This window comes from Candidatus Zixiibacteriota bacterium (assembly GCA_029860345.1).
GTDB lineage: Bacteria > Zixibacteria > MSB-5A5 > GN15 > FEB-12 > JAJRTA01.
Genome location: JAOUBJ010000010.1, coordinates 57,672 through 115,342, shown reverse-complemented (window position 1 = coordinate 115,342; position 57,671 = coordinate 57,672). Strand labels below are relative to the sequence as shown.

Genomic DNA, 57,671 nt, shown 5'->3' with positions numbered 1-57,671 from the left:
GAGCGCATGGCGGACTCGTTCGATTTCATGGAAGTCTGCGGCGCGACGCCGAAGAAGCCGGCTTCCGGATTGATGGCGTACAGCCTACCGTCGTCACCGAATTTCATCCAAGCGATGTCATCGCCGACCGTTTCGACTTTCCATCCGGGCACAGTCGGGACGAGCATAGCCAGGTTGGTTTTCCCACAGGCTGACGGGAAAGCACCGGTAATATAACGGACCTTGCCTTCAGGACTGGTCAGTTTCAGAATCAGCATGTGTTCGGCCAGCCAGCCTTCATCGCGCGCCTGCACCGAAGCAATACGAAGAGCGAGACATTTCTTGCCGAGCAGGGCGTTACCGCCATAGCCGGAGCCGTAGGACCAAATCTCGCGGGTTTCCGGGAAATGGGAAATGTACTTTTTGTCCAGGGGAGCGCAAGGCCAGACACCGTTGTCGGACTCACCCTCGGCGAGCGGTTTGCCGACCGAGTGCACGGTGGGAATGAATTCACCGTCGGCGCCGAGAGCCGCCATCACCGCGTCACCCACCCGTGTCATAGTGTGCATGTTGGCGACGACGTAGGCCGAATCGGTAATCTCGATACCGACTTTGGCGATAGGCGAGCCCACCGGTCCCATCGAGAAGGGAATCACATACATGGTGCGGCCCTTCATGCAACCCCGGTAGAGAGACCTCATGGTATCCTTGAGTTGCGATGGGTCTATCCAGTTGTTGGTTGGTCCGGCATCGCTCTCATTTTGGGATGCGATGTAGGTGCTTTTCTCGACGCGTGCCACATCAGATGGGTCCGAACGGAACAGATATGAATTCGGGCGTTTGTTCTCATTCAGTTTAGTGGCCAGGCCTTCTTTCTCAAGAAGATTCAACATGGCATCATATTCTTCAGTGGATCCGTTGCACCAATAAACTCCGTCCGGTTGACAAAGCTCTTTCCATTCATCGACCCACTGCGCCAGTTTGGTGTGGCTGGGAGCCTTACTTAATGTAGTCATCTGTCAGTTCCTCAAATCAGGTCAAAACCTGCCGGTCACACAGACGTGGCTGACAAAGTCTGTTTTCGTTAACGACGGTTAATCTAGTACACTGTGTTGACACCTGCAAGCTTTCTTGTTACTTTTTTCACTAATTCGGTAATCTGGCGATGGCCTGTTCTCTGCAGATAGAGACCCTAATCGGCACCTGGGTGCAGGCAAAGACGCAGGTGTTCTTTAGGTAAAAGATAGTCTGCCCACACAGATATGGGGCAATTGCGGGTCTGCCGTAACTCGTTGCCCCCCTACGCCGTGACGGACAATGGCGTTTCCTTCACATTCTGCCAACCGAATAGCTGTTTCGGTTCGTAGATAAAATAGATTGATAAAGTACACGGTGCCATGGAACTGTCGACCCACTTTGACGGTTCTTGAGCGAAGGAACGCATAGCAGGACAAAAAACTTTCATCGGAGTGAAATATGCAGCGAATCACCGTTCTACTACTAATCCTGATAGCGGTTGGCTTGATCCCGGCCCAGTCACCAGCCGAAAGCCCCTGGCCTATGTTTCGTCATGACCGCAAACATACGGCTCGCTCAGATTATACCGGACCGACCACGGCCGATCTCTACTGGACATTCCAGGCTCAGGATGCAGTCACCGGATCAGTGACCATTGGACACAACGGCACTCTCTACATCGGCGCCGGCGGATACTACACCGGCGGCGGCGATTCGAGCTTGTATGCTCTCAACCCCGACGGTTCGCTCAAATGGCAGTTCAAGACCGATTCCGGTAACACTGATGGACAGACCTCGGGTGTGCACTCATCCCCGGCTGTCGGAGATGACGGCACGCTGTATTTTGGTTCGCTCGATGCGCACTTGTATGCTGTTGAAGATTCCGGCACCTATGGCAAGTTGAAATGGAAAACCAACCTGGGTGATTGGCCGGTTTACGGTTCTCCGGTTATCGGCGATAACGGTGTTATCTATATCGGAGCACTTAGTTTCCGAGCTTTCGGCATTGATCTTGACGGCAATATACTCTGGTGGTATCCGCTTGGTTGGTGTGTGTTTTCTTCACCGGCGCTTCGGGATGACGGACTGGCGGTTTTCGGGTCCAAAGACCACAATATTACAGTCTTCCGGGACTCCATTCCTTTCGGCAGTATTGTCTGGCAACATCCGCTTGGAACTTTCTATGACGGTCACTTGATCGACTGCTCGCCCGCTATCGGTGACGACGGCACGGTTTATATCGGCACCGATGGATATGGCGCCGCCGGCATGGGCCAGGAACCGTTTGAGGCCGACACCAATTTCTTCGCCATAACCGCCGACGGCAATCGCAAATGGTCCTACCCCATGGGTGGATGCGAATCATCACCGGCTATAGGTTTCGATGGGACGATTTACATGGGCTCTTACGACAGTTGCGTCTACGCCCTTGTCGATATGGGCACCCATGCCGTCGAGAAATGGAAATACAAGACCGGCGGTAAGGTGGATGCCTCACCAACCGTCGATGCCGACGGCACAATCTATATCGGCTCGCGCGACGGTAACTTGTACGCGCTACGTCCGGAAGATGGTTCCGTGAAGTGGAGCTATCCCACCGGCGGCGGTATCGCATCTTCGGTTACTATCGGCGGGGACGGATACATATACGTTGGTTCCGACGACGGTAAGCTGTATGCGCTGGGTAACGGATCGCCGGACATGGGCGCTATTTCGGTTGATGTCATACCGGAAGTGGAAGTCAATTCGAGTGTTTCACCCACCGCAACGGTTCGCAACTACCGCATGACCAATCAGGCGCTTGAGGCCGTCTTTATAATCGAAGAAGATGGCTCCCCGGTCTATACCGACACGGTGAGTGTTCCCAACGCTCCGGGTAGCACCACCAAGTCCATTACGTTTGGTCCCTGGACTGTCGGGCCGGATAGCGGCACTGCCTACACGGCGACCGTGTTCACACTGCTTGCCGCTGATGAGAATCTGCCGAACGACACCGCCTTCGGGGCTTTCGAGTCGACCACCGCCCTGCCGTATATTTGTGGCGACATCAGCGGTGATGGAGCCGGTCCCGATATCTCTGACCTGGTCTACCTGGTAGACTTCATGTTCACCGGCGGACCGCCACCACCGATTTTCAATGCGGCCGACATTGATGCCTCGGGCGCGCTCGACATTTCGGATTTAGTGTACTTGGTTGACTTTATGTTTACAGGTGGCCCGCCGCCGGTTTGTAACTAAGGACACGGGGCCGGTTGGGGCCCTCCGCTGAACATAAAGTCGACCAGATAAACCAGGTCGGCGATGTCAACCGGCAGACCGCTACCGTCAATATCTGCTTCGGCCATGCACATGGGAGTAAGTCCCCCAAAGAACATCCATTCGAACAGGTGGACCAAATCTGAGATGTCGATGACCGGACCGTCGTTGTAATTCACATCACCGCGAATGGGACCTTTACAACAGACGGTTAGGTTTTTCAGCAAGCTGAAATTGCCCCCGTTAAAATTGGCCGTCAGCAAATCCATATCGTCATCAGCATCGATATCGGCAGAAAACACCGATATTGAGCCGGACCCGACGGGCAACCGAATCTCAGTCGCAAACGAGCCGCTGCCGTTGTTGAGATACAGCGATACGTCGTTCGTGTAGAAATTGGCCGCGGCCAGATCGATATCGCCATCGTTGTCGACATCGCCACTACAGATACCTCGCGGACCGGACCCGGCTGGGTAATCGACCCGGTTGCCGAAACTACCGTTGCCGTGGTTTTTCAAAACCGTAATACTGGCTCCGCCCTGGTTGGCCGTGGCGATATCGATGTCACCGTCATCGTCGATGTCGACAGCCACCAACCAGTGCGGCGATTCGCCTACCGAATAGAAAAACTGCGGCGTGAAAACTCCGTTGCCTTCGTTGAGACGAATGCCAATACTGAAACTACTTTGATTTACATCGACCAGGTCGAGATCGTCGTCGCCGTCCAGGTCCACCGCCACTACTACGATTGGGCGGAGACCCATCTGGTAATCTACGCGGCCTGAGTAGGTGCCGTCACCGTCGTTGAACAAAAGCGTTACGTCATCCGAATAAGCATTGGCCGTCATCAGGTCAAGCGCGTTGTCGCCGTTTAAGTCGGCGGCGTAAACACCGTGTGGTTTGTTGTGTACCGGATACTTGATTTGCGCACCGAAATTCCCGGAGCCGTCGTTTATGAGCACCGAAACGGTGTTGTCATCGACATTGGCCACCGCTATATCGATATGGTCGTCACCGTCAAGATCGGCGGCCATGACCGATAGTGGATTGATACCTACCGGATAGCTGGTGGGCTCATCAAACGATCCATCCCCAAGATTGAGAAAGACAGAAATGGCTGCATCGAGATCAACGGCGATGACCACGTCGTCGAAACTATCCCCGTTAAAGTCGGCCGCCCACACCGAGTGCGGTCCGTTGCCGACATCGTAGGCGGTGGCCCACTCGAACAAGGGCGCTTCGGCCGCAACAGTACCAGCCACAACAGCGAGCAGCGATGCGAACACAAGAACGCTTTTCATGATGTCCTCCTCTTGCGAAAATCCTCATTATAATCTATGTTGAACTCCATGTTTTGTCAAGAGAATCCGGGGGGGGGGGGGGTGGATTGTCCTTGACAATCGAGACAATTAACGCCATTTTTGATGTGTCAAGGCAGCGATTCTACCGATGAGAGAATATCTTACTCTCGCAACCCGAAGCGCACGGGAGACACCTATGAGACTTACAACCATTTCGATTATCCTCACCGCGGCAATGATTATGTGTCTAGTCGGGCTGAGTCAGGCTGAGACACCTACGGCTAAGGACCACGATGTTATAGTGCTCAAGAACGGCGGTGTGGCTCGCGGCAAAATCACCGAGACAGTCGAGAACGATTATATCGTGCTTGAAGTGTCGAACGGCAAGACGATCAAGATTGATTTTGAAAAAATCGCTCTTACCACCGATAACCAGGCCTTCGATCCGGCCAGCGTCCCTGCTTTCTCCGGAAGTCGCCTAACGAAGCTCAGCAACTACCACTTCATGACCCAGGTCGCCTTGTTAGCAGGCGAGCAGACCACCAACTATTCGGTCTCCGCGCAGATTGGACCGCAGGTAACAGAACACATCATGCTGGCCTGGGGACTACGATTCGACAGATATTCACGCAACATGTTGTCCGGGCGGTTTCACGTGTATGCATTCGGTGACTTGATTCCGGGTGGCGATGGTTTCAAGGAATTGCAGTTACATTTCAGTGTCGGCTATGGCCAGTTTTTGAATGATCGTGATGAGACAAAGACGAATGGTGGATCGAACGTGTCGTGTGGCATAGCGGGGCTTTTCAAACTGCGCGGACAGACAGCGCTTATGTTGGAACTTGGGTATCATCAACAGTCGCTAACCTTTCGAACAAAGCACGCCTCCACCGGTGACTTTGTAACCCTTTCGACCGGACTTCGCTTCTAACACCACTCTCCAACAGATTAGACAGACCAACCAGGAAAACGGCTCGATCGGATAGTCCGACCGAGCCGTTTATGCGACGTGAGTGTTTTTCTCTGTTACTTGACCAACGACATTTTTTTGCTCTGGGAGAACTCACCGGCCGTCAGACGGTAGAAGTAGACTCCCGAGGCGACCGATGCGCCTGAGTCATCAGTGGCATTCCACTCGACCGAATGTTCACCGGCCGACTGTTGTCCATCGACCAGCGTGGTGACTCTCCGTCCGTTGATGTTGTATATTTCAAGCGTCACCTGCTGGGCTTTCGGCAGACGGTAGCTGATAGTCGTGTTCGGGTTGAACGGATTGGGATAGTTTTGGGCCAGACTGTATGTGTCGGGCAGTTTCGGTTCATCGGATTCCTTGGCGGCAGACTCCTGATCGCTTTGGTCCTCATCGATAAGTTCCAGTTTCCGGCAAATGATGTTGGCGCCACTGCCGCAACCGGACTTGGTGAGCATATCAAGATCAAGACCCAGTTCGTTGATCTTGGCAATAGCTTCGGGGTCGTCGAGATCGAACACCTGGACGTGGCCATCCTTGTCGTTAAGGGTCATTGTATTGGCGCCGCTTGACCGGTCGATCTTGATCACACTGCCGGCACCTCCGGGGAAACAGCCGGGCGGGCAATGGATGCTGTCGGCGTGGAAGTTCTTGTGGTCACCGAATCCAACCATATCAATGGTCACATCTCCGGTGGCATCATCGACCGAACCGCACTTGCTCATGAAGACACTGAACTCTCCAGAATCATCCGACAATTCATGCAAGCGTTGAAGAACGAATTCTCTGACTTCATGATCGTCGCCGGCCTCATCGGCCGGACGAACGTGGAAGGCCATACGCTTGGCATGGCCGAACATAGTGTTCGATTCCTGGCCGGAGACCTCCTGGACATCTTCCAGTACGCAGTTACCGAGTTCATCAAAGGCGGCTCTGATCACCTGGACATCATACTCTGAATCGAGTTCCGAGATTGTCAATCGACAAGTCGCCTGGCAATCGCTGACATCGGCCACAGCATGCTGTATACCAAGTTCCTTGAGCAAAACATCGATCTTTTCTGAGTCCATAGCCAGATCGCGGTCGACACCGGCCAAAGCGACCTGATAGCCAACGGTCTGATCGAATTTGAAGGGAATAAGCGTAGCGATCAACAGCACTATCATTGCCGCCCCGAGAGTCAGGCTTAGGCGTGGTTTTCTTTTCAACTGATTAGTGAAGGCGGACATGAGAGAGTTCTCCTTTTGGCGGTATCCGGCGGAAGCTGCTTCGGCCTCGACCCGGGTACGCAATACGGACAGGGGCAGGTCGCCACTGTTATCATCAGCAGCCAGCGCCCTGAAATCCCTCTCGAGCGCGCGCTCGGAACGGGCCACCGAGGCACAGGCGGTGCAACCTCTCAGATGCTCGTTGAGTTCGAGATCGGAATTCTGATTGCTGATTAGCCCCTTGAGTTCTTTCAGTCTTTGACGGGCTTCGTGACAACGCATACCTTGTCCTTACTGTTTATGGTTCCAATTCGTCTATCCGGGTCGGCTTGGGCGAAGTACTTGGTCAGCGCGTCGCGCATTTTGCTGCGGGCGCGCGACATTCGTACTTTGATGTTGCCGGCGGTTTTGCCGGTCATCCCGGTCAGTTCCGCAACCGACCAACCCTGGATTTCAAAGAGCGTGATCAAGGCTCTGTCGGCAGGCGAGACCGCTCGAAACGCTATTTCGAGCCTCCTCTTGGCGGCCTGCATCGGCACCGGGTTTTCACCGGCCACAGTCGCCTCGATCTGATCATCTATCGGGAGCAGCCTGTGGTACCACGGACGTCTGACGCGGCTGATATACCCGTTGGTGATGATCCGGTAGAGCCAGGGTTTGAACGCTTTCGTCTCTTTGAGACTCCCAAATTTGGTCAGCGCGCTGACCAGCGAGTCCTGGTAGAGATCGTCGCCGTCCTCCCGGTTTCTCATCAGTTTGCGGCAGTAGGCCCGCGCCTTGAGGTGCTCCGGCTCTACGAGTTTCCAGAATAAGACCTTGTTTCTGTCCATCTGTCCTTTAGACGCTTTTGGGGCCGTAAAGGTAACAGATAGTTGGTTAAGGAATGTTAAAAGGCTGTCATTCCTGCGAAAGCAGGAATCCAGCTACGCCGTCTTCGTAGGGTGGGTCTGTCTTCGCCTGTGCGCCGCGGCGTGGACCCGGCCGGTCAAGCCGGCTCTCTGGCGCTACGCGCCTTGTTACTGCGCCGAAGTCTTGTAGGGTGAGTCCGTCTTCGCCTGCGCGCCGCGGCGTGGACCCGGCCGGTCAAGCCGGCTCTGTGGCGCTACGCGCCTTGTTACTGCGCCGAAGTCTTGTAGGGTGAGTCCGTCTTCGCCTGCGCGCCGCGGCGTGGACCCGGAGATTATCGGAATAAACCACTCACACGGTACTCCACCCAGAGCGCAGTGGCAGGTGGGTTATTCGACGAGATACTAAACTCGTCATGCTGGACTTGATCCAGCATCCAGTTCCGAGCGCGAAGACTGGATTCTGGCCTTCGCCAGAATGACAGAAGAGCGAGGACTCGCTACCTACAGAGTTGTTGCCAGAGCAACCAAACCGCACTACCATAGGCCAACCCAAGGAGAGCATCCATGACCGACCTGGACATCCGGCAACTTGACGGCCTCTTCAATAAACTCGGCCTCGGCAACCTGACCGCCGAACTGCAACCGGTGACCGGTGGGTTGATTCACAAGATGTGGCGCGCGGTTACCGACAAAGGTGCGTTCGCGGTCAAGCAACTCAATCCAACCATCATGGCACGACCACGCGCCCGAGGTGATATTCTCGGTGGCGAGGAGATAGCACGCGGTTTCGCCAAGCAGGGTATCCCGGTCTCGGCAGCGTTGAGTTTCGACGGTGAGACGATACTGAATGTGGGCGATGCCGAGATCATGCTGTTTGCGTGGGTGGACGGGGTCACGCTGGAAGCTGACGACGTGACAACTCAGCATTGCCTGCAGATCGGCGAACTGTTCGGACAGATGCACGAGTGCCGGCTGAGTATCGAGAAGTTCGCTCTGCCCGCGAGTCAGGCATTTGACAAAGACCACTGGACTGGCTTGATAGAGCGTTCCCAATCAACAGGGTGCGAATGGGTCGATGAAGCGCGGGCGGCGCTGTCTGAGTTGGTGCGTTTTAGCGCAGCATATTCAGAAGCGCTGCCGTTGTTGCAGTCTGACATGGTGGCCAGCCATCGGGACATGGATATCAAGAATGTCATGTGGGACCCAGATGGCAACGCGGTCATAATCGACTGGGAGGCAGCCGGTCCTGTGCACCCGATGTGGGAATTGCTCGACGCGGCTTTCAACTGGTGCGGGCAAAGTTCCGGGCAGCCTAACAAGGAGCTTTTCAAGGCGTTGATTGCAGGTTACAGGACGGTGCAACCGTTGGACACCGCAATGATCGAGCCGGTCTTTGCCGGTTGTCTGGGGGCGCGGATGGAGTGGCTGGAGTTCAACATGCAGCGCTCGATAAACGCTGATACTCCGCCCGATGAAAAGGCGATGGGAACAGAACAAGTGACCAGCACGTTGGCCGACATCATGTCGTTGGCCGCTCGCAGGATTGAGTTTGTGGAGTGGCTGCGGTCATCAGCTTAGCCATGTCAAGAGAGCGGGTTCACGCCGCGGCGCGCAGGCGAAGATGGACCCGCCCTACTACCGTCCCACTCCCACCCCAAACAAGGTTTGAGGTGGCCACCCGACGCTCGGCATGACACGAACGCGGCGTGGAGTGCGAAAGAGTGGCTTGCCACCACCCTAAACAAGGTTTGAGACGGCCACCCGACGAGGCGCGTAGCGCCAAGAAGCAGGCTTGCCTGCCAAACAAGATTAATCAAATCCGTTGCCATTTCCTCTATTCGCTCGTATGATAAATCAACGAAAAAAACGCCTTTGCGAAGGAGTAAAGAGATGAGTAATCGGATGCGTGTAGTTGTTCTTCTGACTGCCATGGCAATGCTGCTGGCCCTGCCGGCGATGGCCGCCACTAATCTCGAATCACAACAACCAAATGAGAAGCTTCACGGCTTCAGCGTGGTCAATCTGTACGAAAACGGCGCCGGTCAGGTTATGGGCGCCCGGTTTGTCTCCGACAAGTACGGCTTTATTATTGACCTGATGCAGGTCGAGTCGGTACCGCAGTCATTCATGTGGGTGAAAACTCCGCCGACCTCGTCGATGGGCGAACCGCATGCCTGCGAACACCTGCTTTTGGGCAAAGGGAACCGCGGCCGCTATGTATCCGTGCTTGAGGATATGTCGTTGGCCAACTCTACCGCCTACACGTCACAGTCTCGCACCTGCTATCATTTCAACACCTCAGCCGGTGAAGATACTTTCTATGATATTTTCGAGGCCAAACTATATGCGCTTAGACACCCGGATTTCACCGACGAAGAGATCCGCCGCGAGGTCTGCCATATCGGTGTCAATGTCGACCAGAACGACGGTTCTTTGTCAATTGACGAAAAGGGTACCGTCTACACCGAGATGATTTCGAGTTTTGAAAAGCCCTGGTATTACTACGGCGGCGCCATGAACCGACTGGTTTTCGGTGAAGACCACGCCCTCTCCAACAATTCCGGCGGCAACCCGGACGTAATGCGCGAGATGACACCAGCCGATATGCGCAGATTCCACAAAGAGACGCATCATCTGTCGCAGATGGGCGCCGTGGTGAGTATCCCCGACGATGTCTCGGTCGATGAATGCCTGCAAAACATGAACGGTATCCTGGAACGCTGTCAGGAAGAAGCCGACTCGGATATCGCTATCGGTATTTCGGCTATCAGCTACCCGCCGGTGACCTCGGCCCCGGTCGGAACCATGCAGCTTACCACCTACCCCAGCGAGAACCCCCAGGACCCCGGCTACACCATGTTTGCATGGCCCAACGATCTTGAGCTTGATGCCGGCCAGTTGTTTATTCTGGAGTTGTTTGTGGAGACTTTTTCAAGCGGACAGACATCGAATCTGTACGATCTGTTTATCAACTCACAAACCAGAAAGGTCGATGTCGGCGGCAACTATGTTTGGAGCGGTATCGACACCGATCTCGGAGTTTCGGTCTATATGGCCTTGACCGGAATAGAAAACGAGCACGTTACCGAACCGATGCTGGACAGCCTGCGTTCACTGATTATTGCCGAGATGCAGAAAGTGCATGATTTCGCCGACGGATCTGCAGAACTGGCCGACTTTAACAAGCGCGCTCGGTCGCGTCTGATTCAGAATGAGAAGCAGACCGTAAAGTACCTGAACTCGCCCCCCATGTTCGGCTTTCGCTCAGGCGCCGGTTCGGGCTGGTTGTCGCTTTTGATCGGACTGGAGCGTGAAGAAGGTTTCCGAAAGTCATTGGTATTGAAAGAACGGTATGCCGAGCTTGGTCGGTTGCTCGACTCAGGCAAAAACTTCTGGCGTGAGGAGATCGATCGCTGGAAGATGCTCACGGTGAAACCATACGCGGTAGGCGCCGCCCCGTCGGCTGAGATGCTCACCAAAGCCACCGAGACCAAAAACAAACGTCTGGCCGGATATATCGAGGAGTTCAAAAAGAAATACGGCACCGACGACGAGCAGGAAGCTATCGCTCGCTACAAGGAAGAGTTCGATGCCAACACGGCTGTTCTCGAAGCAGCCGCGGCCAACGATAAACTACCCGACTTTATCGACAATCCACCGCTGACCCTCGACGGCAAACTCAAGTATGAAACGGTAATGGTCGGGGGGAATATCCCGATGGTCGCCTCGACTTTTGAAAACATGGCCGCCTCGCGCCTCGAAATGGCTCTGCGCATGGATGTGGTGCCGGAGTCGTTGATGGTCTACCTGCCGTTTTTGACCACGGCCATGACCGGTGTCGGCGTTATCAAAGACGGAGAAGTGATTCCTTATGATGAAATGCAGGAACGTCTGCGGCGTGAAGTGCTGGGCGTTAGTGCATACTATGATCACAGTCTGGAGTCGGGCCGGATTGAGATGGTAATCTCCGGTCAGGGAAACAACCGACAAGAACTTGAGAACGCCCTCGGCTGGATGGATGCCGTACTCTACTCACCCTATTTCGCGGTGGAGAACCTGCCACGCATCATGGATGTGATCGATCAGGAACTGATTTCATACCGCAATGTCACCAAGGGTCCCGAAGAATACTGGGTCCGCTACCCGGCCAATGGTTATCGTTTCCAGGACAACCCGTTGTTTCTGTCGACCTACTGTTTCCTAACCGAAACGCATCACATGCAGCGAATGAAATGGCTGCTGACCGAGCCGGGTGATCAGAAAGACCAGGCCGATCTGTCTTATTACCTCAAAGCCCTGGCCGGTTTCAATAAGCGCAACGACCGTGAGGCCTTGACCGCACTGCTCACAGCCGTCGAGAGTTCAGAAAACGCCGAAGTGCAAGCCTCGCTTGGCCACGATCTCTCCGGTCTGTCTGAGGTGGCGGCGGATAAAGTGGTCGAAATCGCCAAATCACTCAAGGTCTGCCTCAATGAGATCCCCGACGCCAACCTGGGCGATGACTTCGCTTACCTCTGCAACGAAACTAAAGCCGACCTGATGACGCAACCACAAGTGGCTCTGGACGGCCTCAATGCCGTGCTGAAACTGATCAGAGCATCCGACAACGCTCGCTTGACCATGATTTCCAATACGGCCGACCGACAAGCTTCGCTGGCTATGATTGAACAGTTTGTGGCCAAGCTGGATTCCGATAGATCATCGGCGCGACAACAGTATGCAACTTCCATGCGCGTGCTTGAGCGTCTGAAAAGCCGCACGCCAGGTCTGGATCAGCCGCTCTATGTCGGCCTGATCCATGAGGGAACACGCAACGGCGTGTTACAATTCTCCGCTCAACATGCCAATCAGTATGACACCAGCTCCAACGCTGTTATCGATTGTCTCAGCGGTAAGCTATACTCCGGCGGTGGCGGCCACGGTATCTTCATGAAAACCTGGGCAGCCGGTCTTGCCTACAGTAACGGCTATCGTTACAGCCAGGCCACCGGGCGGATGAACTACTACGCCGAACGTTGCCCGGACGTGGCCGAGACCATGCGCTTCGTAGTAGGCGTCCTCAAAGAGGCGGAGGAAGACCCGGCTCTGCTCAATTACGCCGTGGCCCTGGTATTCGGCGCCTCACGAGCACCCTCACGCTACGAAGCGCGGGGACAGGCCATGGCCAGGGATTTGGTCGACGGCTTCCCGCCTGAAAAAGTAGCCGCCTTCCGGCAGAAAGTTCTTGATGTTAAGGACAGTGAGAACGGGTTGTACGACCAGCTTCGTGCCCGTATGGAAGCAACCTACGGTCCGGTACTGATAGGCTATGGTCCTACGCTGGCCGAAAGCAAGGACGCCAACTTCTTCCTGATCGGACCGGAACCACAGTTTACCTCGTTGGAAGAGTACATTGCTACCGTTGAGCAACCACAGACGGTGCACCGGCTCTATCCGCGCGACTTCTGGCTGACGGCTGAAACGGCTTTGTAATCGACAGTCGAGTGCTGTCGGGCGGTTGGCCTGACGGTGATTTATCACTTCATGCTGAGTGGAGTGAAAGCATGAGATCGTAGGTCAGCCCGCCGCGGCGGGTCGTGGTCCTGGCTTCTTGTCGGCTGTCAGGTCCGTAAAGGACCTGACCTACAGAACCGGCCGGACAGCGCAAGTAGGGTAGGTTTGTCTTCAATCCTGCCAACAAAGGCGGGTCCACGCCGCGGCGCGCAGGCGAAGACGGACCCACCCTACTTCTGAAAACAGTACTGCAGGACCGAATCTGGTTCTGCCGCATACCATTGACGGAACCGCTAATCCGCCGCGGCGGACGCCCTACAAGAGCTACAGGAGACCTCGCGGGGCCACACCACGCTGTTCAATAATTGGACAGGCCTGCCGATGTACGGAGTATGGTACCAGGCACCACCAAGCAGTCTAAGTCTCAGAAGACGACTCAATCGAAACCACGAAACGAGTTGTCTTGTGTCTACGAGATATCACGTCTGAAGAACGATCCCGACCGAAGCTTGAACGACTTTCTCACTCGAACTGCCAAACTCATGCCATCCGGGTGGCCCGATCCTGAGTCTACGTGCGCAAGAATCGTTTTTCAGGGACGCCAGTTTCTCTCGGCCGGTTTTCGCGAGAATACAATCTGTCGGTCGGCAGAACTTGTTGCAGGTGGTGAAGGGGTCGGTACGGTCGAGGTGTTTTGCAGCGGTAGCTATCCGGAGGATCATGAAGGTCCTTTCCCGCAAGAAGAGAGTATGCTCCTCGAAACACTGGCCAACGAGATAAGCACCTTCATTCGGTACAAGCAGGATGACCTCAAATTGCAGCTGACCAGTGGGAAACTAAGAGAAGAACAGCAACTTCTAAAAGACAAGAACACTGCCCTGAGAGAGGTGCTGGAACAAATCGAAAACGAGAAACAACATATAATCAGCCAAGTGCAGACCAATGTCGACCGGGTCGTCGGGCCGATCCTCAGAACCCTGGCCAACAAGGTCAGTCCTTCCGAACAACATTATCTGACCCTTCTGAGCAACAGCCTCAAAGATATTACCTCACCGTTTTTGTCCAATCTGGAAAACCGGTCGCGCATGTTGTCCCCACGCGAAGGGGAGATTTGTACCATGATCAGAAACGGCATGTCATCAAAAGAAATCGCCGTCACTCTGGACGTATCCCTTCACACCGTATCGAAACAGCGGCAGCGAATTCGCAAAAAGCTGGGCATCACAAGCGATCAGACCAACTTGGCCTCCTACCTGCAAACTGTTTGAGTGATAGATCACCCATAAATGGGTTCCTTGCGCTTCACGGTGATAAATCACCTTCTCGCGCTCTGCGCACCCCTACACCTCATCCTGAGCGGAGTCGAAGGATGAATCTACTGTCTTGATCTCCCGCCCCAAGCAAAACTTGAGGCGGCCACCCGCCGCGGTGATAAATCACCTTCTCGCGCTCTGCGCACCCCTCCACCTCATCCTGAGCGGAGTCGAAGGATGAATCTTAGCTAACATGACCAACTCAAAAACCGAGTTCTCCAGTTGCATCGTTTTGTCGACAAATGTATATAAGCTTTGTAGATTGAAATCCAAGCCATCGATGGAGTGAATTATTAGAAAACGACTGAACCAGACTCTGATTCTCAGCCTTCTCCTGGGATTATTGACCGCTTTCAACTTCGGTTGTCCGGGCACAGATTCCCCTCCCGCTGGGGATACTACTCCTCCGGAAATCGAGACTGTCCTGCCGACCGAGGGCAGTATCGATGTGGCGGTGAGTGAAACCATTCGGGTCATCTTCTCCGAGCCGATCGACTCCAACAAAATCACACCGGCCACTTTCGGAATAAGCCCGTCCGTGACCGGGAGTTTTGTATACAACGGCGATACGGTCTTTTACAATCCGGCCACCGGCCTGGAATATGAGACGGTGTACTCCCTGTCGATCACTACCGGTGTCACCGACCGATCCGGCAACCACCTGCAAAACAACAAAAACTGGAGTTTCACTACCGCCGGCAATCCGGCCACAACTCCGCCGTTGGTAATCTCGACCGATCCGGTCAACTCCGCTTCCAATGTCGATGCATCGGCTGAGATCAGCGCCACTTTCTCCAAGACCATGAATGCCACCACCCTCACCACAGCCTCGTTCGGTCTCAGCGGCGGCGTACCCGGAACAGTATCCTACACCGACAGCACGGCAGTCTTCACCCCCGACGATACGCTTGAGTTCAACACGCAATACACCGCCACTCTGGATACGACAGTGGCCGATACTTTCGGAAACAAACTGGCCGCCCCGTATGTCTTTAGTTTCACTACCGGCCCTGATCCGATGATACCGACCGCCTTTATCTGGACACCCTCCGACCTCATGATTATCGGTGATACTGTGACTATCGGAGTGCTGGCCGACCATCCGGTGGCGATTACGAAAGTCGAGTTTTACCTCGATGGCGTGCATGTCGCGGCCGCCGATGACAGCAGTGAGCCGTATGAGTTCTTGTGGGATGCATCTTCAGAAACCCTGGCCAGTGAGCACACATTCCATACTCGCGCCTATGAAGCGGGTGGGCGGGTCGGCTTTTCTGATACGATCACGCTGTTCTACCAATGGGAGGAACTCATCACCGATAAAAACGACCTGAACTGGCCCACCGACATACGAAGAATCTTAGCCCGCAGCAGCGATACCCTGCTTGAATTCCGATATGAGTTCTCGGAAGCATGGGGTCCCGACCCGGTCAACGATACCACTTTGGATTTGGGTATCTACTTCGACACCGACCGGAACGGTGGCACCGGCCGCACCGATTTCGACGGCACACCGCTCAATGGCCTGGGCGCAGAGTATCGGGTTATCGTCGGACTGCACGGCTTGGATGCGTTTGCGCGCTGGGACCCGACTTCCGGCCCCAGCGGCGCCTGGGTAGCGGTGTATGACCCCGGTGGCTTTTCTTATCTTAATCTGCCGGCCGACACCAACCTGTTGGAGTTCGGTCTGGCCTGGTCGGACATGTCCTCGCCGTCTGCGTTAAACATGGTCAGTATCAATCTATGGTTCTTAAGTGAGCAGAGTTTCCTGCCGGACTGGGTGCCGGACCAGGATTCGGGTTATGTGACCATCCCACGTGAAAACCGCTACATCGGTGAGGGTTACGTCGAAAGTCCGAGCGGACGTCAGTCACGCCCGAATCAAGCAGCAGCCACCCGCAAGAATCCGTTCTGATGAAGCCTAGGCCTTCTTTTTGGTACGTTGGAAATGGTACCTCGAGGCCCCGTGTGAAACACACACAAGTGCACCTGGGATGTCATTCCCGCGCAGGCGGGAATCCATGCTTCAGTTGATTGCCTGATGTTGGGTGAGTCAAATAGGAGTGGAAACCGGCCGTGGTGACTGACATAACGCGAGTCGAATCAGCCCTGTCGAATTCGATCAAGAGTGATCTGAATCTGGTTTACACCGAACCTCCGTTTCAGGTGGACGGTGGATGGGATTTCGGGTGGTTTTGCAGGGAACACGCATTTCATGTGTTTTTGCTCGCACGCCTTCTGGGTTTTGATAGTTCCATCATACTAGGCGACGTAGTCATCAGGTTTGAAACCCTGTTGTGCTCGACTGTGGGTCAAGGAGGTCATGCTTGGTGCCGTGTTGGAGATGCAAAACCGGTAGACATAAGTATTTGTCTTGGGTATTTGAAGGGCTTCGACGAGACAGGGGCGATCTTTGGCCAGGATTCGCCTGGCGGTCGTCCTTACATGATTAAGTACAGAACCAGTGTTGACAAAGACGAACTCAACCGTATTTACATGGCAAAAACACCCACTGTCACATTCATTGAACGAGAGCGCGTGGCCAACGATCCACTGGAAGTCTTGGACGACCCTTTCAGATTCTTGATACCGCCAGCAAGTGGCGCAGCATCGTTTACGGATCACCACGGTCGTGAGATATTCGATATGATTACCATGCATTGTTACAAGTTAGCATTGGGCAGGTGCAAACCCGTTTCAGCTTACATGGACCGAAAAGCAGGGTTGGAGAAGATTAAGAAATGGAATCGGGGAGCTGCCAAGGAAATCCGTAGGCTTTTGAGATTCTAGGCGCCTTCATACCCGCCAACAAATGGCGCCGGCATGGACCCACCCGTAAGAGAAGATGGACCCCGGCCTTCGCCGGGGTGACAAAGCCTAACATTTTCACCCTTCGACTCCGCTCAGGGTGAGGTTGTGGGATGCTCAGGGTGAGGTTGTGGGATGCTCGGGGTGAGGTTACAAGGCGCGATGCGATTGAATCCCATTTATGGGTGACTTGTCACCCCGCTTTGACCATCCGGACTGCTTCTTCGGGACAAACATCGACACAGAGAGCGCAGCCAAAACAACGGTCGCGAGTGATTTTCATCGAGCCGTCATTCAGTTCTCGGGCGCCAAAGTAACAAACCGACTCGCAACTGCCACATAGACTGCAAGCGTCCAGATCGGTCTGTTGGACAAAACTCCCTTTATCGCACTTCTCACCCGGCTTGACGAAATAGTAACAGCAATCGTCGCAGCAAAAACAGATTCCCTCGGTGATGGAACGATCCTGATCATTTCGGAACGGCCTTGCGACCAATCGCTCTTCCTTGGCCTGCCTGAGGATTCTGGAAACCTCATCACGGCTGATCTCACGACGCCGACCAAAGTCGGCGTGCATATCGCCATGAAACCACAGACAGATCTCATGGTTGACGCTTGAGCACTTATTGTCACGGCTTTTGCGGCAGCCGCACTCCACGACCCAGAACCGGTCGTGATTGGCAACAAGTTTAGCCGCCTCCTCCGGTCGACAGACGTAATGAAAAGCCAGACTGTCGGTCGTCAATGGATTCTCCGATGTTCAGGACCTTCTCTATCGGCCCGTTCAACGAGTGCGCTTTTTCTTGGCCCGCCCAAAAGACTGTTTCTCAACTTCGTATGCGCCGGGGTCCGGATGTTTTGTATCATCGGGCGGCCCGGACTGCGATGTCTCCTGGTCGGTCGCCTCGGGTTTGGCGGCGCTTTTGAACTTTTCTCCTTTGCGCACCTTCTTGCGTCCGAATGACGGCTCTGAACCTTCAGCCGAATCATCGGTCATCACATCTGCGACGGCCTCTGCTACTACCGTTGCCGGTTCTTCACGGGGTCTATCCCCATTATCCGCTTCGTTCATAGAACCGGTCTTGACGGCGTCGACGGGCGGCCTCTCCGTAGGGCGAGAGGCTGGTCGGTGCCGATCACCGGACGGCTTTTCAGCCGATGCCGGTGGGCGGTCGGATTCTGAATAATCAATATGGGGAAAAGCCTCGCCGATTGGTTCGACGCGTGCAGGTGTTTGAGACTCTTCAGATGGCTCATTCGCCTTCTCGGGACCATTCGATTGAGCCTGTCGCTCGTTGTGTCTAAGAGCAGACAATTGGGCGCTGACTCGTTCCCGCTCGCGCTCGATAGTCTTCGGATGGAGTTCATGCGATGACGCCTCGGGCGTCGGCGCAGGCACTTTATCCACCGGAGCAGGCTGAGCCGCCGGGCGTTGTCTCCGTTGCCTCGGGTCGGGGCCGGATTCCGGTGAACGTTTTGGCCCCGGTTGTTTCTGACGATCTGCCGGGACTCTCTTGCGCCCGGAGGTTCGGGCAGCGGGGGCGGAGCGCTCCGGTCGTGACCCCATGGATGATCGGGAGGACGGCCTGGTGCGGCGCTCGGGCGTTTTTTCCGTTACCGGTTTGGAGGCGTCCTGATCAAAGCTTGATTTGTTGTTGCCCGACATGGCGAACGGTGAGGCTTGGTCTTGCTTTCCAGCTTGGGCCGGAATCCGATCGCGACCCTGGTTGCCTCGCTCACGCGGTTGACGTCCGTCCCGGCTGCCGCCACGACGTCTGTCTTCACCCTGATGCTGTCCACGTTCTCTACCCTCTCGCCCGTTGGCCGAGCGGCGGTCACGACCGCGCGAACCGTCACGCCTGTAACCGTCTCGGGTATCCCGCGTAACACTCCTCTGAGGGCGAACAAGGCTTTTCGAGGCAGCCACAGCGGCGGCTTTCATGCGCTGATCAACAAAGGCGGCTCCGACGGCATCACTCCACACATTGACCACGGCCCGACCACGATCGACCAACCAGTCTGCCGCGATTACAAGCCCCAGTCCGGCGTATGCCTCGGTCGGGAATCCGGCAATGTTGAACACTATGGCCGCTGTCAGTAGTGATGACCCCGGCAAACCAGCCGTGCCTATCGACACCGCCAGCGTGGCACCCAGTATCATCAGGGTCTGAAGAGCCGACAAGTCTACCCCGAACACCTGCGCCACAAACATGGCCACCACCACCCCGGTGATGGCGCTACCATCCAGATTCACCGTTGCCCCCAGGGGAATCACCAAAGCGGAGGCTCGGTTATCCACTCGCGCCTTGTCAACGACGCACTCATAAGTTACTGGAAGGGTGGCCAATGATGACCCGGTGCCCAAAGCAGTGCCGAAAGCTGGGAAGAACTTGGCGAAGTAGTCAATAGGTGATCGTTTGCAGAAAAACTTCAGTACCAGCGGGATCACTATCACACCATGAATCAGCAAAGCGCCAAACACGACAATCAGATAAGTACCCAACTGGGTGAAAGCAGCCGACCCGCTGATATCGGCAGCGGCCACCGCCTGACCCACCAGAAAAAACAGCCCCACCGGCGCTGCATAGAGCAAGTACGGGACCAGCTTTATCATGGCATCACGCAGCCCGCGGAAAAAGTCCACGATCACCCGTTGCTGGGCGCCCAGGGTTGACAGAACGAGGCCAAAGGCCATCGAAAAGAGTATGATGCCAAAAAAGTTGCCGCTCAGAGCGGCGCTGGTTAGGCTGGTAGGGATAAAGCGTCCGAAGACATCACCGGCGGTAATCTCACCAATCCGCGAAATCTGTTGCGGGACAAAACCCGCGCTCTGATCCACCCCCACGCCGGGGCCGATCAGACTGACCAAAAGCAATCCGATCCCCATAGCTATTACGGTGGTGCCCAGAAAATAAAATAACCCGACCCCAAGCGCGCCACCGGTACGACGAAACTGACCAATCGAGGCCACGCCGGCCACCAGGCCGGCAATAATCAACGGCAGAACGACCAAACGCAGGCCGTTCACAAACAATCCCCCGATAAAACCAAGAGAATTCATCAGCTCGGGCTTCATATACCCGGCCAAACCTCCCAACAGAGCCCCAAGCACGGTCATCGCTGCGACAACCCATCTAACTTTTTGTGTCATATCCTCTTACACCGCTGTTCTACCCGTTTCGCTTTTGTTCCCGGTCTTGTTATTGGAGCGAAATCGGGTCAATTTACACTACACTTTTCTCTGGCCTGACCTTTTCAGGCCCTTTCAAGCAACCTCATCATGCCGGGATTCTCGAAAGCCCTGTTCAAAGACGTCCGCCCCTGCCGCGCAAATCTGGACTTTCGTTGGGAGCCGCGCCTGCTTTGATCTTTCGCGACTCATTCAATGGTACTAATTGCCAGTACATACTATATCAGGATACAGAATTAGCCGGTTTGAGGCAAGGCCTTTCTGGGGCGGGGGCCTGACGCTTGTCGGACTCTGGGTGGATGACCTAAATCGCACACTCAGGCGCCGGGCCGCCGGTGAACATGAAATCGACCAGGTAGACCAAATCGGCAATATCGATCAGCCCGCCGGAACCGTCGACATCGGCGGTGGCCGGGACCTCAGGCGGAGGTCCGCCATTGAACATGTAATCCACCATGTATACCAGGTCTGAAATGTCGGGGCCAAGACCGTCGTTGTTAATGTCACCGGGAATGCAGACAACCAACGCCCCTGCAACTTGCATAGGTGTGACCGAGCCACGACTCGTGGTAAACAGCGCAGCGTACCCACCGTAGGACGTAATCGTAACCGGGTTGGTATCTCCAGTAACTCCGTTCGGACACGTAAAGTACAGACTGACTATAGCGCCGCTGTCCGGCGGCAGTTGGTATCCTTCGGTCGAGCGGAACCTATAGACGCCGCGTTTATTGGCCGGGCTGAGGTTAATCATGCCGCGACTGTCAAATGCCGTCGAGCGCAATCCGTAGGTTGAAGCAGAGTCAAACTGTACCTCAAGGGGACCGGCCCAGCTGAACGGCAGAACAATCTCCGAAGTCGGCAGAGTGTTGGTGGCATAAATATCAACGCGGCAAGATTGGCCAACCGCTGCCGTTACGATAGGTACGATGAGCGACTCCGCCTGCGCCCAGATAAGTTCTTGCTGAAGGTTGTAAAACTCGCCATCGGTAGCTTCGATAGTGAGAGTCACATCGAACAGGCCGGCTTGGTTGTAGGCATGGACAGGATTCTGCACATAGGCCGAGTTACCGTCACCAAAATCCCAATGCCACGAGAGAATCTCTTTGTGCGGGATACCACTAAAGTTGACCTGCAACGGCGAGGGTCCATCGGTGATGTCGGTCTCAATATCGGCTGTCTTGATCCAGCCCATTAAGAGATCGCGCGTCCAGCAGTGCATACGGGCGGCCTGCTGCTGAGTGAACGCAGAACGACAATGGCTTTGTCTGTAACTCATGTAGTTTTCCGGATCGCCGGGCGGCCAGGGAACTCCGCTACAGGGATCGGACCCCAGAATCATCCCGCACACTCCATACCAGGGAATAGTGGGAGGTGTATCGGAACAGAGGTCACCGACCGTGTCGCGACCCTCGGCTTGCGGCATTTCGTAGCAAGGACCACATTGGCTGACCTCGGTGGTGCCGTGGTGGGTGTGGTGAAGGCCCAGATTGTGGCCGACTTCATGGGTCAATGTGGAGTAATTGGTGGGTGGCATGTGGCGATAGTCCATGATAATCCCGCCGGCGTAAATCAGCGACCAACTGGACCATGGAAACGTCCCCATAGAGAACCAGCCCATACCCTCGATTCGCAGACGGCCAACACAGATGTTCAGGTAGTGATCGGGTTCGACGGCCGAGTAGTTCTTCATGGCGTTAATCTCGGCAAAGCTTTCCAGAATCGCAAAACCGGAATCGCAGACAAGGTCCCACTGACACTCGAACTGGATACCGTATGGAAGAAACTGTGCGTTCAGACTGTCGAACGCGTCCAGGAGGTCCTCTTCGGAGATGACCGGGTTGCTGCAATCCTCTTCGGCCGCTACGTGGAAGAAGGCGCGGATTGTCTGGACCGGCTGCCCTGGTTCAACCAGCCAGCTATCACGGATCAAGGGATCATCGCACACCCCTTCGGTGGGGCAGGCGGCTCGCATTTCACTGTCGCCGGTAAGTTGCCGGTACCGGGTGAACGTATGGCAGCCCAGATCGATGTCCTCCTGGTTGGTGGCTCCGTCCTGCTGGGCTATTGCCGAATGCGGTACGACTAATAGCAAAAGGACGCATGCTGCCACCATGATGATTTGGGCTATTGTGTTACCACTCGCTGCCTTGCTGCCGAACGTCCTGTAGGTCATGTTCAACTCCTTCGCTGGTGTGGCGGTCGATGTTTAATCAATGGGCAGTGCGAGGGGTTGTTGCGATGGTATAATCTACGTTTCTGTCCGTGTTTTAGCAATGCGATTGTGATGAGTAGCTCGTGTGTGGTGACCAGTTGGTCAAAGCCGCAGTAGTCAAGGAGCCTATCTCTTCGGGTTAAACACACCACAAATGGTATGCGACACCTAAAGATAGGTAGTGTGTGACCGATAAATAGAGGAGTAGCAAAAGGACATTGATATCTATGATGCCCAAGACGACTGACAAACACTTCGTTTCAGGAATGAGAGAACTTCCGGCGCTGCCGGAAAATCTGGCTGCGATTCTGAGGATTGCCGGTGACAAAACTGCCTCAGTGGCCGACTTGGCTGCTGTAATCAACTACGACTTCCCTACTTCGGCCAAAGTGCTGAACCTTGCGAATTCAGCATATTTTGGGCAAAGGCAGAAGATCGCCGACTCGGGCGAAATTGCCGCACGACTTGGGTGGAGTGGAATCCTTGGCCTGGTCTTACCCTCTGCAATTAGAGGCATAACGGATGATTGGTTAGGTGGTGTGGATCGCGATCGGTTTTGGCGACATTCGGTGGAAGTGGCCATCGCATCCAGGAGAATAGCACAAAAGTGTGGTTATCCGACACCCGACGAAGCTTACGTAGCCGGTCTCGTTCATGATATTGGAATCCTGTTGGTTGCTAAACGACATCAGGAGAACCGGTCCCAACTCCCTCACCCATCGGTCGAGTCCCCAGAAACCGAAGACGGCCTCGATGAAGGGCAACTCAAGACGCTCTATACCGAAGCCGGCCAGCATTTACTACTGTATTGGAATATGCCGGTATCCATTTGCCGGGCTGTCGGTGAGCATCAGAGTTCACAAGTACTTAACGGCTTCGACCACGATCCTGATTTGCAACTGGCCGCAATAGTAGCTCTGGCCAATCTAATGTCGAATTTCTCCGTGTTTCCGCGGAAAACTGAAACGGCGGATCGTGATCAGGACAAAGGTCCGCTATCCGTTTCCCTCGGACTGGACCCTACTGATCGAGAGCAGATTGAGTTGGCCTTGCCGTCGGTTCTCAAGCGTGAAGCAGAGATGCTCGAAATCGACGTTGGTCCCCCCGAGACCCTTAAGGAGGGGGCATACTGGGTCTTGTACAAGGGACTTCTAAACAAGGGCTTGGAACCGTCTGAGGCGCGAGCTGCGGCCGACGTACTAACGCAAGTACTAGTCGGCGATCAGATGGACAATGAAAGAGAAGTCTGGGAGGAATACGAACGTACCCTTACTCGATATATCGCCGGCAGGTTGCCAATTGTGCGAGATACGGAAATACCGGACGAAAAGTCGACAGACTTTCAGCCGGTATTGACACTCGACGAGTTGGTTGCCCGTTTGGAAGACATCGCCGACGATATGGACGGACTGCGAAGGTCCAAAGAGCGTTCCATTGATCTGTGCAACCAGATTCGGAAACGAATCGACGACGTGGAAACTGATACCGATCAAGATTCCGTAGGTTCTAAGGAGGAGGTATACAGGGTTGTTTGACTGGATACTTGAACGAATCGCCGACATCGTCTACCCGAAGTTGAAATCCCGACTGAAGGATCAGATTGAATTGGTACTAGGACCCACCTTGACGGAGCTGACCAGAATAAGCTCAAACGTCGAGGAGTGTCGTAACGACTTGAAACGTCTCGAAGACAGGCTGACAAACCTGGAACGGAAATTCGACTCACACGGTCCCTCTATGAATCAGATGCAGGATAAGATCCGCGGTGAAGTCAATGAAACCAGTAAAGAACAGCGGCGTTCTATCGAGCTTGTTCGCAAACAGGTCGAGCAGGTCGTCTCGGATCAGCGAACAATAAACGACAAATTCAGTGACAAGTTCCAGAATGTGAGTACGGTTTTGGGTAGAGTGGACGCGAACCTGAATAACCTCCTGAAGGACGATAAAGAGTTGCTGATTAGTCTCAACCTGATGCTGATCAAAGCCAACTCCACATTCCCCCAATTCTTCCGCGAGACGGCGGCGCTGGCCGAAGATAGAAAAAAGGTGATCGCTCTGTTGGAAAAACTGGATGGGGACTCATTGCTGGAATGAACTGTAATGGTCTCCGTTGAACATCGAGAGCAGTGACCGCGGTTTCTACCGCTTGTTATGTCACTGAGCCGCACACAGAACGACGGCCGACTGAAACGCTCTCAAAAGAAGGACCCTTCCTCTCCCCTGGGAAGCGCCTCGTTTAGTCTCACTTAACCATTGACATTCGCCATCGTGAACAAAAACGGCTTCGGCGACCATAGGGCGAGGCCGCCGAAGTCGGAATTGTTGGAAGATGCGATGAGTCTCCGCGAGAAGCTATCTCATCAGCACCATCTTTCTGGTAATAGCTACCGTGTCAGTCTTCAGACGATAGAAGTAGACACCGCTGGCCACGTGGTCGCCTTGTTGGTCACGGCTGTCCCACCGGATCGAATGCTCCCCGGCCTCCCGGGAATCATCCACCAGCGTGATCACCCGCTGTCCCACGATGTTGAACACTTCGAGTGTTACCTCGGTCGTCTGGGGTAGGTAGAAGTTGAACTCGGTGGTCGGGTTGAACGGGTTGGGGAAGTTGCCGATCAGAGTCGGTCGATCAAGCGCCGACGATGAACCCGGTTCCTCGCCCGGTCCCCCGGCGCGAATAACCACGCAGTCCACACCCTCGAAGGCGCTGCCGTCGGTCAACTCGCCTGAGAGCGTGAGGGGAATCACATCGCCGTTGCCCACCTCACCCAGCGCATCGATCACGGCACTCTTGTCGAACTTCAAAGTCAGATCGGTATAGCCGTCTGAGCCGATAGTGTTGCATTCGCACGGTTCGGCATCGTCAAGGTTGGGTGTGGCGACATCTTCGAAGCTCCAGCGATAGGCCGATACTCCGGCCAACGTCACCGTGGTCGGGTCGATCTCGGTCACATCCAGATCGGCGCTGCCTAAAACGGCCGCCGGAAGCAATGCCTTGGGTTTATCGAAACCGCCGGGCTGCACCTTGGACACTCCGGGCGTTATGGTGTCGGAATGGTGCGAGGTGACGCCGTGCGATTTGATATTCAGCGGGTTGGGGCACGAGAACGGTTTGATGTCGATTCCGATCTCCATGTATGGAGGTGGCATCTCCGGCAGCGTATCGATGATGGTATCGAAAAGAGCGCTGTCCGCCATAGTCATGTTTACGCCGTGACCGGCCAGAACCAAATAGCCCATAACGTCACCCGACTCCCACAGTGGCGGGTTGGAGTTCTGCAAAACCACCGGCACAGCACTTGAGTTGTCGTGGATGTAGACGACTCGTGGTGGCAGTACCAAGAGGTTCTCAGCCCGCACCAGAAGCGGGTCCTCGTTGGCAACAATCATACCGGCCCCCCAGGGGTTCGAGAGATTCTCGGGAATGTCGACTTCGACAAAAACGTTGAAAAAACTTTGACCCGGTAGCCCGTACAAGTTGCCGGGAACTGATTCGATCTCGCCGAAGCTTCTGGTCCGCGAGGGCGCATGAGTGCCCGCTCTGACAGCCGCGCCGCTCACATGTGTCATGTTCAAGGAGTGGATTTCTGTGTGAATCTCCTCAGTCCCTGCGGGACCTTGGAATCCTTCCGGTACTAGTGTGAAATCGTTGTCCCCAACGGTGATGTCGGCCTCTCCGGTCGGGACGCCGGTGGCGTCATCAGGATCGCCATGGTGGTGCATGTCGCTGCGACCGATGATCGTCCCCTCGTCTTCCAGGATAGGGCTGCGCAAGTTGTAGTTGGACGGGTCGTAGCCCAGATAATCGGCGAACAGCGAACGGAACTGTTGCTTCACCAGAACCACAAAAGTGCCCAGTGATGTTGTCGCATCGTCGCCTTTCTCAGGGAACGAAAGAAGCGGGCAGGGGTGGCCTTCGACGTTGAAGGAAATCGACACGAAGTCACTGCCATCTGTCGTTACCACATCAAGATCGCCGTCTCCGTCGAAGTCAGCCACGGCCACCCATGTTGGTGTTGTATTGCCGGTTGGGTATCGAGCACAGAGTTCGAATGTACCGTCCCCATTGTTGGCCATAACCCCATGGGCTCCCGGATTGTGACGTTCAGCGTAGAGAATATCCTGGTGGCCGCTTGCATGCAGGTCACAGGCCAGAAGGTGGTGAGTGCGTCGAGAGGGGTACAAGACGGTATAGGTCGAGAAAACGCCCAGGCCGTTATTGAGCATAACAGACTGTGTGTAACCTGTTGTTGCTGCGGAAACGAGGTCCATATGGCCGTCGTGGTTCAAATCTGCGGTTACGAGTCCCAGGATTCCACTTCCGTCGACCGGGTATTGAACGCGCGGACTAAACTCGCCTGTCCCATCATTCAAGAGAATCGCAACCTCACCGCTGCCGATGGTGGCCGCCAAATCCATGAAGCCGTCGCTGTTGAGGTCAGCGGTGACCACGCTGGTGGGGGTGCCATCAACCGAGTATGGAGTGAAAGGGCTAAGTCCGCCGTTGGCGTCGTTTAGCAGCACTGCCACATGGCCGCCGTCGTAGCAAGCGGTAGCCACGTCAAGATGACCGTCACCGTTGTAATCAGCGACCGCCGTGCCTCTGGGACTGCCGCCGACCGAGTGGAGCTCAGGCGGTGCGAACGTTCCATCACCATTGTTGTCCATAATGCATATCCCCGTCCACGGGTAATAGCCCGATACGACGATCAACTCCGAAAACCCGTCACCGTTGAGATCGGCGGCGCTCGACACCTCTACCATATTGCCGGCCTCGTATGGGACTCCCGGCCTGAAAGTGCCATCCCCGTTGTTTAGGTGCACGGACAAGTCGTTGGCGGTATTATGCTTGCGATTAATAACCAGTAAATCGGGATACCCGTCACCGTTGAGGTCGGCCGTAGAGACCGCATGGGAAGATGACTCCAGCAGAGGGTACGTATCGGTCCAAACAAGAGCACCTACGCCGGTTTCGACAACTACCGTGAAGGTCCACGAGAAGCTCGCGCTCAGCGGCACCCCCTGTGCGGTGACGCCCGTGGTCAATGTCACCGAAACCACTTCGCCAGGTTTGAAGTCAGTGTCCGGGTCGAACCAGGCGGTGCGGGTGCCGGCATCGTAGCCGTAGGTCCCGGTCTGAAGCCCGGTCGTTCGAGTATTAACCACGAAAGTGCCGCTGTTGATGGTTGCGGCGTCCATGTCGCTGTCGAAGGTCACCGATATGTCGCTGCTCGAAGCGACATTCGATGCGTTCTGCGTGGGCTGAACCGACACGATGTCGGGACCCTGCGCCAGAGCGCTCGCCGGCAGCATGGCCAGGGCGAAGACCACCCCGACCGCCACCACTCGATACAATTGTTGCATAACTCCTCCACGGTTGATACGCACACAGGTGCGCCTGAGCACTCCGCCGATCGGTGGGGTCAATCAGGATGTCTGGTTCAGCGGTTGATGCGTTAGTGCATCGGGAACATGATCAATGTACTCCAGTATACGACGCTGGGACAAACGCTGTCAAGCGAAATCCCGCTCGGGAAGGGCCTTTCTGCTGATCGGGCCGGCAAGTGAAAAACGATCAATACTACCTGAGAATCGCCTTGCTTTTTTGAGTTAAACTGTTATCATCGACGCTCAAAGAGGTATGGAGGAAACGAATGCCGAAGGTAATAGACAACACCCAGATCGGACCGCAGGTCTGGAAAATGAGAATCGAAGTCCCGCGCCTGGTGGCCAAAGCCAAAGCCGGACAATTTGTAATCCTGCGCGTCAACGAAAACGGCGAACGCGTACCAATGTCCATCGCCGGACTCGACAAAGAGAACGGACTCCTGACAGTAATCTACCAAGTAGTCGGCAAGACATCAGCCCTAATGACAACGGTGCCCGACTCAGGTGAAATCTCCGACTGTGTCGGACCGCTGGGTATCCCCTCGCATGTCGACAACTGGGGCACAGCCGTGCTGGTCGGTGGCGGCATAGGAATCGCACCGATCTACCCAATCGCCCAAGCCTACAAAGAAGCCGGCAACAAAGTACACACGATTATCGGCGCCCGCTCAAAAGACATCCTGTTCTACGAAGAAGAGCACTCAGCCGTTGCCGATGAGATGCATGTATGCACCGATGACGGTTCGGTCGGGCACCACGGTTTTGTCACCGACATCCTCAAGAACCTTCTGGACGGTGAGGAAAAGGTCGGCATGATCATGGCTATCGGTCCGGTTATCATGATGAAAGTAGTGGCCAATCTGACCCGCGACTACGAAGTGCCGACCTGGGTGTCGTTGAACCCGCTTATGATCGACGGCACCGGTATGTGCGGCGGCTGTCGTGTCTCGGTCGGCGATAAGACAAAGTTCGCTTGTGTCGATGGTCCCGATTTTGACGGTCACCTGGTGGACTTTGATCAGTTGACCAGCCGTCTGGGCGCTTACCGCGAACAAGAACAAGCTGCCATGAAAAGGTTCCTGGAAAACCCCGGCTGCAAGCTGGCCGAAGCGGTGGAGAAGTTTGCATACCCGAGTTAGAACTTACGAAGTTGAAGCAGACTGCATTTGAGTCTGCTCATTTAGCATAGACGGAGCAAGGTGTGACAGAGAATACAGAGAAGTTACCCCCGAAAGAACGGATGAAGATTCCCCGGCAATCGATGCCGGAGCAGGAACCCAACGTCCGCAATTCCAACTTCCAGGAAGTGCCGCTCGGTTTGACCGAAGAACAGGCGCTTTTGGAGGCGAACAGGTGCATCGAGTGCAAAAAAGCGCCGTGCATCCCTGGATGTCCGGTCGAGGTGGATATTCCCGGGTTTATCCGACTGGTCATGGACAAAGAGTACGCCGCAGCCGCTCGCAAGATCAAAGAGACCAACGCCCTCCCGGCCGTCTGCGGACGGGTCTGTCCGCAGGAAGAACAGTGCGAGATGGTGTGCACCCTTTCCAAGAAATTCAAACCGGTAGCAGTTGGATACCTTGAGAGATTCGTGGCGGACTACGAACGCGAGAACGATCTGGTCCAATTACCCGAAATCGCTCCGCCGACCGGCAAGAAAGTAGCTATCGTCGGCTCCGGACCGGCCGGACTGACAGTCGCCGGTGACCTGGTCAAGCTGGGCCACAAGATCACTGTCTTTGAGGCTCTGCACAAACCGGGCGGCGTGCTGGTCTATGGTATCCCGGAGTTCCGGCTGCCCAAACATATCGTCCAGGCGGAGTGTGACGTTCTGGCCGAGATGGGCGTGGAGTTTCAGAACTCGACCGTGGTCGGCAAGATGGATACAATCGATGAACTCTTCGAGATGGGCTATGATTCGGTTTTCATCGGCACCGGCGCCGGGCTGCCGAATTTCATGGGCGTTCCCGGCGAGAACCTGATCGGTATCTACTCGGCCAATGAGTATCTGACCCGTTCCAATCTGATGCGCGCTTATGATTTTCCGAACAACGACACGCCGATTATCGAAGGTAAGAATATCGCCGTCCTCGGTGGTGGCAACACCGCCATGGACGCCGTGCGCACGGGACTCCGACTGGGTGCGGACAACGCCTATATCGTTTACCGTCGGTCCGAAGCTGAGATGCCTGCCCGCGCCGAAGAGATTCATCATGCTATGGATGAAGGGGTGCAGTTTCATTTGCTGACGACACCGATAAAGTTCAATGGCAACGGCGACGGTAAAGTCACCTCGATGGAATGCATGCAGATGGAACTGGGCGAACCGGACGACTCGGGACGACGCCGTCCGGTGCCGATCGAAGGTTCTAATTTCATCATGGAGGTCGACCTGGTGGTGGTGGCTATCGGCAACTCTTCCAACCCGCTGATCCCGCAAACAACGCCCGGTCTGGACACCAATCGCTGGGGAAATATCACGGTCGATGAAGAGACTATGGAGACTTCGCGCAAAGGCGTGTTTGCCGGTGGCGATATCGTGACCGGTGGCGCTACCGTGATACTGGCCGCCGGCGCAGGCAAAAAAGCGGCCCGCGCCATGCATGCCTTTATGATGAACGAGGTGGCCAGCCAAGTTTGACGACGACGACAGTCAGGAACCGGCACCTGTGTCCCGGCGTTTCCCTGATTAGAACTGTCTGAATAAATAACCGGAGGTGAGATGAAATTCGATTCAGTTGAACAGATACTGACTTTTGCAATCGGAAAAGAACAGGAAGCCGCAGATTTTTATACCGACCTGGCCGGAAAGATGGAAGGCAAACAGATGCGCGAAGCTTTCCTTGAGTTTGCCGCCGAAGAACTTGGTCACAAGAAAAAACTGGAAGCCGTTGTCGAAGGTAAAGTACTGCTTAGCTCCGAAGAAAGAGTGGTCGATCTCAAGATAGGTGAGAGTCTGACCGAAGTCGATGCCAAACCGGACATGGGTTTTCAGGAAGCGTTGATGGTAGCCATTCAAAACGAAACCAACGCCTACACGCTCTACAAGAATCTGGCCGTGGCCACCGACGATTCCGGATTGAAGGATCTTTTCCTGGGACTGGCTCAGGAAGAGGCCAAGCACAAACTTCGCTTCGAAGTGGAGTACGACGATTTCGTCCACCAGGAAAACTAACAGATAAATCTGTTTTTGCCCGCTTCGCGGGCGTTGCTACCGACATACAGCCGCCTCAATTTGGGGCGGCTGTTTTTTTTGGGGGCAATGGCCATCTCGGTCTGTCGGGTGGCCGTCTCAAACCTTGTTTGGGACGGTGGAACATGCTTCGACTCCGCTCAGCATGACGTGGAGACGTTCTCAATAGCGTTGTGATGGGTGAGTCTTCAGACTCGCCTATGTCATGTACCGGAGACAGCCACCTGTCCGACGCATCAAACATTAAGCCGTCCGGCGCCGGGTAACGGGCAAGATGAGAATGCCGCGTCGTCCCCCGCCGTAGGCGGAGGACTCCTCGCAACGACGGAGCTACCATGGTGTTGGCGCGCGAAGCGCGAACGACCCATTTATGGGCTTGACTATCCGACGTGGAAGACAATTGACCCTGCCGGAGCTTTAGATTATCTTGCCCGCATGTCTTTAGATAGTGTGATTGGCATGAATCAGGGTGGGACCCGCTTACCCCTTTCCACCTCCGGAATGGTCGCCGTTACAATCGTGTTGTTGCTCCCTTCTATCGCCCTGTTACTGGCGGGCAAGACACTCCTGGCGCTGGCGCCGATTGCCGCTGCGACATGTGTGATAATAGTGTCGCACCCCAGGTTGGCTGTGTATCAGTATGTGTTTGCGATCTTCATTCAATGGGTCTTGGTCGATTCGATTCCCTTGTTACTCACCGATGTCGCCGCGGCCCTGGTGATACTGGCCGCCACCCTGGACCTGCTGGTCGACCATCGCCTCCCCTTGCGATTCCCGCGCCTGACTCTTAATTTTGCGGTGCTCATTGCCGCAGTTTTTGTTGCCGGAATGGTGGGCAGCAATCCGACAATCTCGCTAAGAGTGCTGGCCCGCCTGACCTTTCTCATGCTCTCATTTCTATCGATCTACCGACTGGCCGGTAAGAGCAGGATTGACACGCTGGTCAGGGTCTTTTTCTGGGTCTGTGTCGGCCATGCTCTCATCGTGCTGGGTGGGTTTATAGCTACCGGTGGTGGCGAGCGCAGTTGGGGCTTCTCACCCATGACTTTCAACGCGCTGGCCATGATGACTCTTCCGGTAGCGACCAGTCTGTATCTGTGGCACAGAAAAAGTGGAGCCGTTTGGTACCTGCTGGGCACTGCCGTTGTCCTGGGGGGGCTGATTTCGACGCAGTCTCGATTCTCCATAATCTTCGCCCTGATCATGTCACTACTGGTAGTGATATTGTCCTGGCGGTATCATCGACGCCTTAGGGCAGAAAACAGACAGTCCGGGTTTGCCATGGAACAGGTCAGAGTAAGCTTGAGATGTCGGTGGCTGGTCATCGGCGCTGCCGGCCTGACATTGGCCGTTATCGGTCTGAATCCGGGTATGCTGCAAGGTGTTGTCGATCGTTTCACAGTCGTGCTTGAATCCCCGACCGGTTCGACGGTTTTTCTTCGCTTGACCTTATGGAGTTTTGCCTTGAAGGCCTTCCTGAGTGATCCGCTGACCGGAATAGGTCCCGGCTGTTTCCGCAGCATCCACCATATCCTTCCGACACTAAGTCTCTCGGAGGTTGGACCCTGGGTTCGCGGACTATCGGCCCACAATTTGTTCTTGCACTATCTGGCTGAAGCCGGTTTGATCGGTGGGATTTCTCTGGCTGCGCTGATGATTAATCAGTTTCGTCTCAGTCGCCGAATCTGGTCATCGCAGGTTGAACTGCAAAACCGTGCCTGCACCCTGGCCTTGTACGCCACCGGGACTCTCTTTGTGGTCACCACCTTCCTGGAGACCGGATGGCTTTGGGGGCAGGGCGGTTACGCCTTCGCGTTTTTCGTCGCCATGATCGCGCGACAACACAGCCGCAAGGTCAATGCCGAGGCCGGGGATTAGTCGGTGGTCGGCTCTGATGTCTTGTTAGCTCTACAAAAAGCTTGACCTGTAACTCCATTTCTGCTATACTGATAAGGAATGATAAGGACCGCCGTACACATTGCAGGAGGGTCCAATCTAATGCAACATCATCAACTATCGAACTCGATCCACCGTACAACGGTCGGGTCTCTGGCAATTGTAATTGCGCTTTCGGCCATGCCGCTGGGTGTGCTGCACGCTGCTGTCGATGGTGTCATCATCCAACCTGAGTACCCCGACTCGGATGAATCCATTTCGATCATGGCCCATGGATGGTTTCCCGAGAGTTGCTGGGAGATAGACGGGTCATATTTTTCGCAAACGGACAAAACCATCCACTACTACATCAACGGGTATCCCAATTGGTGGGGCGGATGTTTTTTCATAGTAATCCCCTACAGCCACACCCGCATTCTCGACCCGCTGCCGATGGGCAGCTACACACTAATCGTCCATGATGGAACAGGCCACTCCATGGATACGGTTTTCCACGTCACCCCCTGGCTCTGTTGCGAAGGCATCCGCGGCAACATAGACAGTGAACCCGGTGGAAATCTGATCGGCGACCTTGTCTATCTGGTCGACTTCATGTTCAACGATGGTCCCCCCCCACTGTGCTTGACGGAAGCTGACCTGAACGGGGACGGTCCCATCGACATCGCCGACCTGGTGCTTCTGGTTGACTTCATGTTCACGGGCGGACCGGCGCCCGAGGAGTGTCCCCAGTGAAAAAGAATACGAGGCTCCCGGACGGCTATAGGATGGTCCTTTGTACGATGTTGGTAGTGGCCCTGGCGGCCGTGCCTGTTAGCACATCGTATGCGAGAGTCTGGTCGGTCGATGTCAGCCCAAGCTGGCCGGATACCAACGACGTTGTCACCATCCATATCTATGGATGGTACCCGAATTCATGTTGGACTCCTACGGGTACTTCTTTTAATCAGGTCGGCAATACTTTCTATTACAACTCCACCGGCTATTTCAGTGGTGGTCCGATCTGTCTTGATATCATTTTCGAATATGGCGGTGATATCGAGGTGGGTCCCCTTGCGGCCGGCACCTATACGGTGGAAGTCAGTGATGGAACGGGTGACTTCAAGTCCACAATGTTCACCGTGGGTGTCGACGTCAGCTGTTGTACGGGCATCCGAGGTAATGTAGATGGTGAACCGGGAGACAATCAGATCACAGACCTGGTGCATCTGGTCGACTGGATGTTCGCTGGGGGTGTGGCGCCCGATTGTATGGTCGAAGTCGACCTGAACGATGACGGCCAGACGGATATCGCCGATCTTGTCCACTTGGTAGATTATATGTTCAATGGAGGCAGCGCGCCCGCGGACTGTCCGTAAGATGCAAACGAGAGAAGGCACAAGATGACCAAGACATCTTTGTTCGTCAGCGCTCTGTTGCTGCTACCGGTGACGGCCATCTCGCAAGACATGTGTGCCGTCAGCCTGGACCATGTGACGGGTGCAAACGGCGGTCAGATCCCCATCTCGAATCAGGAAGTTACTTTCAGCATCCGGATCACCAATCTCAGCCAGACAAGTGGGGTGAAGGGGCTCACAAACGGATTCGAGCTATCGGGTAGCGACCCGGCCGTGAATTGGAATGTTACAGACACAGGAGCCTTGCAGTTTGTGCGTGACATCTTCGATCTGGTTTTTGGGTATTCCATGGTCAATGTGGATGGATTCGGGGCCGACACCATCGGGATTGGCGGTAGTATCATGCTGGGCGCACCGCTGCCAAGGGGGTACTCGGACACAGCCTACTGGTTTTCCATCGTTGTTAACGATCCGGCCGCAGTCGGCCATCAGCTATGCCTTGACTCCTGCTACTATCCACCTAACGGCACCTGGATGTGGGCGTATGGATCATCGGTGGGCAGTTTCGCGCCACTTTGGGACGGGCCGCACTGTTTTGAGATTGCGTCGTGCTGCCAGGGTATGCGTGGCAACATCGATTGTGATCCGTCAGGTGAAATCACCATCTCCGATTTGATCTATCTTGTCACCTACATGTTCTCAGACGGCCCGGCGCCGATCGACATGGCCACAGCCGACTTCGGCGACGACGGCTCAGCCGACATCACAGACTTGATTTACATCGTTGAATACATGTTCCGCGACGGACCCGCCCCGCCGGCCTGTCCGGAATAGCATGGAGAGGAAGATGACAAAAATCGTTATCGTATGCATCGTCGGGCTTTTGCTGACGGCTTCGCCGTCGGTCTCACAGGAACAATGCGCTATAGGTCTGGACCATGTCGATGGTCTCTTTCCCGGTAATCGGATTCCGATTTCCGATAACGGAGTCACGTTTTGGATTCGTCTCACCAACTTTGATGTGAGTAACAAGGTCATTGGTATCACCAATGGATTCGAGATATCCGGAAGCGACCCGTCGGTTACATGGAATGTAACGGATTACGGAAACGACCCGGCTTTCGAGTGGATGTTTTCTCTGATATGGGAAATCAGAACCGGTAGTCTGGACGGCTCAGGCGCCGACACCCTGGGATTTGGCGGCAGCGCTATGTTGGACCCTGGTATGCCTCCCGGTTGGGACGAGGTCGGCTACTGGATCCGCCTTAGTGTGACTGACCCCAGTAGCGTCGGTCATCAGATTTGCCTCGACTCCTGCTGGTATCCACCGGCGGGCCGTTGGATATGGTCTTATGGTCAATCCCCCGGTGTGTTCCCACCATCCTGGGACGGTCCGCACTGTTTCGAGATCGCTCCTTGTTGCGACGGCATCCGAGGAAACATCGACAACGATCCCGGCAATGAGATCACTATCTCCGATCTCGTATACCTGGTCAGTTATATGTTCGGCGGCGGACCCGCGCCATACTGCATGGAGCAGGCCGACTTAGGCGACGATGGTTCAGCCGATATCACCGACTTGATATACATCGTTGAATACATGTTTCGCGACGGACCACCACCCCCGGCCTGCCCGTAGGGAGAATAGAAAGGACAATGATCAAAACTACCATCCTGTTGACCGCCGTCCTTCTGCTGATAGTTGCACCCGCTTCCGCCCAGGAAGAGTGCGCTGTAAGTCTGGACCATGTCGATGGACTCGTTGGCGGAGCCATTCCAGTCAGTTCGGATACTATCACTTACTGGATACGACTCACCAACAACCTAGTTGTCAAGGTTAAAGCAATGACCAACGGCTTCGAGATCTCCGGTAGCGATCCGGCCGTGAGTTGGAACGTTGTTGAATATGATGGCCACCCGTGGATGTCTGATTTCTTCGATCCCTGGGGAATGTACCCCTTTAGCGTGGACGGTACAGGGGCGGACACGATAGGCTACGCTGGATCAGTTGTTGTGGCCATCGGCATGCCGGCGCTGTGGGACGAAGTCAGTCTCTGGATAAAGTTAACTGTCACCGATCCGCAAAGTGCCGGGCATCAACTCTGCCTGGACTCATGTTACTTTCCACCGTGGGGAGATTGGATGTGGTATTACGGGTCAGCCATAGGCAGTTTTGAGCCCGATTGGGACGGGCCGCATTGTTATGACATTTACAGCTGTTGCGAAGGCATGCGCGGCAACATCGATTGCGATCCGACCGGGGAGATTACTGTTTCTGATCTGGTCTATCTGGTCTCATTCATGTTCTCAGGCGGTCCGGCACCATTAGACATGGCCACGGCAGATTTCGGCGACGATGGTTCAGCCGATATCACAGACTTGATTTATATCGTTGAATACATGTTCCGCGACGGCCCGCCACCGCCGGCTTGTCCGTGAAGAGCATAGAGAGCGAGGACAAAGATGAAAACTACTATTGTATGCACAGCTGTTCTTTTGCTGCTGACCGTACCAGCGATTGCACAATCGAATGGATCGTCCGTCACCCTGGATCAGGCTGACGGGCTAGTCAATGGAAACATCCAGGTCGGCTCCGGAAGCGTGACATTCAACCTGAGTTGCATGAATGGCGATGGGGCAAATAAGGTCCGGGGTATTCACAATGGGTTTCGAATCTATGGGTCTGATTCGTCGGTCACTTGGGATGGGATGCTGGCCGGCTGGCACTTCAATCCCTGGGAACTCTGGGACACATACGGGATTTGGGGACCAACCAATCACCTGGTCGGCGCCGACACAGTTGGATTCTACAGCTCCGTTTTGGTCGGTCCGGGAATGCCACCGGGGTATGCGGGTCCATTCATCTGGATTTCGGTGGCGCTGAGCGATTCGGCCAGTGTCGGAGGCACACTCTGCCTCGATTCGTCTTGGTTTCCCCCCGACGGTAGTTGGATCTGGGCCTATGGATCGACGATCGGTAGCTTTGCCCCGTCCTGGGACGGACCGCACTGCTGGCCTATCGTTGGTTCATGTTGCCAGGGTATACGCGGGAATGTCAATGGTGATCTCGCTGAACAAATCGATATAGCCGATCTGGTCTACTTGGTTGATTGGATGTTCTCCGGTGGCCCGGCTCCCCTTTGTGATGAAGAAGCCGATCTGAACGGTGACGACGGTGTCGACATCGGCGATCTGGTTTACTTCGTGGATTTCATGTTTGACGGCGGACCGGCGCCATCTGTATGTCCGTAGTTACGGGAAGGAAGACAAAGATGAAAACAGCTTTCGTATGCGCAGCCGTTCTTTTACTAATGACCGTACCGGCGATGGCGCAAGGGAATGGGTCGTCGGTCACCCTGGACGAAGTCGAAGGATTGGTCAATGGAAATATCGAGGTCGGCGCCGGAACTGTGTCATTCCACTTCGGCTTCACCAACGGTGATGGGGCGAACAAGGCCAAGGGGATAACCAACGGCTTCGAGCTTTACGGCAGTGATTCGTCGGTCACTTGGGATCTCGTGAGCTATGGGGACGAATTCTCTTGGGGACCCTGGGAAGGTGATATATTTTTCTTTACATCGCCCTATTGGCACGGTGTCGGTTCCGACACGATTGGGTTTGGAGCGAGCGTCATGCTGGGAATGGGTCTTCCGCCGGCCTACAGTGGCCCGGCTTTGTTTTTTGAGTTTCAGTTTGCCGACACGGCGAGCATTGGAGGGACATTCTGCATCGACTCGTGCTACTTTCCACCCAACGGAACCTGGATGTGGGCTTATGGATCAACAGTGGGCTCCTTCCCGCCGGCTTGGGGAGGGCCGCACTGCTATGACGTGGTCACCGATTACGACGCCGACGGTGACGGAATAGTGGAGCCGGACGACAACTGCCCTTGGGTGTTTAACCCCGATCAACTGGACGGCGATGCCGACGGGGCCGGGGACATGTGCGACAATTGTATTGCACACGTCAATCCGGATCAGTCCGACCTCGACGCCGACGGGCTTGGGGACCTGTGTGACGAATGTCCCGAAGATGCAGAGGATGACTTCGATAGCGATGGGATTTGTGGAGACATCGATAACTGTCCGCACAATCCCAATCCGGATCAGGTCGATGACGACCAGAACGGCATTGGTGATGTATGTCAGCCCGGATGCTGCCTGAATCGCGGTGATGTCGACCGGAGCGGTGGACCTTCGCCTTTGGACATCGCCGATCTCGTTTACATGGCCGACTTCCAGTTTGGTGGTGGACCCTGGCCGCCCTGCATGGAAGAGGCCGACATCGACGGTAGCGGTGCCCATGTCATTGACATTACCGACCTGATCTGGTTGATGGAATACATGTTTGACGGTGGTCTGTCGCCGGCGGAGTGTCCTTAACCAAGAGAGAAGACAGAGATGAAGACAGCTACTGCATGCACAGCCGTTCTTTTACTAATGACCGTACCGGCGATGGCGCAAGGGAATGGGTCGTCGGTCACCTTGGACCAGGTTGAGGGGCTGGTCGATGGAAATATCATGGTAGGGTCTGGAGTCGTTATCTTCCATTTCGGCTTCACCAACGGGGACGGGGCGAACAAGGCCAAGAGCGTTACTAATGGCTTCGAATTCTCCGGTAGTGATTCCTCGGTCACCTGGGAATTGGATTTCTGGACCGAGTTTGCCTGGGGTCCTGATCCGGGGAACATCATTTTTTTTGCACCACCCCACTATTGGCACGGTGTCGGCTCTGACACGATTGGGTTCAGACTGAGCGTTGTTATGTTGGGGCCGGGTCTTCCGCCGGGCTACAGTGGTCCAGCTTTGGCTTTTTCTGCTGAGTTGACCGACACAGCGAGCGCTGGAGGGACCTTTTGCATCGACTCTGCATGGTTTCCACCCGACGGTAGTTGGATTTGGGCTTATGGATCGACGGTTGGCTCCTTTCCGCCGAGCTGGCAAGGACCGCACTGTTGGCCCATCATCGGCCAATGCTGCCTTGGACTACGCGGCAATGTCGACGGCAGTGCTGATGATCTGCTTGACATCGCCGACCTGGTGTACCTGGCCGACTACCAGTTCGGGGGTGGCCCGGCACCGCCCTGTATGGAAGAGGCCGACATTGACGGCAGCGGCGCCGAAGTCATTGACATTACCGACTTGGTTTGGATGATGGAGTTTATGTTTGATGGAGGATTGTCGCCGGCTGCTTGTCCGTAACAGAGTTGCGGAGGTGTGAGAAGTGACCAAGGCAATAGTCATATGCGTGCTTTTGTCGGCAATGTCGGCCGGACCGGCGACAGCTGAAGAAATGTGCGCGATCAGTGTCGATCACGTCGATGGGCTGGTTAACGGGATGTTACCAATCCTGGAGCAAGGCATTACCTATCAAATCCGTCTCACCAACTACCATGCCGAATGGGTCGCAGCGGCTACCAATGGGTTTGAGATTTCGGGCTCTAATCCGTCTGTCACCTGGGAGGTTCACGGGTGGGGAGTTTATTGGAATCCCCCCGATGAATACTTCAATCTGTTCTTCGAGATGCCAGGTTTCAGCGTCGACGGCCAGGGCGCCGACACCATCGGGTTCGGCGGTTCCAAGATGAACACCGGTGGTTTGCCGCCCGGGTATGACTCGATCTCCTACTGGATTGAAGTCGCTATCACCGATCCCATGGCCGACGGACACCTACTCTGTCTTGATTCCTGTTTCTATCCACCCAATGCCACTTGGCGCTGGTCTTACGGATTTCCTGACTACAATGTTCCCCCCATCTGGGACGGGCCGCACTGTTTTGAGATCGTATCATGTTGTCAGGACTTGCCGGGCAATGTTGACTTTGATCCCGAGGACCATTGGAACATCTCCGACCTGATTTACTTAGTCGAGTTCATGTTTGAAGGAGGTCTGGCGCCACCGTGTCCTGCCGAGGCGGATTTCTATCCGGACGGGACAATCGATATCTCCGATTTGGTGGCAATGATCGACTACATGTTTACCGATCAATACCCAGCGGCCTGTCCGTAATCGATCCAACCAGAGTTGAACTCTGTCGGCAATGGCGGGTTCACGCCACGGCGCGCAGGCGAAAACGGACCCGCCCTACTCGTTGGACCATCATGCATGGCATAAAAAGAACCCGCTTCCAAAAGGAAACGGGTTCAAAAGGAATTGTATTCAAGTCCTATTTCATCCGTGGGAAATCTACTTTCTGCGACGGATGGTGCGACGAGCTTTGCTCTTGCGAGCAGGCTTACGCTTGGTGCTGGCGCGCCAGCTCTTGGTCCGGGTGGTACCGCGCTTGGCAACCTTACGACGAGCCGGCTTCCACGTTGAACGGGAGGTCGGTTTGCGGAAGGCGTTGGCAGCGCCACGATTACCTCTCCATACGGAGGGGTTGGACTTCTTGATGTTCAGGTCGACCGCTTTGTAGCGGACAGAGTACACTGTGCGACCCAGCTGACGAGCGATCCAGGTCGTCTCATAGTTACGATAGAACTTGCGCATGAACGCAATTTCTTCACGCATCCACGGACGGGCCACTTTATGACCCATGGTGCGACGATGACTGGACGTGCGTCGCGAGGTGTGTGAGCGTTTCCGCATAGCCATACTCTACTCCTTGTTTGAACGGTTACAGTGTGCGAACAAGACCCATGGCTGGAGTTTTGTTCGCAGTTCTTACTTTCGATACTTGCCATTCTCATCGGCCACATTCCAAAATCCTTTAGCACCAATCGCTTAGTATTAAGGCAATTGAATAGAAAAACTGCCCATCTATCCACGTTCAATGAATATGATTCTCTGGTCGGGCGAATTCCCCCAAAGGCCAACGCGAACTCCCCAGACAATTCCAGAAACTGCCGTAACCTCTTTTCTTGCGATAAGTTACATCGACTCAAGACCGGTCGATCTGTACACCATTTGCACAGATCGCAGCCTGAATCCACCCATTCGGCAATGCCCGAAGAGAACGAGTCAGAAAGTCCCGTGCTGGATAACCGCAGAAGCGCACACTGTTTTTAATTGATCGGCTTGACTTGTCACGGTAGGTTTCATCAAGCAAACAACAAGGATGAGTTAAATGACGCGCGAGTACCTGTCGGTTGCTGTGTTCTTTTTGGTCGCTGCTATCTTCTTCTATTTGTTCTACCGGATCATTATCCCGTTTTTCGTCCCCATCTGTTGGGCGGCGGTCTTTGCCATTCTGTTCTTCCCGGTCTACGAGTGGATACTTGGCCGTGTGAAGTCACCCGGGCTGACTTCGGCTTTGCTATGCACAATGATCGTTTTGTTGATCATTGGGCCGATCACTTATCTGTTCGTGGCCGTCGTCGGCGAAGCAGCAACCGCGGTAACAAAAGTGAACGAGTTGTACAAAAGCGGCCAATTGGATAGCTTGCTCTCTTTCGACCTGCCTTGGGTCAATACCTTGCGCGAGGAGTTGTCGGGTTACTTCGACATGTCAAAAGTAGACCTGGATGAAATCGCACGTGACGCCATTAACAATGTCAGCGGGATACTCCTCAACCAGACCAGTTGGCTGGTGGCCAACGGCACCAAAGCGGTGTTCTACTTTGCACTGATGATTTTCACCATGTACTACTTCTTCACGGATGGTGTGAAACTGGTCGCCAAGATCAAAAAGCTGATGCCGCTGAAAGCAAAGCGAGTCGAGAGCACGGTTCGAAACCTCCGCGAAGTGATTCAGGCCACCATGTACGGGGGGGTCGTGGTTGCTCTTTTGCAGGGATTTCTGGGCGGTGTATTGTTTGCCGTGGCCGGTATCTCATCGCCCATTTTTTGGGGCGCAATAATGGCCTTTTTGGCTATCATTCCATTCGTGGGCGCCTCTATTGTCTATGTACCGGCCGGGGTAATCCTGATATTCGGTGGCTCTTATATCAAAGGGATCATAGTAATCGCAGTAGGTTTGCTGATCAGTCAGACCGACAATGTGGTCAGACCGTGGATGATCTCCGGTCGCACCGAGATGCATCCTCTAATGTTGTTTTTCAGTATCATGGGGGGGATCGCGCTGTTTGGACTCCTGGGCCTGGTGATGGGTCCCATTATCGCGGCCGTGTTCGTTACTCTCATTAAAGTCGTTGAACAACGCCTGCACGCCGATGACCACACCGAAGGTGGCTCAGGCGGGGCGCACCTGGTCAGCGAATGAACCCTTACCCAACTGCCTTGTCACTTTAGCGCTTTACAACCTCCACCAACCGGCCTACCTTTACCGCACAACAGCATCCGATTTTCCTTTTCAGGAGTGAAGTAATGAGATTGAGAGAAAACTGTATTCTGACGTTTGTGATGGCCGCCCTTACAGTCGCGAATCCTGCCCCGGAAACGGCTTCAGCCGACCCTTACGGCAACATGAAAGCCGACACCAGTTCACTATTGAGAGGGGATACCTTCGACTCGAGCATCCCTAAACCGAATGATCACCTGACCCATCCCGTCGGCGCCCGACCGGCCAGGTATCATGAGATCACCGGTTACTTTCAATTGTTGGCTCAGCAGTCCGACCGGGTACGTTTGGATGTTCATGACCGGACGCATGAAGGCCGCGATCTGTATCATCTGGTCATCTCGTCGGCTGAGAATCTCGCCCACCTTGATGAGATCAGCTCAACACTCAAAGCCATTTCCATGGGTGAGGGCACCTTTGAAGTCGACGCTTTTGAAAATCAGGTCGTGTGCGCCTGGATGGGTTATGGTATCCACGGAGATGAAACCTCGGGTCCGGATGCTGCCGTGCAACTGGCTTATCAACTGGCTGCCGGGCAGGATGAGGCTACGATGAAAATCCTCGACCGGGTGATTGTAATCATAGACGCCATGCAAAACCCCGATGGTCGTGAACGCTTCCTGTCGATGTTGACATCGTATGGCAGCAGTACGCCCAATTTCAATCCGCGGTCGCTGCAACACAACGGTGTCTGGCCGTGGGGACGAGGCAACCACTACCTTTTCGATCTCAACCGAGACTGGATACTGGTAACTCAACCCGAGTCACGAGGTAAACTCGCAACTGTTTTGAAATACTCGCCCCAATTGGTCGTTGACGGTCATGAGATGGGTGCAAACGCCACCTATCTTTTCGATCCACCGCGCGAACCTATCCATTACAATACCGCCGACAATGTCAGAAAGTGGTGGAGAATTTTCGCAGGCGACCTGGCCACAGCCTTTGACCAGCACGGCTGGCCATACTATATCGAAGACTGGCACGATCAATGGTATCCCGGCTATGGTTCATCCTGGGCAACTTTTTCAGGCGGTGTCTGCATGTTGTACGAGCAGGCGCAGGTCGGATTCGGCGCCATCAAACAGCGCGATGGATACCACTTGACCTATCATGAGGCGGTCAACCATCAGTTAACCTCGTCGGTGACCAACCTCACCACCTTGGCCGACAATCACAGTCAGATATTGACCGATTACCACCAAACCCGGATAGCCATCACTGAACAGGGACAAAAGAGCAGACTGACATACGTAATCCCGCCCGACGACGATGTCCGGAAAACGAATCGGTTTGTGTCGGCCTTGTTGTCACAAGGAATCAAGGTGGAACGTTCCACCGAGTCGTTCAGCCTGACCGGCGCCAAAGGTGTGTACGGTTCACATAAAGATAAACAACTGTTCCCCGCCGGGACCTACATTGTGCGAACGGCGCAGCCGATGGGTGGGTTGGCCAACGCGATTCTCGAATTCGATCCACATCTGGACCAGACCTTTCTCAACGAGGAACGAAAAGAACTCGAAAAACACGGTGAGACCCGAATGTACGAAGTCTCTACATGGTCCTTGCCGTTGGCTTTTGATCTGGAAGCGTGGTCCACAACCGCTCCGCTGAAGGTGGCTACGGAACTGACAGAAAAAGTGGCCTCGCCACCGGTGGGTGTGGTTGTCAATCCCGACGCACAGTTTGGTTTTATAGTTCCGATGACCGGCGAACGGACACGTCGACTTCTGGTTCGTCTGTTCGATGAGCAACTGATTGTGTACGCATCGGAGAAACCGTTCGAAATAGATGAGACAAAGTATAAGTCCGGAACGTTGGTACTGCGCCGACGCGGCAACCCGGAAAACCTGCCTGAGATACTGAACCGTCTGGCCGCCCAAACAGGCGCCATGATATTGGGTGTCAATACCGGTCGCACGAGTAAAGGGTCCTGGCTGGGTGCGACAACTTTTCGCCTGTTGGCCCGACCGAAAGTCGGAATCCTGACCGGCAACGGCATCAACTTCTATTCGTTCGGAACCCTATGGCACACCCTGGATCAGGAACTCGGCATTGATCACTCCGTTATCGATGTCGCCACCCTGACGCAAACCGACCTGTCCGGATACAACCTGATAGTTCTGCCTTCAAGCTGGGGTCGCGGATTACATCGGCAGCTCGGTAAGCAGGGTGCGGATGCCTTGAACGGATGGATGAACTCAGGCGGCACTTTGATCTGCACCGGTGGAGCGGCAGCCTGGGCCGCCGACACGGCCATCGGTTTGTCGGGCGCGCGCATGCGACGGCAGGTGCTGGATCAATTACCGCAGTTTGTCGTCGACCTCCAACGTCAGACCGCTGCCGAGGCGCCCCAGGTAGACACTATGGCCTTGTGGCATCCGGACAAAGTTGCTCCCGAGGAAACAAAGGCCGAGGATAAAGGCGCACCGTCTATGGATCAAAAGATGCGTGAGGACCACGACCAGTGGGTCAGAAGATTCCGTCCGCGCGGCGTCTACCTGCGCGGCGTGGTCGACACTGAAGACTGGTTGGCCTTCGGTGTGAACGAGAAACTGCCGGTGTTGGTCTCCACCGATGTTGCCTTGATGACAGGATCATCGGTAACCACGCCGGTCCGCTACGCTGCGGCCGGTGATGTGCGCCTATCAGGTTTGCTGTGGCCGGAAGCGCGCCAGCGTTGGGCTTCCACGGCCTGGGCAACTCGCGAAACCAAAGGCAAAGGCCAGTTGATAATGTTTGCCACCGATCCGAACTTCCGAGCCTACAACTGGGGCACCCGCGCCCTGTTTGTCAATGCCGTGCTGTACGGACCGGGGATGGGAAGTCGGACGGAACCATATCGGCGGTGACTTGATCTTAACTGAATGAACCTCGCGATTCTGACAGCCAACGATGCTATCGGTGATGATCGTTTCCGGCTTACCGATGCTCGCGCCGACCATATCCGGTCGGTCCTTAAACTCACTGCCGGTGACTCAGTTGAGGTCGGTCTGCTGGATGGCCCCCAGGGCACGGCGAAGATCGAAAGTTGCGATGATCAGGGTGTGGTTATCTTTGCCGACAGCCTCGAAAATGCACCCTTACCCGCACCGACCGTAGATATTATCTGCGCTCTGCCGCGACCGCAGACATTGAAGAAGATCCTGCTCACTTCGGCCATGATGGGCGTCAGGCGGCTCTATCTTGTCCGCGCCAACCGGGTTGAGAAGAGCTACTATCAGTCGCCGCTGTTGCAACCTGAAAACTACCGACCATACTTGCTCGAAGGACTGAGTCAGGGGAAACTGACCAGGATGCCACAGGTGACGATTCATGATCGCTTTCGAGTGTTCTTTGAAGATACCTTGAAAACTCTCTATAATGCAGCGGACTCTGCCGAACCCCGGATGCTGCTCCCCGACTCGGAGAGTTCAGCGTCATTGAGCGACGTTGTTTCAGGCGAAAAGGTCGAAACGACAACTTTGGTTGTTGGTATCGGTCCCGAGGGTGGTTGGGTGCCATTTGAAGTTGAGTTGATGGAGGGGATCGGTTTCAGACCTTTCAGTCTTGGACGATGGACATTGCGAGTTGAACACGCGGTGACGGCTGTGCTTTCGCAGTTGGAATTGTTGCGGATGAACTCTTGTAGGGCGGCACCCTCTTAGCGGTTCCGCCATCCTGAAGCGGCGAAACCAAGAGTAGCTTCGCCCAATGTACGACCGGTGCACGTCGAGCCTTCAGTAGGTCTGGAGCCCTGTGCTTCTGACATGAATGGCGGGTCCGAAGACGGACCCACCCTACGAATCTACTTCGACTGCGCTCATCATGACAAGGGTTGGCGCGAAGCGCGAGAAGGTGATCTATCACCGCGAAGGGCAAAAAACTGGCCTGCCAGTCATCCCCGCACCCCCATGTCATCCCCGCACCCCCATGTCATCCCCGCACCCCCATGTCATCCCCGCACCCCCATGTCATTCCCGCGAAGGCGGGAATCCATCTTCTCTTAAGTGGCACGTGGCGCAGCCACAAGATCACGGCTTGACCGTGTGCTTATACTGCTGGAAAAGCTTACCCCATTCGGTTTTGGAAAACTTGCGGATGATCGACTTGCCCACGGTCGGATACCAGAGCCAGTCGTGATAGATGTTCGATGCTATCGGCGCCCATGCAACTAGCGGTGAGTGCAGTGCAATCTTCTCCAGAAAACGTAGGGGACCTTTGCGCAACAACTGGTCGCCCCAGATGACCATCGAACGCTTGGTCTCAAATCCAAAATTGATCTCGGCGATGTCCTCGCCAAGTATCTCGATTTCGCCGGTTTCGGCAACACCCAAGCCGCGTTCGTGACACATACGAAGGTAGGGGATGCTCATCGGATCGAAACCCATCAGTTTTGCCGCAACGGCATCGATCGCCACCTGATCGGCCGAGGCCAGAATCAGATTCTTTCCGTGCGGTGTCATCGTGCGTGGTCCCGCGCCGTCACCACAGACAGTACCGTCCATCACGGCCAGTATCCTCGGATGTAGCTCCTTTTGCATCAGCATCAGGTCGACCAGCACTTCGTGCATGTATTTGTGGGCGTAGTGCCGCACTTCTTTGAGCAATCCGCCGAACGAGTTTTTAATCGCGCCGGTCGTGGTCGAGTGGCCGTGCGTTTTGACCGTCGGTAGGTGGATGATCTGCTTGCCGACATACATCTTGGGAATCTGAATACCTTCGGGGAAGATATCGTTCAGTTTGAGCAGTTTCTCTTTGAACTGATAGACCACCCACTCAACTTCAGGCAGGGGCGTGAACGAAAGACCATACTTATCCAGCACCGGCATCCACAGGTTGTTTTTGGCTCCCTGAATCGGATTGGTGACAACCGTTTTGTTCTCCAAAGGCAGCAGCTTGTCGACAGAGTAGCCGTCTTCGGTCATCGTCTTCACCAAGCCTTCAACCTGCCAGGGTTGCGAGGAGCAGGAGGGGAAGTACTTTGTCCAGGACAGATTGAGCTTGATCAATGTCTCCTGGGTTTGATCGATAATCGACCTATAATCGACCATCTCAAGAAGTCTGCGATAGTCCTGGACCACCCGGGTGGCATCGGTTCTGAGCACGGCGACTTTGCTACGATACATGGGCTATTTAAGTCCTTTCTTATTTCGGCGGCCAAATATACCTGTTAGACTTGTCGGTGTCAATTGGCCGGACTATACCCTTCTATTCAAGCGCCCGAATTTCACCAGAGGCCTCGACACGGTAAAACTGCCTATCCTGCCATAAGAGCGCCTGCTGGCCGCCCAATTCATCGACTCGCACATCAATACCGATCACGCGACCGCTTTGAAACGTCATGATGCTGTCTACCTGTGAATGCCCCACCACTATGTTGTCGACACCATAGAAGGCCAACTGTGAATCGACCTGCGCAACAGTCAACTGGGGGTAGCGTCCCTCCATCTCCATCATATACCCGCGATACCACAGAGGTCCCAGGCCGCCGAACAGGAGTTTGGTCGTGTCGGAAAAATAGGCGCGGGGAGATGTGTATCCGAGACCGCTTCGTACCAGGTCGTTGAACCCTGCGATATCGTAACCACCTTCCACAAATGAAGGGGCGATCCCACCGTGCACGAACAGAGTCCGATTTATCCTGAGCAGTGTCGGTTTATTGCGCATCCAGCGGCCCAATTCCATATCCGGGCCGAACAGGTCATCGTAGGGCGTGCGATTGCGTCGGGCGACGCCGTCCAGGTATCTCTGGTGGACATAGCGAAGGTCCCCCCGAATGACCATCAGTTCATGATTACCCAGGACATAATGCACGACACCGCCGGCCGCTTTGGCTTCCTGCTCGAGATGGTATATCAGCCAGAGACATTCGGTGACCCAGGCGCCCCGATCGGTGACATCTCCGTTGATCACCAGATGCCCATCGCCCCACGTCCAGTGAAGGTCGCTGTCGATTACACCTGAGTTAATAAGTATCTCGACAAATGGTTGGTACTCACCGTGAATATCGCTGATGGCCATCCAACGGGTGACGCCCTCAAATTCGGCCGGAGGAGGTTCGTCAGTGCTGGGCGGAACTACGTACTGTCCCAACGAATCTTTGCAGAAACCCTGAAAGCGAAGGGTGTCTTCCACAAGGATGTCCCGGCTGACCATCTCTTTGTCACAGTAGTAGTAGACTACCGCGTGGCCGCCATCCCGCCAGAAAACATGCGGACCATCGTCAAGTGTAATGGCTGGCTCCGAAGAGTCGGCAGGAGTCTGAGCGCTTGAGTCGGCCAGTGCCGAGGATGCACCGACAACCATGACAAACAAACCAAGTAAGGCGCATAGTCGAAATAGGCGTATCTGTTTCTGTATCATATTCACGGTGCTTTCATGCTGAGAGTTTTCGTTGCGTTCAATGTACCTGCAGCCAAGCTCCTTGGCAAGGCCATTGCACGCAACAGGCGAAGACCGGCGAGATCATATTCGTTGACCCCGTGAGTTAACTATACTAGATTGCAAAATCGAAAAACTGCCGCAAATCGATCAACCAGTACGTAAAAGGCGCTGATGAAGAATACAATCCTGCCAACCCTGCTTGGTGTCATTCTTGTCTTGTTAGCTCCCATTGCGGCAATTGCGGCTGATTCCACGCTGATCGAATTTGAGATCAAGGATCAGTTCAAGAACAAGCACACTCATGAGGAACTCCAGGACAAGGTCGTACTAATCGTGGGTCATGACAGGGGTGGCCGAAAATACAAAGCTCCCTGGGCCGAGGCTCTGTATGATTCATTGAAACCGGAGGTCGATTCGGGGAGAATTATGCAGGTTGGATACGCCGATACGCGCGGTGTTCCGTTCTTCTTGAAAGGCTGGGCACGGCGGAAAGTCCGGAAAGAAGAGGACACTTGGATGCTGCTGGATTGGAAGGGGGTCCTGGCTAAGGCCTATGAGTTTGAAAAAGGGAAATGTAATATACTCGTTTTTGATACTCAGGGTGTACTCAGACATCATCTGGCGGCAACGGAAGTGCAGCCAGTTAAACTAAACAGAGTCATTGCCCTGTTGCGAAGTTTGTTGTCGTCCGAGAAGGAACCATCAAACTAAAAGACCGACGCTGCCAATTCGGTAAGCGTGTCCGCGCCTCATTAGCAGTAGTCCGACCATCACCCGGCCTTCCAGATTTCCATAAACTCGGCAAAGTTCGGCAGGAGGTCCACAGCGGCATGAATCAGAATCACCAGCAATAGATTTCTGGTCCGGGACCACACCACTCCCAGGAACAACCCGGCCGCCGACAGTACCACTACCGAGTATCCGATGGCCAACAACAGCGACGGGGTTGCACCCACCGGCGAAAGCTCCCCACCGCCTCGCAGGAACAGTCCGGGGGCATGAGCCAGGCCGAACAGCAACGCCGCTATCAGTATTCCTGCTGTCTCGGACTGAAAGCGAGCGGCCAGACGCGACTGCAAAAGGGCGCGGAAGAAAAACTCCTCGACAAGACCAACCTCGATGCAGAGCCAGAAGTAGGTTAAGGGCAGACCACCCCACAGTTGTGCAACTGAAAACTCACCGGAGCGAATAGGCGCGGCGCCCTGCCCCACGAAGTACTGAAAGAGCAGCATGATCGGTAATATCACCAGGAGTATCCTAAACTGCTTTTTCCGTCTCCATACACCAAAACTCACTTGAAATCCGAAATCGCTCAGTGAGAATCCAAGTATCTTTTTGAATATGACAAACGGAATCAAAACAAAGAGCGCCAGTTTCTGAATCAGTACGGCTGAGAATAACAGCCGAGGGGAATCCTCAGAGACGCCCGAAAACGCACTGATCCTGTCTGTGCCGACAGCCAGAAAGAGTGTCACCAGGACGAGGCATATCAGTAGCGCTCCTTGTTCGCCTTGGTTGGCCGGCTTGAACGGTACAACCGGTTGGGCTGATAGTGATGCATAATGGGCGATTGACGGAAACAGTATTCCCAGTATCACCGCCATGCCGAGCGCCTCGCCAATCGGGAAGCTTTCAACAATCGTGATAAGGGCCAGACACAACAGATAGAGAGAGGCGTAGACCCACAGGAAGGGGCTTGTGAGTAACTTCGGAATTCGCATTATTGCAGTATACGCAAATCCACGGAATTGTTGCACAAAGCACATTTTTCATCGAACGTGTGCTTGTCAAGACTCGTACTCAGATAGATATGAGGCGAACTCAGAGAACACCGGACTGTGTTTTAATAATGATAGACCAACCCGCATCAGTTGTGGACAAACCTACAGTTATACAGGATGCTTGAATGTTCAGAAGCTACCTACTTGTCGCGCTAAGGAACCTGAGAAGGACCAAAGTCCTTTCTTCGATCACCATCCTTGGATTGGCCGTCGGCATGACCGCCAGCCTGTTGATACTTCATTACGTGACGTTCGAGCGGAGCTTCGACAAGTTTCACGCAGGCAGCGACCGCATCTACCGTCTGCGCTATGAGCGCACCGATGACTCAGGCGAATCGGTCCGCTTTGCTTCCTGTTGTCCTCCTGCGGGGGCGCGCATTCGTGGGCAGTATCCGCAGGTGGAAAACATCGCGCGGGCTTTCAAGTACGAGGCTTCGGTCTCGCGCGGTGACGAAAAGTTTCTGGAAAATCGAATGTTTTTCGTTGAACCTGAGTTTTTGGAGATACTCAAGTTCGAATTTGTCGAGGGAGACCCATCCACCGGCATCAGCGAACCAAACCATGCCTTTATCTCACAGTCGACGGCGCAGAAGTATTTTGGCGATGAAGACCCTATCGGCCAAACGCTGAGTATTGACAAGAAGACCGACTACCAGATAACGGGCATTTTTAAGGATTGCCCAAAGAACTCGCACATCAAGTTCGACTTCCTTCTGCCGTGGGAGAATATGGCGGCCAAGATGGGTCCGGAGTATACTGAGGCGTGGGGACATACCGGCGTGTACACATATCTGATTATGGAACCCGGCACTGATCCCATTGCCTTTGAGAAAAGTCTGCAACCGATGATCAATGCAGAGTGCCCCTGGCTGGCTGAATACAACATGACCATCGACCTTAGAATGCAGCCGCTGACCGACATCCATCTCAACTCGCACTTCATGCAGGAGTACGAGCCGAACGGTGATCGTGAGTCGGTCGACATTCTGGCCTTGATTGCACTCTTCATTATGATCATGGCCTGGGTGAATTTCGTCAACCTGGCCACCGCCTGTTCGGTCAGTCGGGCGCGGGAAGTCGGGATGCGCAAAGTGGTCGGCGCCACCCGTCGGCAGATCGTCGTGCAGCACTTCTTCGAATTCGGTGTCACCAACCTGATCGCTGCATCATGCGCCGTGATTCTGGTAGCGTTATTTCAGCCGGTCTTCAACTCGCTAACTGGGATGCCCGACAATATCGGGCTCTTTAGCCGCGCCTGGTTCGTTGGCGCGCTGGGTGTGATGGTATTCGTGGGCGTATTCCTTTCCGGACTCTACCCGGTTTTGGCCATGGCCTCGTTCAAACCGGCCTCGGTTCTCAAAGGAAAATGGGGAAATTCGTCGGTGGGCATCCGCCTGCGCAAAGCCCTGGTGGTTTTTCAATTCGCGGTAGGGCTGGTTTTGGTGATGGCCACGATAACTGTATTCGGGCAGGTCAGTTTCATGCGCAGTCAGACTCTCGGTTTTAACATGGATCAAACCATGGTCATCAAGGCGCCGCGCGTGAGGAACAAGGAATCCTATGGAACCGATATTGAAACACTCAAAGAAACTCTCATGTCGTTTCCCGAGATCAACAGGGTATGCCATGTGACCGAGGTGCCGGGTCGCCAGATATACTGGGACGCCGGTGGTATCCACAAAGCAGGCGAAGATATCAGCCAAAGCAAGAACTACCAGATCGTGGGTATCGACTATGACTTCGCCGATGCCTTCGAACTTGAGTTCGCCGCCGGACGAAATTTCTCCGTGGAATTCCCCACCGACAAAGAGGCCTTGATCTTAAACGAGACGGCGGTGCAGTGGATGGGCTTTGAGGGCGCAGACAGCGCGGTCGGACAGCAGGTCGAATATTGGGGCGAGATATACACGATCGTCGGCGTACTAAAAGACTATCACCAGCAATCCCTCAAAGTGGATGTCGAACCGCACATTTTTCGTCTGATGCCTTACGGTCGGGGTACGATGGGCATGATTGCCGTCAAAACCAATGTTCAGGATGTTCAGGCAACGATTGCATCAGTGCGCGGTCAATATGACAAGATGTTCCCCGGCAATCCGTTTGAGTATTTCTTCCTTGATGACTACTATCATCAACAGTACGAATCCGATGAACGGTTCGGTCGTGTCTACAGTCTGTTTTCACTTTTGGCCATTGTCATAATCGTGCTCGGCATTTACGGGCTTTCGGCCTTCAGTATCACCCGCATGACCAAGGCTATCGGTATTCGCAAGGTGTTAGGCGCCTCGGTGTCCAGTATCACCGGCATGCTGACCAGGGAGTTTGTTATACTCGGCGCTATAGCCAACATTGTCGCCTGGCCGGTTGCCTACTACTCATTGAGCCGCTGGCTTGAAAACTTCGCCTATCGTACCGAGATTGGGCTGGGAGTTTTTCTTTTGGCCGGATTTACCGTTATGGTCGTGGCCCTTGGCACCGTCAGTATGCAAGTAATCAGGGCCGCCCGCACCAACCCGGTCGACGCGATCCGCGAAGAGTGATGAATCACCCATAAATGGGCCTCATGAGCTCCGCAAGTTATTTCTGTCATACCGGGCGCAGTTGGTTTTAGCTCGTAGGTCTGTACAAGGGAAATTGAAAGGGATATTAATTGACTTAGGTCAATGACTTGCCAGGTCTGGCATCGTAGTTTCTTCGAAACTTCTTAACGTATGGAGATACAAAATGCAGGAAAGCACACTGGAAACTCCGATCGGACAGATAGTCGCAGAAAAACTCAGCCGATCACGGGTCTTTGAGCAGTACGGCCTGGACTACTGTTGCGGCGGCCATGTTCCCCTAAGTGAAGCATGCAAAGAAAAAGGGATCGACGCCGATGAGATCCTCTCCGCGCTGACCAAATCGGACGCCGAAGTGAAAGAGGTCGATAGCACCGACTGGCGCGAAGCCAGCGTGACCAAACTGGCCGATCATATCGAAGCGACCCATCATGTCTACCTTAGAAAAGAGCTTCCCCGTCTGAGCGATCTGATGGAAAAAGTGGTCAACGCGCACTCAGAGCGTCATCCGGAATTGACCAGGGTCGCGGGGACATTGAGCGCCCTGACCGCAGAGCTGACCCAGCATCTGGCTAAAGAAGAGCAAGTACTGTTTCCGATTATTCGTCAGATGGACACGACCGGCGAAACCGAATTTCATTGTGGCGATGTGGCCAACCCGATCCGCGTGATGGAAATGGAACACAACAACGCTGGTAATGCCCTGTCCGATCTCAAGTCCCTTACCAACGGGTACCAGCCTCCGGAAGATGGATGCACGACTTACCAGGCGCTATTGCAGGGCCTGGCCGAGTTGGAATTCGATATTCACCAGCATATCCTCAAAGAAAGCAGCATCCTCTTCCCCCGCGCCATCGCCCTTGAAGAGAAACTGAGACAGTGATGAATCGCTCATAAATGGGTATTGAGCGCTTCGCTCTCCTTCACCTCATGGTGAGCGATCCTTTCATGTCACCCCGAGCGCAGTCGCAGGGTGAACAGAGTGCGGACAGTTCTTCGATTGTCATTCCGGGCTTTGACCCGGAATCCAGTCTTTGTAGGGCAGGTCTCTCTTTTCTTGGAGACCTGCCGCATTTGTCAGGACCACAAGGGTCCTGACCTACCGAAGATGGCGGGTTCGAAGACGAACCCACCCTACGGGATTCATGGTTCGACTCCGCTCACCATGACATTGAGCGACCCTTCCATGTCACCCCGAGCGCAGTCGAGGGGTGCTTGTTGTGCCCGCGTGATCTTCAGGTCGCGCGGGGATGTGTGGCCGTCTCAAACCTTGTTTGGGAGGGAAGCACCAGGTAGTATAGTCACCCCCAAAGAAGCTTTGAGGGTGCCACCCGGAAGTCGAGGAGTGGGCTGAGCCACAGGAATTCATGCCTCGACTCGGCTCGGCATAACACACGGTCAAGCCGTGGGCGTCACGGTCAAGCCGTGGGCGTCACGGTCAAGCCGCCCATAAATGGGTCTCTTGCGCTTCGCGCGCAGCCACCCTCATTTCAATAGCAGGGTGGGTGGGTTCTCGACTCATCAAGGAGAGAGAGATTCCTCTTGATGCAGAACTTGTTGAGATATCTCAGACCGGCAGAAAAATCGCGGAGGAAGCATAGCCCCCCCACAAAAAAAACTCCGTTCTTTTTTATTGACATATATTCAACAGGTCGATTTAATAGAGCTTTCAGAGACATGAATATATCAGTAGGGACAAAAGAGCACAAAATGAGTGCGCAAAGCCGAAGGCGATCCAACCAAAGGAGCGTCCATGTCGGCTAATCTCCCCACAAAGGGGACCTGTTGTCCCTATCGTATTGCCTTTATTGGCCACCCGTATTGTGCGGGTGGCCTTTTTTTTGGCCAGCAGGCAAGCCTGCCATCTTGCCGCTTCGCGGCCGGTCAAGCCGCCCATAAATGGGCTTCTTGCGCTTCGCGCGTGGCAGGATCGCAGGGATCCTGCCCTACAGTTGTCGAAACCTGGCCATTCGATTTCGCTCAGGGTGAGGTTAATAGTCGCCCCTCGACTCCGCTCGGGGCCATAAATGGCTTTTTGCCGCTTCGCGGCCAGCTGCCATTCACTCAGTCAGAAGCAGGTGTTGGTCGTCGCCCCTCGACTCCGCTCGGGGTGACAAGCCAGAACCCACAGCCGCGCCCAGGCGGGGTGGGGCACCAAATCAACGGAATTACCAAAAGTAAACCATACAGAATCGCAGGGTCACTGTTGTCGCTCCTCGACTGCGCTCGGAGTGACACGGACGACTTCAATTACCCCAACCCAAAGGAGATGCTACAATGAGACACCTGGCAGTAAGCAAAGGCGAGTACATCAGAACCAGTCAGCTTCGGTCCAAAACCCTGCAAGCCGCCCGGGATTGGTTCAAGGACCATTCGTTCATGGAAATCCAGGTACCGCATATCACCGGCGCTACCGGGTCCTGCGAATGGTTCCCCAACGCCATGCCAGTTGATATGTACGACGACAAAGGAGCCGATGCCAAAATGTTCCTGCGTCAAACCGGGCAACTTTATCTCGAAGCGTTCACCGTCGCCCACAACCGGGTGTACACGATCGGTCCGTCGTTCCGCCAGGAGCGCAAAGTGACCGACCGGCACCTGTGCGAGTTCACACTGATCGAGTTCGAGGCACGCGATTTCGAACTGGCCGGATTGATGGACCATATCGAGTCGTTGATCAAGAAGATGTACTCGGCCAGTCTGTCATTGTTCGATAACGAACTGCTGAAAAGCTATGTCAATCAGCCGTTCAATCGCATCTCCTACAAGGCGGCTGTTGCCCTGCTGAATGAAAACGGCCACGAACTTGAGCACGGCGATGACCTCGGTGCGGCCGAAGAGCAGGACCTGTGCAAGATTCTCAACAACCTGCCGACCTTTGTGACACTCTACCCATCCGATCCGCGTCCCAAAGAGGGCGGTGTGATCAAGTTCTTCAGCATGAAGCGCGACAACGGCACGACGCTCTGCTGCGATCTATTGTTGCCCAACGCCGGTGAGTCGGTCGGTGGCGCAGTGCGCGAGGGTAGCTCATCCATCTGCAAGAAGCAGTTCGAAGAGTCGTACATGTACGATCACATTGTCGACAGTGGTGTCGATCCGGCGCAGTTCAACTGGTATTTCGAGATTCTGGACGAGGCCGAGGGTCAGTCATCCGGCTGTGGTATCGGGTTCGAGCGGGTGATACAATCGATCCAGGCGACCGAGCAGGAGCATGTCAGTATCAAGGCGGCGGTGGAGTTGCCGCGTTCGCCTGAGTATTTGGTGCCGTAGGTGGTGGAAAGCTAACCCACGCGATCTGAAGATCACGCGGGCACTAAGACGGACGGCGGGTTCGAGGACGGACCCGCCCTACTGGAAACTGAGCAAGAAATAAACCACCGTCTTGCGAGTGTATCGATAGCGCTTGGCAGGACATCCATTAGTACCTCTTTTGGGAGTCGGGACCCTCGCGGTCCCGACTTTTTGTCGGCCTGGCGGTGCGACGCCAGCGTGCAGCACATACGGTCAATTGCCCATTGTTTTGAGATTGCGCCGTTGAATAATCCAAACTAAATTCGGTAGTTAAACAAGCTGAGAAAAACGCAGGCTCGTCAGACCGGAGTGTCGATCTTGGAACCTGAGAATCGCGACGACGACAAGACCCGGACCTTTCAGTCATTAGGACCCGGTGTGCGCGTTGACCATTTTGGGATCGTGCGAAAACTGGGTGAAGGCGGTATGGGCGAGGTCTATCTGGCCGACGACAGCAAACTGAAACGGCAGGTCGCTCTCAAATTCCTCCCGCTCGACAGCCTGTCCAACTCCGAACTCAGAACCCGCTTCACCCGTGAAGCCCAAGCCGTGGCTGCGCTCAACCATCCCAATGTCGTTCAGGTTTTCGAGGTCGGCGAGCACGAAGGCCGTCCCTATTTCGCTATGGAATCGGTCGGCGGTCGGTCACTGCGCGAAGTGTTCGACGAGGGAATCCTATCTATCGATAGGACCATCACCCTCGTAAAGCAGATCGCCGGGGGGCTGAGCGCGGCGCACAAAGCGGGCATTATCCATCGCGACATCAAACCCCACAACATCATGCTCACGACGGACGGGATGGTCAAGATTCTCGATTTTGGCCTGGCCCGGCGCGACCTGGAAGAGGACTCCACACAGACCGCCTCGACTATCGGCACTGTCGCCTATATGTCGCCGGAACAGGTCACCGGCAAAGCGATGGACCATCGAACCGACCTGTTCTCCCTTGGAACTCTGATCTACGAGATGGTAACCGGTCATCGACCATTCGACGGCAAGTACCCGGCTGAAACAGCCAACAACATAGCCACCA

At 54.7% G+C, this 57,671-nt stretch carries 42 protein-coding genes (2 of these 42 cut by a window edge); 30 read left to right on the top strand and 12 right to left on the bottom strand.

The annotated features are described in order from the left end of the window. Positions 1-995: the 5' portion of a phosphoenolpyruvate carboxykinase (GTP) gene (locus OEV49_11415; GenBank protein ID MDH3891683.1), read on the bottom strand. It extends 829 nt beyond the left edge of the window; 995 of the gene's 1,824 nt are visible here — the first part of the coding sequence; it begins with the start codon at positions 993-995; its stop codon lies off the left edge, out of view. Positions 996-1,455: 460 nt separating this feature from the next. Here OEV49_11415 and OEV49_11410 point away from each other — a divergent pair, with 460 nt between their 5' ends. Then, complete coding sequence (locus tag OEV49_11410) at positions 1,456-3,234, top strand: PQQ-binding-like beta-propeller repeat protein (protein MDH3891682.1); 1,779 nt, start codon at positions 1,456-1,458, stop codon at positions 3,232-3,234. Here OEV49_11410 and OEV49_11405 read toward each other — a convergent pair. Next, positions 3,231-4,553 carry a VCBS repeat-containing protein gene (locus OEV49_11405; protein ID MDH3891681.1) on the bottom strand — a complete coding sequence of 441 codons (1,323 nt, stop codon included), beginning with the start codon at positions 4,551-4,553 and terminating at the stop codon, positions 3,231-3,233. The genes OEV49_11410 and OEV49_11405 overlap by 4 nt on opposite strands. Positions 4,554-4,749: 196 nt before the next feature. Between OEV49_11405 and OEV49_11400 the strand changes: the two genes are divergently transcribed. After that, entirely contained in the window at positions 4,750-5,484 is a 735-nt protein-coding gene (locus tag OEV49_11400; protein MDH3891680.1) for a hypothetical protein, read from the top strand. A 95-nt stretch (positions 5,485-5,579) separates the two neighbouring features. Here the strand turns inward: OEV49_11400 and OEV49_11395 are convergent, their stop codons facing one another. Beyond that, a complete protein-coding gene (locus tag OEV49_11395; GenBank protein MDH3891679.1) occupies positions 5,580-7,013 on the bottom strand; it encodes a T9SS type A sorting domain-containing protein in 1,434 nt (477 codons plus the stop codon). Continuing rightward, complete coding sequence (locus OEV49_11390; protein ID MDH3891678.1) at positions 6,983-7,561, bottom strand: RNA polymerase sigma factor; 579 nt, start codon at positions 7,559-7,561, stop codon at positions 6,983-6,985. Before OEV49_11390 ends, OEV49_11395 begins: the two co-directional genes overlap by 31 nt. A 582-nt stretch (positions 7,562-8,143) precedes the next feature. On the opposite strand from OEV49_11390, the gene OEV49_11385 reads away from it, so the two are divergent. From OEV49_11385 to OEV49_11365, 5 genes are all read left to right on the top strand, one after another. Further along, positions 8,144-9,157: a phosphotransferase gene (locus tag OEV49_11385; GenBank protein MDH3891677.1), complete on the top strand. Its 1,014-nt coding sequence runs from the start codon at positions 8,144-8,146 to the stop codon at positions 9,155-9,157. 312 nt (positions 9,158-9,469) lie between these two features. Then, positions 9,470-13,051, top strand: coding sequence for a hypothetical protein (locus tag OEV49_11380; GenBank protein ID MDH3891676.1), 3,582 nt, complete (start codon positions 9,470-9,472; stop codon positions 13,049-13,051). Positions 13,052-13,464: 413 nt separating this feature from the next. Further along, complete coding sequence (locus OEV49_11375) at positions 13,465-14,340, top strand: helix-turn-helix transcriptional regulator (protein ID MDH3891675.1); 876 nt, start codon at positions 13,465-13,467, stop codon at positions 14,338-14,340. A gap of 388 nt (positions 14,341-14,728) precedes the next feature. Next, positions 14,729-16,297, top strand: a complete 1,569-nt coding sequence (locus OEV49_11370) for an Ig-like domain-containing protein (GenBank protein ID MDH3891674.1) — start codon at positions 14,729-14,731, stop codon at positions 16,295-16,297. Between the two features lie 530 nt (positions 16,298-16,827). Further along, a complete protein-coding gene (locus OEV49_11365) occupies positions 16,828-17,172 on the top strand; it encodes a hypothetical protein (protein MDH3891673.1) in 345 nt (114 codons plus the stop codon). A gap of 211 nt (positions 17,173-17,383) precedes the next feature. Here the strand turns inward: OEV49_11365 and OEV49_11360 are convergent, their stop codons facing one another. The 3 genes from OEV49_11360 to OEV49_11350 all read right to left on the bottom strand — a co-directional run bounded on the left by OEV49_11360 (position 17,384) and on the right by OEV49_11350 (position 22,553). Then, positions 17,384-17,935 carry a 4Fe-4S binding protein gene (locus OEV49_11360; protein ID MDH3891672.1) on the bottom strand — a complete coding sequence of 184 codons (552 nt, stop codon included), beginning with the start codon at positions 17,933-17,935 and terminating at the stop codon, positions 17,384-17,386. A gap of 39 nt (positions 17,936-17,974) precedes the next feature. Beyond that, positions 17,975-20,341, bottom strand: a complete 2,367-nt coding sequence (locus tag OEV49_11355) for a cation:dicarboxylase symporter family transporter (protein MDH3891671.1) — start codon at positions 20,339-20,341, stop codon at positions 17,975-17,977. A 343-nt stretch (positions 20,342-20,684) separates the two neighbouring features. Beyond that, on the bottom strand, positions 20,685-22,553 hold the full coding sequence (locus tag OEV49_11350; GenBank protein MDH3891670.1) for a PKD domain-containing protein: 1,869 nt from the start codon (positions 22,551-22,553) through the stop codon (positions 20,685-20,687). 266 nt (positions 22,554-22,819) lie between these two features. Here OEV49_11350 and OEV49_11345 point away from each other — a divergent pair, with 266 nt between their 5' ends. Both OEV49_11345 and OEV49_11340 read left to right on the top strand, forming a co-directional pair. Then, the gene (locus OEV49_11345) at positions 22,820-24,127 is read left to right on the top strand and encodes an HDOD domain-containing protein (GenBank protein ID MDH3891669.1); all 1,308 of its coding nucleotides are present in this window, start codon (positions 22,820-22,822) and stop codon (positions 24,125-24,127) included. After that, a complete protein-coding gene (locus OEV49_11340; GenBank protein MDH3891668.1) occupies positions 24,120-24,686 on the top strand; it encodes a hypothetical protein in 567 nt (188 codons plus the stop codon). The genes OEV49_11345 and OEV49_11340 overlap by 8 nt, the downstream gene beginning before the upstream one ends. 258 nt (positions 24,687-24,944) lie before the next feature. Here OEV49_11340 and OEV49_11335 read toward each other — a convergent pair whose 3' ends face one another. Beyond that, the gene (locus OEV49_11335) at positions 24,945-27,956 is read right to left on the bottom strand and encodes an FG-GAP-like repeat-containing protein (protein ID MDH3891667.1); all 3,012 of its coding nucleotides are present in this window, start codon (positions 27,954-27,956) and stop codon (positions 24,945-24,947) included. Positions 27,957-28,246: 290 nt separating this feature from the next. Between OEV49_11335 and OEV49_11330 the strand changes: the two genes are divergently transcribed. The 13 genes from OEV49_11330 (at position 28,247) to OEV49_11270 (ending at position 40,412) form a co-directional block, all read left to right on the top strand. Then, positions 28,247-29,119 carry a sulfide/dihydroorotate dehydrogenase-like FAD/NAD-binding protein gene (locus OEV49_11330; protein ID MDH3891666.1) on the top strand — a complete coding sequence of 291 codons (873 nt, stop codon included), beginning with the start codon at positions 28,247-28,249 and terminating at the stop codon, positions 29,117-29,119. Positions 29,120-29,220: 101 nt separating this feature from the next. After that, entirely contained in the window at positions 29,221-30,621 is a 1,401-nt protein-coding gene (gene gltA, locus OEV49_11325; GenBank protein ID MDH3891665.1) for an NADPH-dependent glutamate synthase, read from the top strand. Between the two features lie 81 nt (positions 30,622-30,702). Next, positions 30,703-31,155: a ferritin family protein gene (locus tag OEV49_11320; GenBank protein ID MDH3891664.1), complete on the top strand. Its 453-nt coding sequence runs from the start codon at positions 30,703-30,705 to the stop codon at positions 31,153-31,155. Positions 31,156-31,608: 453 nt separating this feature from the next. Beyond that, complete coding sequence (locus OEV49_11315) at positions 31,609-33,051, top strand: O-antigen ligase family protein (protein ID MDH3891663.1); 1,443 nt, start codon at positions 31,609-31,611, stop codon at positions 33,049-33,051. Between the two features lie 120 nt (positions 33,052-33,171). Further along, positions 33,172-33,801, top strand: a complete 630-nt coding sequence (locus OEV49_11310; protein MDH3891662.1) for a hypothetical protein — start codon at positions 33,172-33,174, stop codon at positions 33,799-33,801. Next, positions 33,798-34,424 carry a hypothetical protein gene (locus tag OEV49_11305; GenBank protein MDH3891661.1) on the top strand — a complete coding sequence of 209 codons (627 nt, stop codon included), beginning with the start codon at positions 33,798-33,800 and terminating at the stop codon, positions 34,422-34,424. Before OEV49_11310 ends, OEV49_11305 begins: the two co-directional genes overlap by 4 nt. Before the next feature lie 24 nt (positions 34,425-34,448). After that, a complete protein-coding gene (locus tag OEV49_11300) occupies positions 34,449-35,237 on the top strand; it encodes a hypothetical protein (GenBank protein MDH3891660.1) in 789 nt (262 codons plus the stop codon). A 13-nt stretch (positions 35,238-35,250) separates the two neighbouring features. Further along, positions 35,251-36,042 (top strand): hypothetical protein, encoded by a 792-nt coding sequence (locus tag OEV49_11295; GenBank protein ID MDH3891659.1) that lies wholly within the window; start codon positions 35,251-35,253, stop codon positions 36,040-36,042. Between the two features lie 17 nt (positions 36,043-36,059). Next, positions 36,060-36,842: a hypothetical protein gene (locus OEV49_11290; protein MDH3891658.1), complete on the top strand. Its 783-nt coding sequence runs from the start codon at positions 36,060-36,062 to the stop codon at positions 36,840-36,842. 24 nt (positions 36,843-36,866) lie between these two features. Then, a complete protein-coding gene (locus OEV49_11285) occupies positions 36,867-37,655 on the top strand; it encodes a hypothetical protein (protein ID MDH3891657.1) in 789 nt (262 codons plus the stop codon). A gap of 20 nt (positions 37,656-37,675) precedes the next feature. Then, positions 37,676-38,785 carry a thrombospondin type 3 repeat-containing protein gene (locus OEV49_11280; protein MDH3891656.1) on the top strand — a complete coding sequence of 370 codons (1,110 nt, stop codon included), beginning with the start codon at positions 37,676-37,678 and terminating at the stop codon, positions 38,783-38,785. An 18-nt stretch (positions 38,786-38,803) separates the two neighbouring features. Then, positions 38,804-39,604, top strand: a complete 801-nt coding sequence (locus OEV49_11275) for a hypothetical protein (GenBank protein ID MDH3891655.1) — start codon at positions 38,804-38,806, stop codon at positions 39,602-39,604. 22 nt (positions 39,605-39,626) lie between these two features. Further along, a complete protein-coding gene (locus tag OEV49_11270) occupies positions 39,627-40,412 on the top strand; it encodes a hypothetical protein (GenBank protein MDH3891654.1) in 786 nt (261 codons plus the stop codon). Between the two features lie 177 nt (positions 40,413-40,589). Here the strand turns inward: OEV49_11270 and OEV49_11265 are convergent, their stop codons facing one another. Continuing rightward, positions 40,590-40,997, bottom strand: coding sequence for a hypothetical protein (locus OEV49_11265; protein MDH3891653.1), 408 nt, complete (start codon positions 40,995-40,997; stop codon positions 40,590-40,592). A 472-nt stretch (positions 40,998-41,469) separates the two neighbouring features. Between OEV49_11265 and OEV49_11260 the strand changes: the two genes are divergently transcribed. The 3 genes from OEV49_11260 to OEV49_11250 all read left to right on the top strand — a co-directional run bounded on the left by OEV49_11260 (position 41,470) and on the right by OEV49_11250 (position 46,286). Beyond that, positions 41,470-42,564, top strand: coding sequence for an AI-2E family transporter (locus OEV49_11260; GenBank protein ID MDH3891652.1), 1,095 nt, complete (start codon positions 41,470-41,472; stop codon positions 42,562-42,564). A gap of 104 nt (positions 42,565-42,668) precedes the next feature. Then, positions 42,669-45,491: a M14 family zinc carboxypeptidase gene (locus OEV49_11255; GenBank protein MDH3891651.1), complete on the top strand. Its 2,823-nt coding sequence runs from the start codon at positions 42,669-42,671 to the stop codon at positions 45,489-45,491. Positions 45,492-45,506: 15 nt separating this feature from the next. After that, entirely contained in the window at positions 45,507-46,286 is a 780-nt protein-coding gene (locus OEV49_11250; GenBank protein ID MDH3891650.1) for a 16S rRNA (uracil(1498)-N(3))-methyltransferase, read from the top strand. Positions 46,287-46,652: 366 nt separating this feature from the next. Here OEV49_11250 and OEV49_11245 read toward each other — a convergent pair whose 3' ends face one another. Then, a complete protein-coding gene (locus OEV49_11245; protein ID MDH3891649.1) occupies positions 46,653-47,747 on the bottom strand; it encodes a DUF362 domain-containing protein in 1,095 nt (364 codons plus the stop codon). 82 nt (positions 47,748-47,829) lie between these two features. After that, entirely contained in the window at positions 47,830-48,984 is a 1,155-nt protein-coding gene (locus OEV49_11240) for a metallophosphoesterase (GenBank protein ID MDH3891648.1), read from the bottom strand. 192 nt (positions 48,985-49,176) lie between these two features. Here OEV49_11240 and OEV49_11235 point away from each other — a divergent pair, with 192 nt between their 5' ends. After that, the gene (locus OEV49_11235) at positions 49,177-49,716 is read left to right on the top strand and encodes a YtfJ family protein (GenBank protein ID MDH3891647.1); all 540 of its coding nucleotides are present in this window, start codon (positions 49,177-49,179) and stop codon (positions 49,714-49,716) included. A gap of 59 nt (positions 49,717-49,775) precedes the next feature. On the opposite strand, the gene OEV49_11230 is transcribed toward OEV49_11235, so the two are convergent. Beyond that, on the bottom strand, positions 49,776-50,726 hold the full coding sequence (locus tag OEV49_11230) for a CPBP family intramembrane metalloprotease (GenBank protein MDH3891646.1): 951 nt from the start codon (positions 50,724-50,726) through the stop codon (positions 49,776-49,778). Between the two features lie 185 nt (positions 50,727-50,911). Between OEV49_11230 and OEV49_11225 the strand changes: the two genes are divergently transcribed. The 4 genes from OEV49_11225 to OEV49_11210 all read left to right on the top strand — a co-directional run. Next, positions 50,912-53,326 carry an ABC transporter permease gene (locus tag OEV49_11225; GenBank protein MDH3891645.1) on the top strand — a complete coding sequence of 805 codons (2,415 nt, stop codon included), beginning with the start codon at positions 50,912-50,914 and terminating at the stop codon, positions 53,324-53,326. Positions 53,327-53,510: 184 nt separating this feature from the next. Beyond that, positions 53,511-54,227: an iron-sulfur cluster repair di-iron protein gene (ric, locus tag OEV49_11220; GenBank protein ID MDH3891644.1), complete on the top strand. Its 717-nt coding sequence runs from the start codon at positions 53,511-53,513 to the stop codon at positions 54,225-54,227. Positions 54,228-55,621: 1,394 nt separating this feature from the next. Further along, positions 55,622-56,617, top strand: a complete 996-nt coding sequence (locus OEV49_11215) for a hypothetical protein (protein ID MDH3891643.1) — start codon at positions 55,622-55,624, stop codon at positions 56,615-56,617. A gap of 339 nt (positions 56,618-56,956) precedes the next feature. Further along, positions 56,957-57,671, top strand: the beginning of a protein-coding gene (locus OEV49_11210; GenBank protein MDH3891642.1) for a serine/threonine protein kinase. It continues 1,859 nt past the right edge of the window; 715 of the gene's 2,574 nt are visible here — the first part of the coding sequence; it begins with the start codon at positions 56,957-56,959; its stop codon lies beyond the right edge, outside the window.

Coding starts and splice junctions, on each gene's coding strand:
- gltA (MDH3891665.1), top strand. CDS start 29,221: ATGAAGATTCCCCGGCAATCGATGCCGGAGCAGGAACCCAACGTCCGC.
- OEV49_11245 (MDH3891649.1), bottom strand. CDS start 47,747: ATGTATCGTAGCAAAGTCGCCGTGCTCAGAACCGATGCCACCCGGGTG.
- OEV49_11390 (MDH3891678.1), bottom strand. CDS start 7,561: ATGGACAGAAACAAGGTCTTATTCTGGAAACTCGTAGAGCCGGAGCAC.
- OEV49_11230 (MDH3891646.1), bottom strand. CDS start 50,726: ATGCGAATTCCGAAGTTACTCACAAGCCCCTTCCTGTGGGTCTACGCC.
- OEV49_11345 (MDH3891669.1), top strand. CDS start 22,820: ATGATGCCCAAGACGACTGACAAACACTTCGTTTCAGGAATGAGAGAA.
- OEV49_11400 (MDH3891680.1), top strand. CDS start 4,750: ATGAGACTTACAACCATTTCGATTATCCTCACCGCGGCAATGATTATG.
- OEV49_11350 (MDH3891670.1), bottom strand. CDS start 22,553: ATGACCTACAGGACGTTCGGCAGCAAGGCAGCGAGTGGTAACACAATA.
- OEV49_11355 (MDH3891671.1), bottom strand. CDS start 20,341: ATGACACAAAAAGTTAGATGGGTTGTCGCAGCGATGACCGTGCTTGGG.
- OEV49_11320 (MDH3891664.1), top strand. CDS start 30,703: ATGAAATTCGATTCAGTTGAACAGATACTGACTTTTGCAATCGGAAAA.
- OEV49_11295 (MDH3891659.1), top strand. CDS start 35,251: ATGACAAAAATCGTTATCGTATGCATCGTCGGGCTTTTGCTGACGGCT.
- OEV49_11265 (MDH3891653.1), bottom strand. CDS start 40,997: ATGGCTATGCGGAAACGCTCACACACCTCGCGACGCACGTCCAGTCAT.
- OEV49_11405 (MDH3891681.1), bottom strand. CDS start 4,553: ATGAAAAGCGTTCTTGTGTTCGCATCGCTGCTCGCTGTTGTGGCTGGT.
- OEV49_11260 (MDH3891652.1), top strand. CDS start 41,470: ATGACGCGCGAGTACCTGTCGGTTGCTGTGTTCTTTTTGGTCGCTGCT.
- OEV49_11215 (MDH3891643.1), top strand. CDS start 55,622: ATGAGACACCTGGCAGTAAGCAAAGGCGAGTACATCAGAACCAGTCAG.
- OEV49_11335 (MDH3891667.1), bottom strand. CDS start 27,956: ATGCAACAATTGTATCGAGTGGTGGCGGTCGGGGTGGTCTTCGCCCTG.
- OEV49_11255 (MDH3891651.1), top strand. CDS start 42,669: ATGAGATTGAGAGAAAACTGTATTCTGACGTTTGTGATGGCCGCCCTT.
- OEV49_11365 (MDH3891673.1), top strand. CDS start 16,828: ATGATTAAGTACAGAACCAGTGTTGACAAAGACGAACTCAACCGTATT.
- OEV49_11280 (MDH3891656.1), top strand. CDS start 37,676: ATGAAAACAGCTTTCGTATGCGCAGCCGTTCTTTTACTAATGACCGTA.
- OEV49_11315 (MDH3891663.1), top strand. CDS start 31,609: ATGTCTTTAGATAGTGTGATTGGCATGAATCAGGGTGGGACCCGCTTA.
- OEV49_11290 (MDH3891658.1), top strand. CDS start 36,060: ATGATCAAAACTACCATCCTGTTGACCGCCGTCCTTCTGCTGATAGTT.
- OEV49_11410 (MDH3891682.1), top strand. CDS start 1,456: ATGCAGCGAATCACCGTTCTACTACTAATCCTGATAGCGGTTGGCTTG.
- OEV49_11225 (MDH3891645.1), top strand. CDS start 50,912: ATGTTCAGAAGCTACCTACTTGTCGCGCTAAGGAACCTGAGAAGGACC.
- OEV49_11300 (MDH3891660.1), top strand. CDS start 34,449: ATGACCAAGACATCTTTGTTCGTCAGCGCTCTGTTGCTGCTACCGGTG.
- ric (MDH3891644.1), top strand. CDS start 53,511: ATGCAGGAAAGCACACTGGAAACTCCGATCGGACAGATAGTCGCAGAA.
- OEV49_11380 (MDH3891676.1), top strand. CDS start 9,470: ATGAGTAATCGGATGCGTGTAGTTGTTCTTCTGACTGCCATGGCAATG.
- OEV49_11275 (MDH3891655.1), top strand. CDS start 38,804: ATGAAGACAGCTACTGCATGCACAGCCGTTCTTTTACTAATGACCGTA.
- OEV49_11310 (MDH3891662.1), top strand. CDS start 33,172: ATGCAACATCATCAACTATCGAACTCGATCCACCGTACAACGGTCGGG.
- OEV49_11395 (MDH3891679.1), bottom strand. CDS start 7,013: ATGCGTTGTCACGAAGCCCGTCAAAGACTGAAAGAACTCAAGGGGCTA.
- OEV49_11375 (MDH3891675.1), top strand. CDS start 13,465: ATGGTACCAGGCACCACCAAGCAGTCTAAGTCTCAGAAGACGACTCAA.
- OEV49_11285 (MDH3891657.1), top strand. CDS start 36,867: ATGAAAACTACTATTGTATGCACAGCTGTTCTTTTGCTGCTGACCGTA.
- OEV49_11330 (MDH3891666.1), top strand. CDS start 28,247: ATGCCGAAGGTAATAGACAACACCCAGATCGGACCGCAGGTCTGGAAA.
- OEV49_11250 (MDH3891650.1), top strand. CDS start 45,507: ATGAACCTCGCGATTCTGACAGCCAACGATGCTATCGGTGATGATCGT.
- OEV49_11240 (MDH3891648.1), bottom strand. CDS start 48,984: ATGATACAGAAACAGATACGCCTATTTCGACTATGCGCCTTACTTGGT.
- OEV49_11385 (MDH3891677.1), top strand. CDS start 8,144: ATGACCGACCTGGACATCCGGCAACTTGACGGCCTCTTCAATAAACTC.
- OEV49_11235 (MDH3891647.1), top strand. CDS start 49,177: ATGAAGAATACAATCCTGCCAACCCTGCTTGGTGTCATTCTTGTCTTG.